A 57,671-nucleotide genomic window follows, 5' to 3' on the forward strand; every position below is an offset into this window, starting at 1 on the left:
TTTACAAAGTTTAGTATATTTTTACCTTCATATTGTTCCATATCTTAATGTTTTAAAGCATTAAAATACGGATTTTAAATTAATAACTCAATAATTATTTATTGTTAACAGATTCTTTTGCCATGATTGATTAATAAAACAAAGCATTGACCTTAAATTCAAAAATCAGCAAAAAAATACTTTATAAGGAATCTTTAAATAAAGCTCCTTTACAAACTTAAGTTTACAACACCTAATTTACTACTATTTATAAAACTAAAATATATACTTTTTTTGCTTGGAAATTCCTTTATAAGCTTATTAGAGCAACATTTAATTATATAATGGATAAGAATTAAAGCTTTAAATACAATTACAATGAAAAATATTACAAACTTTTTGTAAAGTGCAAAAAAAGTATTAGTTCTAGTCTGTTTAATAGTAGCAGCATATCACTTCTATATATACATTTGTAATGTAGTTAAGATTATTTTGAGTTAGTCACATAATTTAGTCGAAAGATGATTATTTATGTAGTTTACTAGGGGCTTGGATTGAATTCTTTGCCCCTAGGTTTTTTAGTAAACATTATATCGTTTCAATTTTTCCCTTCAAGAGAAAGTAATTTTTTATCTTAAAATAACTTTTATACCAAAATCCCCTTTTTTAAATGTTAATTTTTATAATTGGCTATTTCGTCTTAACGCCTGTAGTATTAATCAATAAAATTTTCTATTATGTTTTTGGGAATTTTCAAATGAAAAAATTCATGTACTTTTGCATAACTTAAATCATCCGTCTATGATACATTCTATGACAGGTTATGGAAAATCTGTACTGCAATTACCAACTAAAAAGTTAACCATAGAGCTTAAGTCACTTAATAGTAAGAACCTTGATATAAACTCACGAATGCCCTCTATCTATAGAGAAAAAGAATTAGCGATTAGAAAATTGCTTGCTAATGAACTGTTACGTGGTAAAATAGATTTTTCCATTTATGTTGAAACTACTGCCGAAGACACCTCAACTCAAATAAACACTCCTGTTGTTAAGCAGTACATACAACAACTAAGTCAAGTTGTTGATGGTGACGATATTGAGCTTCTTAAAATGGCAGTTCGATTTCCAGATGCATTAAATACAGTACGTGAGGAGATTAATGAAAATGAATGGCAACTGATTGAAGCTGAAATCAAAAAAGCCATCGATGACTTAAATGACCACCGATTGGATGAAGGTAAGGTTTTGGAGTCCGATTTTAGAAATAGGGTAAATACTATTGACACCATACTAGAAGAGGTTGTTAAAATGGATCCCGAGCGAGTTCAAGGGGTTAGGGAGCGACTACATAAAAGTGTTGAAGAATTAAAAGACAAGTTTGACGAAAACCGCTTTGAGCAGGAACTTATTTTTTATATTGAAAAATTGGACATTACAGAAGAAAAGGTGCGCTTAAAAAACCATTTAAATTATTTTATAGAGTGCTTAAACTCCAGTGACTCCAACGGCAAAAAGTTAGGGTTTATTAGTCAGGAAATAGGTCGGGAAATTAACACCATTGGCTCTAAAAGCAATTATGCCCCCATGCAGCAATTGGTGGTTCAAATGAAGGATGAGCTCGAAAAAATAAAGGAGCAATTATTGAATGTTCTTTAAGTAATAACTTCTCAAGTATAAATTTAAATCTTTAGTGGAAAGCAACAGTTCTAAAAAAGGTAAACTAATTGTGTTTTCAGCACCTTCTGGTTCTGGAAAAACAACTATTGTAAGGCATTTATTGGGTATAGACCACTTAAATTTAGAGTTCTCTATATCGGCAACTTCCCGTACCAAACGAGGTGAGGAAATAGATGGAAAGGATTATTATTTTCTATCTGCTGAGGAATTTAAAAACAAAATAAAGAATGAGGATTTTCTAGAATGGGAAGAAGTATATCGTGATAACTTTTACGGTACTTTGAAAACTGAGGTTGAACGTATTTGGGCCAAGGGCAAACATGTTATTTTTGATATTGACGTTTCTGGCGGATTACGTATTAAACGTAAATTCCCAGAACAGACCATTGCCATTTTTGTAAAACCCCCAAGCATAGACGAACTTAAAATACGCTTAAAAAAACGTAAGACCGAGAGTGAAGACAAAATAAACATGCGCGTTGCCAAAGCTTCAGCCGAACTGGCCACAGCACCTTTATTTGACGTGATTATTGAAAACGACAACCTAGAGAAAGCCCTTCAAGAGGCTGAAACACTAATAGGTGATTTTGTAAATTCTTAAATTTCTGTAAATGAAAGTTGGCTTATTTTTTGGCTCGTTTAATCCCATACATGTGGGCCATTTAGTGATTGCCAACCACATGGTAGAGTACAGTGATTTAGATCAGGTTTGGTTTGTAGTGACACCGCAAAGTCCCTTTAAAAAGAAAAGCAGTTTACTAAACAATTACCAACGCTTGGAAATGGTATACCGTGCCACACAAGATTATACCAAACTTAAACCTAGCGATATTGAATTTAATCTACCCCAGCCCAACTACACCATCAATACACTGGTACATTTACAGGAAAAATATCCAGATTACACCTTTGCCTTAATTATGGGTGAGGATAATTTAAAGAGTTTCCATAAATGGAAAAACTTCGAGCTTATTTTAGAAGAGCACCATTTATATGTGTACCCCCGAATTTCTATAGATGCAACTGAAAACCAATTTCACCAACACGATAAAGTACATTTTATTGATGCCCCCATCATGGAAATCTCCTCTACATTTATACGCCAATCCATTAAAGCAGGAAAACTTGTTAAACCCATGCTGCCAGATCATGTTTGGTCGTATTTGGATGAAATGAATTTTTATAAATAAGCTTCACCGTTTTAGCTTTTGATTATATAAAAAACCGCTTAAAGCATGACACTTTAAACGGCTTTTCAACTAAATAACCAACCAAAATATGTTTAACTTCTTATGTTTTCCCTTGGATTAGACACTTTATCTTTTCTAGACTTACGCATTTTACCTGTTGTCCCGGTATTGGTATCGCCTTTTGTTTTAGCAGTTTTTAAATACTGTATATAGCCCCTGCCTTCAAATTCATATATCGTCTCCGATGCTGGGTGGAACAACTCTATCTTTCCATCATTTATAACGCTTAATTCAAAATATTCATTGTCGAAATAATCATAATCTAATGTTAAAGTTTTTAGGTACATATTGTTCGTTACATCACCTACACTATAAATACCCGTATAATCCCATATTAAATTGGCTGGTTCCCTACCAAAATCATCTTGTGAGCTTCTAAATTCGGAGTCATTACCTCCAGCCAAAAACTGTAAATAGTTTTCATTATCAAATTCATTTAAGACTCCATACTCACTGGTATAAGTCTTTTCCCAAGCTTCGTACTCCTGCAGGAAATAATGAATGTTATCGTAGAATACAAAATCGTAATCGAAGTTACTACGTTGGTAACCCTCTAAAAAGTAAGAGGTATCATTATTAGGGTTATACAACTCTATGGTATTGTTATCTATTTGATACACATCAAAAGTTTCAAATCCGTCAATATCGTGATGCACATCTAAAATCATATCATAGGCATTATACTCACCTACATCAATACCAAATCCGTTTCCGGTATCTCCTAATCCAACTATATTATTATTGGCATATAGTATGCCATTTCTAAATGAAATGGTGAACGCCTTTTGTAAGAATGGGGTTTCGCCATAGCCAATTGTTCTATTTATATCGACATACCACAATTCATGTGAAGTTAGTAATTGATGAATCGAAATTCCTGGATCATCTTCAACAATCACTTCAGTATAACATGAGGTAAACAAGGTTGCTATTAACGATAGGCTTAAGAGTAATTTTGCAGTCTTCATAATCAAACATTTTTTGAGTTTCTGTTTAAGCAATTCCAAAACACGTGCCAAAAATTAATTTAAGTATGAATCATAACTTCAACCATAAGCATTATTTTGCTTATTTTTGAATTTAACAATCCTTGTTTTATATGGAAAACTCCTTAAAGTATGCTGTTTTCGGGGCAGGTAGTTGGGCTACTGCCATAGTAAAAATGTTATGCGAAAATTTAAATGAAGTGGGGTGGTACATGCGTAGTGCATATACCAAAGAACATCTATTAAAGGAACAGCATAATCCTAATTACTTGAGTTCGGTTGAATTTCATTTGGAACAGCTAAAGCTAAGCAACAACATTAACGAGATAGCCAACTATGCCGATGTATTAATTTTTGTAATTCCTTCAGCCTTTATTTACAGTGAACTTAAAAAGCTTGATGCAGACATTTCCAACAAAACAATAGTATCGGCAGTTAAAGGAATTGTTCCTGAAAGTGGATTATTGGTGGGCGAACATTTCAACGAAACTTACAACATTCCTTTCCAAAATATTGCCGTAATAGCTGGGCCATGCCATGCCGAAGAAGTTGCTTTAGAACGCTTATCTTATCTTACCATTTCCTGTGCTGACGCAAATAAGGCAAAGGCAATAGCTAAAAACTTATCTAGTGATTATATAAAAACTAAAATTAGTGACGACATTATAGGTGTGGAATATGCCGTAATGCTTAAAAACATCTATGCCATTGCAGCAGGAATAGCTCATGGGTTAGGTTATGGCGATAATTTCCAGAGTGTATTAATGAGTAATTCCATTAGGGAAATGAAACGTTTTATTAAAAAAATGCACAAAATAAAGCGTAACATCAATAACTCGGCCTATTTAGGGGATTTATTGGTTACGGGTTACTCTACTTTTTCAAGAAACCGTATGTTTGGCAATATGATTGGTAAAGGGTATACCGTAAAAAGCGCCATGATGGAAATGAATATGGTTGCTGAAGGCTATTATGCTACAAAAAGCGCCCATTTACTTAACCAAAAAAATATTAATAAAACGAAACTCCCTATTATTAATGCCGTTTATGGCATTCTTTATGAAAACAAAAACCCTAAAAAAGTATTTAAAAAACTAACTGAAAAATTGGATTAACCTATGAGGTTTGGTCTCTTTAGCATTTTTTTACTTATTACAATATTAAGTTGTAACTCAAAGAAAACTATTGAGCTAAATGTTATAGCAGGGCCAATAGATGCCAAGGTAAATGGTTCTATTTTGGAAGGTGCATCAGTATTAAATGATTTAAGTCGATTTGTTTGGGGTGGCAGTGTGGTTAAAGGTGATGACAACAAATACCACATGCTTTACAGTACTTGGGAATGTGGCGATTCGCTTCCTGCTTTTGGCCAATCTTGGGTACTACATTCCAAAATTGCTTATGCCGTTTCCGATTATCCCGATAGGGATTTTAAATTTCAAAAAATAGTTTTAGAAGGCAAGGCGTTAACAGGAGATTCTCTAGCTTGGGATGCACAGATGGTACACAATCCGCATATTAAAAAGTTTAACAATACATACTATCTTTACTACATAGGTTCTCGTGATCCGGGAATACAAGCAGAAGGTTCTCCAGGCTATAACCTAAGCAAGCGGGACCGTGTGCAGCAAAATCAGAAGATAGGGGTTATTACTTTTGATGATTTTAATCAATTATTAACTGGAAATTTTAAGCGCCCAGAAACACCTTTGCTATCGCCTCGAACTCGAGTTAAACCTAATAATATTGTAAACCCTTCGCCCGAAGGCACCATAACCAAACCCGACAATATTATTGTTGTTAATCCTTCAGTTGTGCAACGTCCATCCGATGGCAAATACTTGCTGTATTTTAAAGGTAATATATACACCCCCAATTGGCGCGGCGTGCATGGAGTAGCCATATCTGATAGCCCAACAGGCCCGTTTGTTCCATTAGATAATTATGTTTTCGACATAAAGATGGACGATGGTTCTATAGCTTCAGCAGAAGATCCCTATGTGTGGTACCACAACTTGCACCAAAAATTCTATGCGGTTTTTAAAGACTTTACAGGGCGCATTACAGATGATGAACCTGCGTTGGCGATTTTAGAGTCGGTTGATGGTATCGTTTGGTCTAAACCTGAAAAGCCATTGTTTATGAAAAAGGAAGTAGTGCTTAAATTAGGCGACACCATAAAGGTCAAGAACTTAGAGCGCCCACAATTATTGTTTGATGACAATGGTTTTCCAACCACTTTATACTGTGCTTCAGCTTTAGTTCATGTAGGCAATCTTAAGGATGGTAGTACGTTTAATGTGCAAATACCTCTTAAACCCCAACAAAATAAAAAATAATCTCTGATTTACTATTTAACCAAGACTCCTTTTTCTGTCATTAAGGGTATAGGCTGTAATGCTTTGATGTTAATGGTGTTTTTTCTAAACAAGTAGGTCTTGTCGAACATTCGATTACCTTCAAAAAAAGAAACTTTAAAGGTATTATTAAGTGCAAACAATTCCTCCTGCATGAGTTCAATTTTGGCATAACTCTTTTTGGGCAATACATCGATACGCTTTCTAAATACCGAAGTGGTTTTATCTTGGGAATAGCCACTGGTAACGATAATGACCATCTCTAAATCAACCTCTTTATCATTAATAATATAGGCATTCCAATCATATGTATTATAGATGTTGTTAAACTCATTCACTACAGCAACAAAAACGCCTTCAACTTTAGGAATTTCAATATCCTTTTTCATTAAACATAAATTATAAGCTTCAAAAATAATTCATTTCAGTATTATAAAGGTTATCTTTATAATATTGATTATGAAAGCTATATTCTTTTATGAATAGCACTTTAGAACTAAAGGATATTATAAATGCTAAATCTCGAATTTCGGGTTTAGTTAATGAAACTCCTATACTAACTTCATCATTATTAAATACTTGGCTAGGACATACCATTTATTTCAAAGCTGAAGGCTTCCAAAAGATAGGAGCATTTAAAGCTCGTGGTGCCTGTAACACCATAGCTTGGCTAATTGAAAATCATCACACCCCGAAACATTTTGTTGCCAACAGTTCCGGGAACCATGCCCAAGCAGTCGCTTGGGCGGCGAATCGTTTTGATATTCCTGCTACCATATACATGCCAGACTATTCGTCTAAAGTAAAAATACAGGCTACAAAAGCCTATGGCGCGCAAGTTATTTTATGTGAAACCAGGCAAGAGGCAGATGATTTGGTGAAACGAGCTTCAGAAAACCCAGACACTTATTGGATTCCTCCTTATAATCATGAACAAGTTATCTGCGGTCAAGGCACAGTCGCTTTAGAGGCCATGAATAGCATTGGAGAAGTTGATGCGGTATTTGGGCCTTGTGGCGGTGGTGGTTTGTTATCTGGATCTTTGATAGCTTCTAGAGGTTTATCCAAAAACATAAAAGTAATTGGTGCTGAACCTTTGGCTGGAAATGATGCTGCTGAATCCTTGCGAAAAAACAGTATTCAACGGTTATCTTCTGCGCCCAATACTTTAGCAGATGGTGCCATGACCTTAGCGGTAGGTGATATTACTTTTGAATACTTAAAACAACTTGACGATTTCTATGAGATCACTGAAGACACTATCATTTATTGGACACAATGGCTCACCCATTTACTTAAATCGCGGATTGAACCCACTAGTGCATTGGGAATGGAAGCTGCTTTTCAATGGTTACAAAAACAAAAGGGCAAAAAAACTGTTTTAATTATCCTTTCAGGTGCCAATATAGATCAAGCTACTACAAACAAAATATGGCAAAATGATTGCTTAACAACCGAACCTTTTAAGCTTTAAAAAATTATAGTGCACTCTTAAATTGCTCCAAAAAGCGTACATCGTTTTCACTTAGCAAACGAATATCACTTATTTGATGCAACAATAAAGCAATGCGATCTATACCCATACCAAAGGCAAAACCAGAGTATTCTTTAGAATCGATGCCGCAGTTATCCAAAACATTGGGGTCTACCATACCACAGCCCATAATTTCCAACCAACCTGTTCCTTTGGTCATTTTATAATCGGTTTCGGTTTCCAATCCCCAATACACATCTACTTCGGCACTAGGTTCGGTAAATGGAAAATAAGATGGGCGTAAACGTATTTTACTTTTACCAAACATTTCGGTTGTAAAATGCTGTAAGGTTTGTTTCAAATCGGCAAAACTAACATCCTTGTCAATATAAAGTCCCTCAACTTGATGGAAAAAACAATGCGACCGTGCCGATATGGCTTCATTTCTATAAACCCTACCCGGAGAAATGGTACGTATAGGTGGTTTATTGTTTTCCATGTAACGTACCTGTACCGAACTGGTATGGGTACGTAACAAAATATCTGGATTGGTTTGAATAAAAAAAGTGTCCTGCATATCTCGTGCAGGGTGGTATTCTGGTAAATTTAAAGCAGTAAAATTATGCCAATCGTCCTCTATTTCTGGACCTTCACTTACATTAAATCCAATACGCGAAAAAATATCAATAATTCGATTCTTTACAATGGAAATAGGATGACGAGCACCCAACGGCATTGGCTCGCCAGGGCGCGATAAATCCCCATAAACGCCCTTCTCTTCTTCTTTGCTTTCAAATTCTGCCTTTAAGGTATTGACTCTATCTTCAGCTGTGTTTTTTAGCTGATTAATAATTTGTCCAAATTCCCTTTTTTGATCGTTTGCAACATTTTTTAATTCCCCATAAAACTCCTTTAAAAGTCCTTTAGAACCTAAATATTTTATTCTAAAGGCTTCTACTTCTTCTTTAGATTGGGCTTTAAAGACTTCTACTTCGGCAATAAGTTCTTTTATCTTATCTATCATGACATCTCTCTTGTACTGATTCTTTCTCCAGTATTCAAAATATTGAGGGCAAATTTAATGAAAATATTGGCATAACTGGAAACTATACATAGAAGTGTTCTGAAAGCTTCCTAATATCAATCTATAAACTCTGTTTCTAAAAAATAGTTAACAATGGCTTCTTTCATTAAAACACTTTGTTCCCCTGCTTTTAAAAAAGGAAGCTCAGCTTTTGCCCTGTAATGCGGCCAGCCATCATCATCAACGAAATCAAGTTCGTAATAGCCATAAGGGGTTAAAAGTTTACATATAGCTATATGCATGAGATCTAACTTTTGGTCTTTTTTAAAGCTTCTATGAAGTTGTCCCAGTTCCTGAACGCCTATTAAATAAATAATGGCATCAATATCTAATAAATCTCCATCAGCAAATTGACTAGATAGCTTTTTGACTACCATTTCCCATCGTTCCTTTAATTGTTGATCTCTAGACATAGCTTATTAAATTTCAAAGTCCAAAGTTAAGAAAGCTATTGATCTATTTTAAGATATGGTATTAAAAAAGAATTTATACATATATTTACATCATGAGTTTTTTAGATATTGTTATAGTTGTTTTAATATTATTTGGCATTATTAATGGCTTTATAAAAGGACTCTTTGTTGAAGTTGCTTCTATAGTTGCGCTAATTGCTGGTGTTTATGGTGCTGTACATTTTAGCAATTTTGCAGCCAAATTTTTATCTGAAAGAGTCGAGTGGGATGAAAAAACCATAAACATTACTGCCTTTGCCATCACTTTTATTATTATTGTTTTAGCTATTACTCTAGCTGGCAAGGCTTTAACTAAACTTGCTAATTTAGCAGCACTAGGCCTTTTAAACCGTTTATTAGGAGCAATTTTTGGCGGATTTAAATACGCATTAATTATAAGTGTCCTTCTAATTATTTTTGATAAGGTAAACAATAGCGTGTCATATATGAGTGATGATGATTTAGAGAAATCGGTACTCTACAAACCTGTTAAGTCATTAATTCCATTAATCTTGCCTTCTATTATTGAAACTGTTGAAGAAAAAACTTCTTTAGATAGTGAAATTGTCTAAAGGGCTTTAATATCATCATTAACTACCCAGCCCGTTTTGCCATCCGTAAGTTTTATTTTTTTCCAATCATTAATGGTATCCAAAATTTGGACTTTTGCCCCCTCATGCAATCTAAATAATTCTTCACTTCGGGAATTAGGTTCACTTTTCACCTTACTTTCTGACACAAAAACTATAGCAGGTCTGTCTTTTTTATCCAAATTATATTTATGGAATGCCAAGGCTATTGAAATAAAGAAAAAGAGTAAAGACATCATACTGGACATAAAGGTAATACGTTTTTTTAAAGACCCATAAGAAAAATAGTAAACTAAAAACAGGATTACAAAACAAAACACAAAAACCACAGTGGTTTTTGCCCAACTATCAAAACTAAAATAATGGGTAATATTATTTAATATTTTGACAAATCCGGTTTCAGGAATAATGTCTATATCGTCTATTGTCATATTTTTTGCGAATGCCAAATTATTTTTTATGTCTTCATCGTTTGGCGATAATTGTAAAGCTTTTTCATAAAAGTAAATACTTGGTGCTATGTTATTCAATTTATAATGGGCATTGCCCAAATTAAAGTATAACTCGGCAGAGTGTTTTCCAGAACCTAAAATGCGATTATAAATATCAATAGATTCAGCATATTTCCCATCATTATAAAGGGTATTGGCTTCATTAAATAACACTTCGTTTTGAGCCATTGTATTGATGCTCAACAAAACCGTTATGATGTATAAAATGTATCGCATGTTAACGTGCCTGTTTATCTATTAATGTTATTGTTTTTGCTGCTTTATTATAATCGTCTTGCATGGTTACTGTGGTAATTGGTGTATAACGTGCCAACTCACAACTCTCTAAAATAGTGTTGAAACCTGTAATTACTTCAGCATCTACTCCCTTATCCTTTAACAAAGCCTTGATTCTATCCTTACTTAATTCACTTGTTTCAATATGTAATTTAGCCTTAAGGTAATTATGCAAAGCTTTTTCTAGAGCAATGTAAAAGGCTTCTTTTTTCCCAAGTTCTCTCTTGGCCTTACCCAAATACTTTCTAGCTAACTTATCTGCCTGTCTTATTCTGTTTCCAAACACGTCCGCTGCCATGTCTTTTTTCTTTTTTCTAATTACCATAGCCAATGGAATAGCTAAAAAAGGCAAAAGCACTAATAACCAAAATAATTTAGTTTTAAAGAAATGTGCTGTGCTTATTGCAGTAAAACTAGTTTTAGTTTTTATGAACTTAAACTGATCATTATTTAAAACAATGCGTTGTTTTATATTATTATCTGAGACTACATTGTTGTTCCCATTGCTAGAGTTTATTGGACCGTCCAAAACATCGATAATTATTTCTTCAGAAGAAAGACGTTTATAGCTTTCCGTTTCTAAATCAAAATAAGAAAACGAGATACTTGGTATGGGGTACTTACCCTTATATTGCGGTACGATAGTATAGTTATCGCTAATACTGCCTTGCATACCCTCTAAATTGGTCCTAACACTTTCTGAGTGTTCTGGTTCATAAACTTCCAATGAACTAGGTAAAGAAATTTTAGGTAGATTAAACAGTTTTAAGTTTCCTTTACCACTCACCTCAACCTTGGCCTGTAAGGATTCCGTAGCATCCAACTGGGTTTTAGAGGTTGTTACTTTAAACGAGAAGTCGCCAACGGCTCCAGTAAAGTCAACAGGTTTACCTGCTTCTGGTAAGGCTTTTACATCAATGATTCTTTTGCTACTAACAGCAGTTGTATTTAAACGGGTCATGATGCGGCTTCCAAAAATATCTCGTCTATTGGTTGGTACAGACACCACTACATTCAAGCTTAGCGGTTCAATATCCAATTTACCGGTTTTTTGAGGGTATAAAACCAGCTTTTTGCATACTATATAATTATAGTCTTCTCCATTATAGGAGCCTTTTTCCATTTTTAATTCCTTTAACTTAATTTCCTGGTTCCAAAAATCATTAAACTGTGGGTTATCCAAGACATTTACGTCATAAGGATTAATACTGGGTGCCAAATACAACTTGTAAATTACCGTTATGGCTTCATTTAAATACGGACTGGTTTTAGATATTTCTGCAACTAAATGGATGTTTTCTGAAGCAATATAATTAGGGTCATTAGGGTCTTTTGGCTTTTCTACAGCAGCCGTAACAGTAATATCTATTGGTATGGTTTTAAAGGTTTCGTCATCAATTGTTATCGATGCCTGGCCTATGGTAAAATCTCCACGTTTTTTTGGCGCTAAAACATAACTATATATTTTTTTATATGTTCTCTTACCATTGATCCAGGAATTACTAACCGATTGGTTAGGGCCACCAACAATAGTAAAGCCAGAAAAACCAGGCGGATTAAAATTATCACCATCTTGATTCATTTCAAAATCGACACGTAAGCGTTCGTTTATCCCAAGTGTTTTCTTGCTAACCTTAGCTTCAAATGTTACTTGCGAAAAAGTAAACGATGTAACTAAAAGCAATAATAAAATAAGTATGTTTTTGATACTATTCATGATTATTAACGAACAACGATTAACGACTTTTGAAATTTGAATTATTGTTCTTAGATGTTTTTATGCTAGCTACAAAAATTGAAATTAACTGATTGTTTTCGTCTATAGCTTTATTTATATGTACTTCATTTCCAAGAAAAAGATTAGATTTTTTAATTATTCTCAAGCAATTAAATGATTCTCTTAACTCCTTTAGACAAATTCTCATTTTATGAACAAAATCTTTATGGGATTCAGCACTTCTAGCCTCTCCATAATTTAATGCTGGAGAACCCGAAGATCGTATTAATTGGTTTCCATAATAATTACCTGCATAATTATTTTTCACATGCTCAGTAATATCTATTATATCAACGGCAAAATCAATTATTCTATCTTCTAGGTCATTAGTTTTCATTTGTTCATTAAAAGAATTCAATTATAAATTCTGAAATCGTTAATTGTTAATCTAAACTCTTAACTCTCTACCAATCTTTCTCTGTCTTAATTTTTATGCCTTTTTGCTTTTCGGCATTTATTTTATCCTGAACTTTCTGTTCTTGATTATTCATGGCCTCCAATAAACTTTTTACTTGTTGAGGCGATAATTGACCAGGTTGTGGTTTAGGCTGTTGTGGCTGTTCCTTTTCTTTTTCTCCTTTCTTGCCCTTATCCTGATTTTCGTCTTTGGGCTTTCCGTCTTCATCTTTTTGGTCTTCGCCATCTTTTTTATCGTCTTCGCCCTCTTGGTCCTCATTGTTTTCTTCTTTATTATCGCCTTCTTGATCTTTTTTGTCCTGCTGATCCTTTTGATCCTGTTTTTGATCTTTTTTGTCCTCGTTTTTATCTTTATTTTCGTCGTCTTTATTCTGGTCTTGTTGGTCCTTTTGTTGTTCGGCACAAATCTTGGCCAAGCCAAGGTTATAACGTGTTTCATCATCCATAGGATTATTTCTTAATGCATTTTTATAGGCTTCAACTGCTTCCTTACACTTCTTATTTTGCATTAAAATGTTTCCTATGTTATGATAAGCCTTATGCTTTTCTGACTTGGAACTAGTATGTTTAATAGCTTCTTGATGGCGAAACAATGCTTCCTCAAAATTCCCATTTTCGTAATACGAGTTCCCAAGATTGTAATTCCCCGTAACTGTTGATTGTTGTTCTGAAATCGCTTTTCTATAAGCCATCTCTGCTTCAACAAAATTTTTATCTACAAGTTTATTTCCTTCATAAACATAGTTATTGGCTTTCTTTAAGGCTAACTTCTGGGATTTGTCAAGCTCTTGGGAACTGGAAATCCCAATACTAAACAAAAACACTATATAAATTATCTTCTTCATTTTTTAAGAATCTCTTTAAGCAAGATATAAAACCCTCTTTTTTTGTGCGTTAAAAAATTTATAAAATTATAGGTTCTCATTAAACAAGTTTAATTTTTTTAACCACTCCGTTTTTCGTTCCAAAAGGAAGATGTCTAACACTAAAAAGAAAATGGCAAAACCTAAAAACCATTGGAACTGAGATTTAAAATCGGAAAACTGCTTGGCTTCAAACTCAGTTTTATCCATATTATTTAATATCTCTCTAATGCTTTCAACGACATCATTGGTGTTTTTACCATTTATGTATGCCCCGTTAGCAGCTTGAGCTATATTTTGAAGGGTTTCTTCATTTAATTTGGTGATTACAGTTTCACCTTCATTGTTCTTTTTATAGCTTATAACAATACCATTTTTCTTCTCTGGAATAGGGCCGCCTTTAACATCACCCACACCAATAGTAAAGATTCTAATTCCTGCTTCATGCGCTTCCTCTGCTACTGGAGCAGCTGCCTCGCTATGGTCTTCACCATCTGAAATAATGATTAAAACCCTATTAGTCTGCTCTTCATCATCATAATAGGTTATGGCCAACTTAATAGCCTCGTTAATTGCTGTTCCCTGTGAAGACAACATGTCGGTGTTCATGTTTTGCAAAAACATTTTGGCCGCTGCATAATCTGTTGTAATAGGCAACTGCGGAAATGCTTTGCCAGCATAGGCTATAATACCAATGCGGTCGCTCGCCAAGTTATTTACAATTTGAGTGACCAGTTGCTTTGCTTTTTCCAATCGGTTTGGGGCTATGTCTTCGGCCAACATACTTTTAGAAACATCTATAGCAAAAACAATATCGACGCCTTCTCGTTTAACAGTTTCTAATTTTGTGCCTACTTTTGGATTTACCATTGCAATAGCAATACATGCAAAGACTAAACAAATGACAGCTATTTTTAACACCGATTTAAATAATGATTTATTAGGGCTTAGTCTTTTTAACAGGGTCTTATCTGCAAATTTCTTTTGGGTATTGTGCTTCCAAAGTTGCAATACCAAAAAGCATAACACAATTATAGGAATGACTCCTAAAATCCAAAACCATATTTTTTCTTCTAATTGCATCTTTCTAAAATTCCAATATTAAAACTCCAAATCCCTAAACTATTTTTTTGTTTTATTATATAAAGCTTCTAAAAACAGTAAAGCGAATCATCAGCTCCAATAGCAATAAAAAACCAGCAAAAAGTACTAAGGGCCTGTACTTTTCTTCATAGTTATAAAACTTAAATTCTTCTATATCTGTTTTTTCAAGTTTGTTGATTTCGTCATAAATATCTTTTAGCTTTTTATTATCGGTTGCCCTAAAATATTTGCCTCCCGTTGCATCGGCTATTTCCTTTAAAAGAGCTTCGTCTATTTCAACCTGAATTCTACGATACTGGAAATCTCCAGTTCTAGGATCTCTTGCCACAGGCGATAATGCCATACCGTTAGTACCAATACCAATGGTATATGTTTTTATGCCATATTCCACAGCCAATTCACTGGCTATTTTAGGATCTATAAATCCTGAATTATTAACACCATCTGTCAATAAAATAATAACCTTGCTCTTTGCTTTGCTATCCTTTAACCTATTTACGGCAGTCGCCAAACCCATGCCAATAGCCGTTCCGTCTTCAATAATATTGTTGTATTTTATACTATTTAATGAACGAAGTACAATGGCTTTATCGCTCGTAATAGGTGTTTTGGTATAACTTTCACCTGCATATTCCACTAATCCAATTCGGTCATTCGGTCTACCTTTTATAAAATCGGCAGCAACTTTTTTTAAGGCTTCCAGTCTGTTTGGTAACAGATCTTTAGCTAACATACTTCCAGAAACATCTATAGCCATAACTATATCTATCCCTTTGGTAGTTTTTGTTTTTGTAGAAACATCAACCGTTTGTGGCCTAGCCAATGCTGTAATTAATAGTACTAATGACAAAAGCCTTAGAACAAAAAGCGCGTGTTTGAATTTTGGTAACCAAGATGCAGTAGTTTTAAACCCTTTTAAGCTGGATATTTTAAGCTCAGGGGTTAGTTTGTTGCGCTTTACTAAGTGCCACAGGATTACTACAGGTAACACCAACAACAACCAAAAAAACTCTTTATTTAAAAATTCAATACCTTCTAACATTTATGCTTCTTCAGGTTTTAGTTCTATTGAGTTTAAAATGCGTTCAATAATCTGGTCGGCATATACGTCGTCTAACGGATAGGTAATCATAATTTGCTGAATCACATTTTCTGAAATAAAATGTAACATGACATAATTGGCTTCAACAAAATTACCTGTTTTAAGCACATCGAATTTTAAAGTACCATAGGTTTTGACTCCTTCTGCTCCATTAGGTGTCGCAAACTCATTATTGAATGTTATTATATCTTTTGCTCCTTGAGCTTCTAAACCCTTTAAGCTCTCTTCTATTGTCTTTTCAATATCTATCCCATCTTTTGGAGGCTTACTTAATAACGTGGTATTAACAACAACACTAAATTCATCTAGTAGTGTACCATAAGCAAATAAAGTCATACTCATTTGTTGCTTTAACTCGTTTGGCAATGAAACCTCAGTTCTTTTTAAAACCTTAGGAGTAGAAATGGTTACTGGGGGCACCCCATATTGGCTAGTTATCCAATCGCCTTCTAATAATTCTTTGCTGTCATGCCCAATAATGGTATCCTTTACATAATTAAAACCGTATTTAAGTGAAAAGCCAATAAAAGACATTATGAGCAATGATATACCAACTACTGTTGTAGCCATAATTTTACGGCGTTTTTTCTTTCTCGCAAGCTCTTCTCTATATTTCTCATCCAACAACTTTTCTTCTTCTGTTGGTTCTGGCAAGACTTCTTTTACATGGTCAATCTCAGTATCTATCGTATTTCGGTCCAATTCAGCTAAAGCAATATCTGGAATAGACTTGGCAAACTTTACCAAATCGGCACGTCGTAATATACTTTCTATATTTTTTATGGTGTCTTGGCTTAAATCTATTTGATTCCCTTCCCTTAATAACCGTAGCCTGCTTATCAATTCTTCGGTAGTACTTTCCAAGGAATGATCGTATACCTTTTCATCTAAATATTTTCTAATGATAAGTGTTAGTTCTGAATAGTATTCTTTCAGTTCAGCCTGCTCTAAATAATGACTTTCATCTAATTTTTTTAGAGCTAGTTTAGCTCTGTCATAAGGCGGTAACAAGGCTATTTTTTGTTCTTCGGTCAAAGGTTTTTGCCGCCAAATAAACCAATACATTAAAAAGGCAATAACACCAACTATCAGTAGGGTTATCAAAACATACTTCCACCAATTGCTCCCTTTCTTTTTAACCTCAATTATTGGTTTAATATCATAAAGCCCCTGTTTGGTTGTATCTACAACAACATTGTTAACCTCAACTTTTAATGAATCGGTGAAAAAGGGCTTATCCCCTACAAGTATTTTTTGGCTTGGAATAGTATATGCCCCAGAGTCGAATTGAGTTAGGGCATATTTTTTAATCAGGTTGTATTTATCGCTATTTTTAATAGTGTCAATCCTGTAAGACTCTATCATTTCCAATGGTGAAAAGGTTTGCCCTTCGGGGAAAACTACCATGTTTGTTGTATCGGTTTCAACTTCAACTTTATAGGTAATCTGTTCTCCTATTGTAATGGAAGTGGAGTCTATTGATGATGTAACTTGACCAAATGAGAATAAAGAACAAAGAATAAAGAATACAGAAAACACGACCGATGACCGATGACCGATGACCGATGCTTTTATTCTCATAATTCGAAAATCGTAATTCATAAATCGTTAATCGTTTTATCCCCTTTGCTTAAAATATCCCAATAATTTTTTCACATAACTTTCATCAACCCTACAATCAATAGTTCCTGCTCCTGATCGCGAGAAACTTTCTTTAAAATAATTAACCTTTTCCCTGTGGAATTTTTCATAATTACGCCTAACCTGCTTTGAAGATGTATTTACCAGCATAAGCTCACCAGTTTCTTCATCCAGCATTTGCACCATACCCAAATTAGGAATAAACTCTTCAAGCTTATCATAGACCCTAATTCCTGTTACGTCGTGTTTCCTTGAGACAATTTTCACAGTATGATCGTAATTGTCCACAATAAAATCGGATAATACAAATACTATGGCTTTTTTCTTCATTACATTGGTTAAGAATTTTAAAGCCTCAGCTAAATTGGTCTTCTTGCTTTCTGGTTCAAATTCTATCAATTCACGAATAATACGTAATACATGTGAGCGCCCCTTTTTAGGTGGAATATAAAGTTCTACCTGATCTGAAAACAAAATCAATCCTATTTTGTCATTATTCTGTGTTGCTGAAAAGGCTAAAGTCGCTGCTATTTCTGTGACGACTTCATTTTTAAACTGTTCTATAGTTCCGAAGAGTTTCGATCCTGAAACATCTACCATTAGCATCATAGTGAGTTCACGTTCTTCTTCAAAAACCTTTACAAAAGGTTCGTTATAGCGCGCGGTAACATTCCAATCAATATTCCTAACATCATCACCAAATTGGTACTGCCTAACCTCACTAAAAGTCATACCACGCCCTTTGAAGGTAGAATGGTATTCACCTCCAAAAATATGATCAGACAACCGGCGTGTCTTAATCTCTATCTTACGTACTTTCTTTAGTAATTCTTTAGTATCCATTTTTTCAGCATGTAGTTGCAGTAACCCATTTATAGTTGTAAAAATTATTTAACTGTAAACCGAATACTGTCTACTGATTAAGGTACTTCTATTTCATTAACGATTTTGTTGATAATATCTACTGAAGTTACATTCTCTGCTTCAGCTTCGTAGGTAATCCCTATTCTGTGTCGCAAAACATCGTGAACCACGGCACGAACATCTTCTGGAATAACATAACCACGTCGCTTAATAAAGGCATAACATTTAGCAGCTGTAGCAAGGTTAATACTTCCTCGGGGTGATGCTCCAAAGGAAATTAAAGGTTTTAAATCGGCAAGTTTATATTTTTCTGGGTATCGTGTTGCAAAAATGATGTCTAAAATATATTTTTCAATTTTTTCATCCATATACACTTCCCTAACAGCTTTTTGTGCATTTAAAATTTGTTGTAGGGAAATCACTGGATTAACCTTATCCCAATCTCCTTTTAAATTGGCACGGATGATTAATTGTTCTTCATTCAATTTTGGATAATCGATAACCGTTTTTAACATAAAACGGTCTACTTGAGCTTCTGGTAGCGGATAGGTTCCTTCCTGCTCTACTGGATTTTGTGTAGCCATTACCAAAAATGGTTTATCTAGGGTAAAAGTATCATCGCCAATGGTAACTTGTTTTTCCTGCATGGCTTCCAATAAAGCCGATTGTACTTTGGCAGGAGCCCTGTTAATCTCATCTGCTAATACAAAATTGGCAAAAATAGGCCCTTTCTTTATAGAGAAGTCGTTTGCCTTTATGTTATAGATTAATGTTCCTGTAACATCAGCGGGTAATAAATCGGGAGTGAACTGTATACGACTAAAACTACCATCTACTGCTTGTGCCAAAGTATTTATAGCTAAAGTCTTTGCCAAACCTGGCACACCTTCAAGCAATATATGACCTTGACCTAAGAGACCTATAAGCAGGCGTTCTACCATATGCTTTTGCCCTACAATAACCTTATTCATTTCTAACGTCAATAAATCAACAAAAGCACTTTCTTTTTCAATTTTCTCGTTAATCGTCTTAATGTCAATTGTACTTGTATCTTCCATCATTTGTTAAATTTTAAAAAGCCCGAATATAACATGCTTATTTGAGCATTGCAAATTGTTAAAATAATTTGGGACATGATGTTAATGATTGGTTAAAATATTGATGCTACAAGCATTAATGATCCTTAAAAACCACAAGAGCAACACTTTTAAGTGTTGCTCTTGTCTATATATTACATTTTGTAGTTTATGAAGATGCTACTAATTCTGCATCAACTATTTCATCTTCATCCGGATCTATAGTAACATCAAATTCCTGAGTTACATAACCCTCAGCAGAAATAGTTACTTTATAATTTCCAGGAGCAACATTTTCAATAAGGTAATTGCCTTCATCATCAGCTTCAACACTTGTAGTATCAGCATCATCAATAGTTATCGTAATGACCACACCTCCATCAACTCCTGTAACCGTCCCACTAATAGTTCCTGGTTTCAACATTAATTCAATAGAATCTGTTATGGTTGTAATTTCTCCGTTAACTACTACAACATCCATTGCACTTCCAGAAGCATAATCGGCATTAGAAGATATCACCGAAACATTATAAGTCCCTGCAGGCACACCCCATAAAGCAAAAGCTCCACTATCATCTGTTTGAGCAGTAATTTCAAATTCATCTTCAGTGCCTTCATTAACTATAACAGAAGCTGTGGCAGGCAATGCAAGTTCTGGAGCAACAGTTCCTTCTATAATTCCTGAGCTAACCTCTGCGCTTGCATACAAAACAGGCTTTAAAATAATGTTATCCGAGTTGCCCGCATGCACTATGGATTTCTCAACATCAAAATCCAATATATAATCGTAGGTAAACCCTTCTTCAATAAGTGCATTTATTTTAACCTTTAACCCTGATTGTTGTGCACTAGGAGTTTTCAAATCAAAAGTTTCATCGGCATTGTTTTCGTCCTTAATTACAATGGTATTGCCATCACCAAGAACTAGTCGCATTTGGCTTAATGTCCCGGCTGGGATAGGAAATCTATCAACTAATACCTTACTAATGCCACCTGTAAAATCTAACAAATTAACTGTTTCGGCATTAGCGTCAAGGGACATCCAACTTGATTCATCATCACTGTCATCATTCATCTTAATCATCACATCAACAATTTCAACATTAACCGCCTCATAATCACCAGGAGCATCGACCAACCTCACTGAAATTGTAGGGGCTGCTTTTACTCCATCTGAATTGGAATCGTTACAAGAAAAGAAAAGTGTTGAAATGAATAATGGAAAGATAAACTTTAAAATTTTTAAATTTTTCATATACGAATGTTTTTTAGTTCATGTATTTTTATCTACGAATAAAAAAGCGTCTTGGATTTTACACCCAATTTTTTAATACAATATTACAATAATAAAACCTCTTTCTAGAGTTTAATACATTAAATGCATAAAAACTATGTAAAGTGTTGACTGCTTAAATAAACCACACTATTTTTCCGTTGAATATTTAGTGTATAAACAGCTTAAAAAATTAACTTTATATAAAAAAAGACCCGTTACTTTTTTATGATTAATAAACGCTTACTTATAAAACATCTTTTGGCTCATAATGATGAAAATAGCTTTTATGACAAAAAGAGAAAGGTTGATATTAGCTATAAAGAAGGTAAGGCTAAATTTTTAAAGCATATTTGTGCACTATCCAATAGCAACCCTAAAAACAATTCATATATCGTTATTGGAGTAGAAGATGAAGACAATCATATTGTAGGTGTAGATTTTTTTGATGACAGTAAAATTCAAAACCTCATTAATGCGTATTTAAGCAATCCTCCTATAGTTCAATATGAAAACATTCCCTTTCCCCATTTAACAGGTAACAAAGTTGTTGGTTTGGTAACCATAAGGCCGAACAATAAAATTACTTCACTTAGAAAAAACATATGGAAATATTATGGAGGTTCCGTCTTTTTTAGGGAAGGCAGTATGAGTATGCCTAAAGTTTTTGATATTGAAGTAAAAGATATTAATTCCCAAATTGTTTCCGCTATAGAAAATAATGCCCAAAATAATATTGAACATACTCTAGATGGTGTTATTGATTTTATGAATAAGCGTGTTGATTATAATCCTAAATACAAGGTTTTTAAAGAATACTTTGTGGTTTGTTGGGCAGGACAAAAAAAGGTGGTTAAAGAAGAAACGTTTTATTCGAGAGTAGATATAGAATTAATTAACGAACAAGTAAAACTCTTCTTTTCTGCATTAGATGAAGTGTCAATTGAAATAAACGACGATAGTTTTAAGATTGTTGAATATGTTAATCTTGGGCTTCAAAACACAAATAAATATTATAAGCTTGAAGAGACCCTAATTTACTTCTCAGACAACGCCAATTATAGTATAGAAACCAAGTTGTTATTTGAACCACCTCAATTTGACAAAAAAATACTCTTTCACCTTTACAATAACAATAATAGTATTTTGAATAAACTTAAGAAAGGAATTAAATTAACAGAACATGAGGTAAATGATTTAAAAAACTTACCTATTACTTATTTAATTTGTCATTTTAATGCATTTCCAGAAGCAATAAACAAGCTTAACGAGTCCAAAGCTTATTTAAAATCGTATGATAGCGACCTTTATTTCCTTTACAAAGAGTCTTTGCGTGTACTAAGAAAAGTACAATATAGCTAAGGTGAAAAAGTTTTGCGTTTAATTAACATATGTTAATTAAAATTTCTTACATTTGTAATGCTATTAATCTTTTATGATATAAACCTTGTCCTACCGATAACCTCGGATTTGTGGCAAGGTTTTTAATTTAACTATAAATCAAACTTAATTCCTTGAGCCAAAGGCAACTCAGTTGTATAGTTAATGGTGTTGGTTTGACGGCGCATATATATTTTCCAGGCATCCGAACCCGATTCGCGTCCGCCACCTGTTTCTTTTTCACCTCCAAAAGCACCTCCTATTTCCGCTCCCGAAGTGCCAATATTCACATTAGCAATACCACAATCAGATCCCGCATGTGATAAGAAATGCTCAGCTTCACGTAAGTTATTGGTCATAATGGCTGAAGACAAACCTTGCACGACTTCATTTTGAATAGCTATAGCATTTTCTACACCTCCTGAATATTTCAATAAATATAATACAGGAGCAAAGGTTTCGTGTTGTACAATCTCAAAATATGGTTCTGCCTCTGCTATTGCAGGTTTTACATAACAACCACTTTCATAACCTTCTCCAGAAAGCACACCCCCTTCAACCACTAAATTACCGCCTTCTTCAACGACTTTAGTCAACGCATTTTGGTACATGCTTACGGCATCGACATCTATTAACGGGCCAACATGATTGTTTTCATCTAACGGATTCCCTATTCGCAATTGCCTATAGGCTTCTGTAATAGCATTTTTAACTGTATCGTAAATCGATTCATGTATAATCAAACGGCGTGTACTGGTACAACGTTGACCAGCCGTTCCCACGGCACCAAAAACAGCCCCAATAACCGTCATTTTTATATTGGCATCTGGGGTTACAATAATAGCATTATTACCACCAAGTTCCAATAAAGTCTTACCTAAGCGACCAGCGACTTCCTTCGCCACTATTTTACCCATTTTGGTAGAGCCTGTAGCAGAAATTAAAGGTATTCTCGAATCCTTGGTCATAAATTCGCCTACTTTATAATCTCCGTTTATCAAACAGGAGATGCCCTCGGGTAAATTATTCTCAGCAAACACTTCGGCTGCAATATTTTGACAGGCTACACCACATAGTGGTGTTTTTTCACTAGGTTTCCAAACGCAAACATCTCCACAAATCCAAGCTAATGCAGTGTTCCAAGACCAAACTGCTACCGGAAAGTTAAAGGCTGAAATTATTCCAACCACACCAAGTGGGTGATATTGTTCGTACATGCGGTGCCCGGGACGTTCACTATGCATGGTTAGCCCATGTAACTGACGCGAAAGCCCTACAGCAAAATCACAAATATCAATCATCTCCTGTACTTCACCCAAACCTTCTTGATAGCTTTTACCCATTTCATAAGACACCAACTTACCCAAAGCTTCTTTCTTTTCTCGTAACTTTTCTCCAAACTGACGCACAATTTCGCCACGTTGGGGTGCAGGTATAGACCTCCATGTTTTAAAGGCTGATGTTGCAGTATCCATCACCTTTTCATAATCTTCATTTGTAGTTGCCTTTACTTTACCTATCAATTGACCATCAACTGGTGAAAAACTTTCAATTAGCTCTCCACTTGAAAAATTATCTGAACCCGTTGAAGTTCCTTCATTTATAGCCTCAACACCTAATTCCTTCAAAACCTTATTTATTCCGAAATCCGCAGTAACAGCCTTAATTTTCGTCATTATTTTACGATTTATTTAATTTTAAGCTAAGATACTAATAATTATTCTTTCGAGATCCACCTTAAAGTTTTAAAAAACACTACCTTTAATAGGTGAAATTAATCAGTCAAACAATGAAAAAAAGGCTTTGTTTATTAATTATTTTATCAATTATCTGTAATTGTAAAGAAAATCAAAAACTAGATGGTTCAAATTCCGAAGAAAAATTAAATGAAAACACTATTAAACCAAAGGAAAAAAAAGAGTTTGCTATAGTCATTCACGGTGGTGCCGGTACCATATTTAAGAAGAATATCACTTCTGAAATGGAAGAGGAATACCATAAAAAATTAGAAGAAGCCATTAGTATAGGATACAACATCTTGAAGGATGGGGGGACTAGTTTAGATGCTGTTGAAAAAACCATAACTGTATTGGAAGATTCACCGTTATTTAATGCAGGAAAAGGAGCCGTTTTTACCCATGAAGGTATAAACGAACATGATGCCTCTATTATGAATGGAAAAACCTTAAATGCTGGAGCTTCTGCAGGAACAACAACAGTTAAAAATCCAATTAGTCTTGCAAGGGCCATTATGGAAAATTCACCTCATGTTATGCTTTCGGGAAATGGTGCAGAGGTCTTTGCCAAAGAGCATGGGTTGACTATCGTAGACCCTAGTTACTTTTATACTGAAAAACGTTTTAAATCCCTTCAAAGAATCCTAGATAAAGAAAAAGCCGAACTGGGTCATGACACCAAAGTATCCTTATATGATGAAGCTATTAAAGACTCTAAATACGGCACTGTGGGCTGTGTTGCTCTAGATAAACATGGGAATTTAGCCGCTGGAACCTCTACTGGAGGCATGACCAACAAACGTTGGGGACGTATTGGTGATTCACCCATAATTGGAGCAGGCACCTATGCCAATAACAACACTTGTGCAGTATCCAGTACGGGTTGGGGGGAATTTTTTATTCGTGGTATGGTGGCTTACGATGTTTCAGCACTTATGGAATACAAAGGTCTTTCCTTAGCGGAAGCTTCAAAAGATGTGATTCAAAATAAACTAACCCGATTGGGTGGCACAGGAGGTATTATCGCCTTAGATAAAAATGGAAATATTAGCATGGAGTTCAATACCGTAGGTATGTATAGAGCTTCTATGAATGATAAAGGAGAACTTTACATTGGGATTTATGGCGATTAAAGCCCTTATTAAACTTTAAGAGTAATTTAACAAAAACCCTAAATCTAAAATTTAAAAATTAACCGTAGCTTTATTAAGGAATCTACTTACGCTTCTTTTCTAATTTATATTTACTTAAAAACCTCATGTTATGGCATCAAAAAAGTTTTCTCTGTTAGTTGGTCTAATCTTCCTATTTGTTTACTGTAAAAAGAAGGATGTAAAAACCGATAACCTTTTTAAGTTTAGGGATTATATTAGTTACACCACCTCTGGAATGGTGTCGGCAGCTGGCTCCATACAAATTAATTTGGTCAACGATGTGGAAGATTGGGAAGCAGGACAAGAAATAAGTGATAAATTAATTACCATTTCACCTTATGCTGAAGGTAAACTTACTGTTGCGAATAAGCACACGCTTTTGTTTATTCCAGACGAATATTTGGAATCCAATACCGAATACACCGTTACGGTTAAGCTCAATAGCATTTATAAAGATATTCCAAAAGGTTATGAAAACTACACCTTTCAATTCAAGACCATAACACCCAATTTTAATATCGTAACCCAAAGTTTACAATCGTACAGTAAGGATTGGCAGTATATGGAGGGCGTTATTAAATCGGCTGATGTGATTTCTATTAACGATGCCAAAAATTTGGTAGAAGCTACACAAAATGCCAAAAAACTCATTATTGTTTTTAATGAATTGAATGAAACCTCCAAAAACTTTGAATTTAAAATAGACAGTATTAAACGCACAGTAGAAGACGGTGAAATCTTAGTAAAATGGAATGGAAAAGCCATAAATGCTTCAAACAAAGGCGAAAATACCATTGTTATTCCCGGCAAGAACAATTTTACCATTACGAAGGTTAATGTTATACAAACCCCAGAACAATATTTGGCCATTAATTTTTCAGATCCTTTAAAAAGACAACAGAATTTTGACGGCTTGGTGACCATTCAAAATGTGCAGAACCCAAAATATATTGTTGATGGTAATTTGCTAAAAGTATATCCCGATTCTAAATTGGCTGGCAATATACAGGTCGATGTGTTTCAGGGCATAAAAAATACTGAAGGCTATAAACTTAAAACCCTGTTTTCTGAAACCATCATCTTTGAAGATTTAAAGCCACAAGTCCGATTAATTAATAGTGGTACCCTTTTACCGAATTCCGAAGAACTCAAATTTAATTTTGAAGCGGTTAATTTAAGTGCCGTCGATGTACGCATCATTAAAATCTTTGAAGACAATATCCTTCAGTTTTTGCAGGACAATAACCTTAACAGCACGAATAGCTACGACATTAAAAAGGTAGGACGTCGTATAGCCAAGCAAACCATTCAATTACAAACCTCAGCTGAAAATTTAGGCACATGGAAGGCTTACAGTATCGATCTTTCAAAATTCTTTAAAGCCGATGCAGGAGCTATATACCGCGTTGAACTAAGTTTTGATAAAAGTTATTCCCTGTACAATTGTGAAGGCAGGGAAACCTCTGAAAGCGATGATTACGAAAATTATTATGAAGAAGAATTTGAAGAGGATTTTGGTGATATCGAATATACTGAAGATGAAGAATTACGTGAAGAAGCCTATTGGGACAACCGCCTTTACCGCTATAAAAATTACGTCTATAATTGGCGTGAAGAAAACAACCCCTGTCATGATGCCTATTACAACGAAAATAGGATTGTATCCCAAAACCTATTAGCTTCAAACCTAGGGGTAATTGCTAAACAGGGTACCAACAACTCCTACTATTTTGCCGTTACCAATGTTTTAAACACTAATCCCGAAGCTAATGCTAAAGTTTCGCTCTATAACTACCAGCAACAGGAATTGGCCAGCAGTATAACCAACGAGCAAGGTTTGACCATTATCGATTCCGATAAACATGCTGCTTTTGCCATCGTTTCAAAAGGGAATAATACCACTTATATAAGACTCCAAGATGGAAACTCCTTATCCTTGAGCAAATTTGATGTTTCTGGCAATAAACTACAACGCGGACTCAAGGGCTACATTTATGGTGAACGTGGGGTATGGCGACCAGGCGATACACTTCATCTTACTTTTATGCTAAACGATAAGGCGAATAAACTTCCCAAAGGGCATCCCGTAAAGTTGGAAATAACAAACCCCAACGGGAAATTGGTCTATAAAAACATTACCAGCGATAACCTGAACAACTTTTACAAGTTTACTGTACCAACGTCAAACGAGGATAAAACAGGAAATTACAATGCCAAAGTATCGGTTGGTGGAGCCTCCTTTAGCAAAGCCCTTAAAATGGAAACTGTTAAGCCCAATCGGTTAAAAATTAAAATCGATCTTGAAAATGATGTGCTAACCAATAACGAGCCGCTAAAAGGCAAACTGGATGTAAAATGGTTGCACGGTGCAGTTGCTAAAAACTTAAAAGCTGAAGTCAAAGCGAAATTTAGCACCTCGTATTCAGGATTTAAAAATTATAAGGATTATGTGTTTAACGACCCTACTCGTAATTTTCAAACGGAAGAGATTAATGTGTTTGAAGGCAAAGTCAACGAAGAAGGTTTGGCTAACATTGATAGTAAATTAACGGTAGGCAAAAATTCACCTGGTATGCTAAACGTTCAGTTTTTGGTTCGAGCATTTGAAAATGGCGGTGACTTTTCAATCGATGCTTTTAACGAGCCTTATGCGCCTTATGATGCTTTTGTCGGTTTACGTTCACCCAAAGGCAATGCCTACGGTTCTTACTTTACGGATGAAAACCAAAGCTTTGATGTAGTTGTGGTCGATGCCCACGGAAAGCCTATAAAACGTGACAATCTTGAAGTTAAAATCTATAAGATAGAATGGCGCTGGTGGTGGAATTCCTCTTACGATGATTTATCCAGTTACGTATCCAGTAATTACCACAGACCTTATTTAAGTCGAAAAATCAGCACCAATGTCCAAGGCGAAGTCACACTAAACCTTAACATTCCGAACGAAGACCGTGGCCGCTACCTTATTAGAATCATTGATCCTGTGGGTGGCCATGCTACCGGTCGAACAGCTTATTTTTATAAAAACTGGTGGCAAAATGCATCATCATCCAATAAAGATGCAGCAAAAATGCTCATCTTTTCAGCCGACAAGGAAAAATACAACGTTGGAGAAACCGCTAAAATTACCTTTCAGTCGGGCAGCGAAGGTCGGGCCTTGGTAAGCATTGAAAATGGCACTGAAGTATTGGATTTTAAGTGGGTAAAAACACAACAAGGAGAAACCACGGTAGACATTCCTGTAACTTCGGAAATGGCACCCAACGTGTTTATTAATATTTCCCTATTGCAACCCCATGCCGTTACAGCCAACGATTTACCCATACGCTTGTTTGGTGTGATTCCTATGCTGGTTGAAGATCCCAACACCAAATTGGAACCTCAGCTTAATATGCCCGATGTATTACGCCCCAAAGAATCTTTCAACATTACGATTTCAGAAAAAAACAACAAACCCATGACTTATACCATAGCCATGGTTGAAGAAGGCTTGTTGGACCTCACCCGATTTAAAACACCCTATGCCTGGGATGCGTTTTATGCTCGTGAAGCCTTAGGGGTAAAAACTTGGGATATCTTCGATGATGTAGTTGGAGCTTATTCCGGAAGTATCGATCAAGTCTTTGCTATTGGTGGTGATGGCAATGCTACGGCCGGCAAAAACAAAAAAGCCAACAGATTTAAGCCTGTGGTCTCCTATTTAGGCCCATTTGAATTAAAAGCTGGTGAGCAGGCCTCACATACCCTAAAACTGCCCAATTATATTGGAGCTGTTAGGACGATGGTGGTTGCTGGGAACGCTAAAAATGAAGCCTATGGCAGCACTGATAAATCCGTTGAAGTTAAAAAGCCTTTAATGGTCTTGGCATCGTTACCACGAAAATTAAGTCCTGGTGAAAAAGTGACCCTACCTGTAACAGTTTTTGCTATGGAAAACAAGGTTAAAGACGTTTCAGTGTCGTTAAAACTTAGTCCAGGCATTACAGTTATTGGAGATTCAAAGAAAAGCTTGCACTTTCCCAAACCCGGTGAGCAAATGGCCTATTTTGAACTGGATGTGAGTATGGCCAAGGGCATTAATACCTTAGAAGTGATAGCCTCTGGAAATGGCGAAAAATCTACTTATAAAGTAGAACTTGATGTAGAAAACACAAACCCTATAACATCTAAAGCCATTACTAAAACCTTAGCAGCGAAGGCTACAGAAACGTTAAACTTTTCAACTTTCGGTGTTATGGGAACCAATAGCACTACGATGGAGTTTTCTACCTTGCCACCAATGGATTTTTCAAGGCGTTTGCAATACCTAATTCGATATCCTCATGGCTGTGTAGAGCAAACCACATCGAGCGTGTTCCCGCAGTTATTTTTAAACGATATCTTCGATTTAACCCAAGACAAAAAGCAACAGACACAAACCAATATAGAAAACGGCATTAAACGATTGGCACATTTTCAAAAGCCAGATGGTGGATTGAGTTATTGGATGGGCGAACGTTCAGTTAACGATTGGGGTACCAGTTATGCTGGCCACTTTATGATTGAGGCCGAAAAGAAGGGCTTTGTGTTGCCATTAACCTTTAAAAGCAATTGGTTACGCTACCAAAAGGAAGCAGCGCGGCAATGGCGCCCAAGTTACAGAACTTATAATTCCGACTTGGCCCAAGCTTATAGATTATACACCCTAGCATTGGCTGGAAGTCCAGATTTGGCCGCTATGAACCGCTTACGGGAATTCAGTGAAATTTCCAATGAAGCCAAATGGCGATTGGCCGCAGCCTATGCACTAGCGGGACAAAAAGAAGCCGGGGAGGCAATTTCAAAATCGGCTAATATTAGTTTTGAACCTGTAAAAAATGATTATTACACCTACGGATCTGTAGACCGTAACCGTGCCATGGCACTGGAAACGATGGTGCTTACCAAGAATCCAAAAACTAGGGAATTGGCCGAGTATATAGCAAAAGATTTATCCAGCAACAGGTGGATGAGCACACAATCCACTGCTTATAGCTTGTTGGCTATGGCCAAAATGGTCAATGCTAATGGGGGCAAAGCCCTAAACGTCAGTTATACCATTAATGGCAAAACAGAAACCATAAACACTAAACAAGCCATAGCCCAACGCCCATTAAACAGTATCGATGGCAACAATACATTGTCTTTTACCAACAATGTCGACAATGTTATTTATGTGCATGTTTTAAACTCTGGTAAATTGCCTTTGGGCGAAGAATTAATTGAGCAGCGTGGATTAAGTGTCTCGGTGAGTTATTCTAATTTAAATGGTAATATACTTGATGTTTCCAAATTAATGCAAGGACAGGATTTTGTGGCTACTGTAACAGTAAGTAATTTAAAGGATGAAGCTATCAATGACGTGGCTCTAACACAAATTTTTCCATCAGGTTGGGAAATTGTGAATACCCGTTTTACCGATTTTGGAAGTACTGTAACAAGTCCAGCAAGACATACGGATATTAGGGACGATCGTGTGAACTTCTATTTCGATTTGGACAAAAAGGGAAAAACAAGCACCAAAACCTTTAAGGTAATGCTTAATACGTCCTACCTTGGCACATATTATTTGCTGGGCATTCAAGCAGAAGCCATGTATGACAATGATTATTTTGTGAGAACTAAAGGCAAATGGATTGAAGTTGTGAAATAACACAAACACCTAGATTTCCTTAAAAAGGATGAGAATTATAATGAAATTACCAAAACCAATTCCTTCCTTAGCCTAGGGAAGGTAAATTTAATTTCTGATGGCTGAGGAAATCAAAGTCGGAAAGGCTGAATAATCGTTACATTTGAGACATTGATATTATAATAAACAAGCACATGGAAAACTTCAAGCCTTACTTCGCTGTTATTTTTACCTCAACCCAAAAGGATACTATTGAAGGTTATGCAGAAATGTCTGAAAAGATGGCTGCATTGGCCAAGCAACAATCAGGGTATTTAGGTATGGACAGCGCTAGAAATGAGGTAGGCATAACGGTGAGCTATTGGGAGAGTTTGAAGGCTATAAAACAATGGAAACAACAGACCGATCATCTTGCCGCCCAACTAAAAGGAAGACAGTATTGGTACAGTTGGTACAATGTGAAAGTTTGTAAGGTTGAGCGTGAATATGAATTTGTTAATCCTTAATATTGTTATAAAATTCTCTTAAATCACGTCTAAAACAGATGGTTTAGAGTATATATTTAAGTGACAAGAATATTACGCTACATAATGCACCATAAAATAAAGTCGACAGTCATTGCTGTATTTCTAATCACATATTATTTCTGCTTACCTACACAGCTTTTTAATGACCCTACAGCAACTATAATTACAAGCAAAAACAATGAACTACTCGGTGCTCAAATTGCGAAAGACGGTCAGTGGCGATTTCCATATAATGACAGTATCCCAGAAAAGTTTAAAACCTGTATCCTTCAATTTGAAGATGAATATTTTTATAGGCATCCTGGCTTTAATCCTGTTTCCATTTTTAAAGCATTAAGAGAGAATTTAAAATCGGGGAGCGTAAAACGAGGGGGAAGCACTATTACACAACAGGTGATCCGTTTATCTCGAAAAGGACAAGAACGCACTTATTTTGAAAAGTTTGTTGAACTTGTTCTAGCTACCCGTTTGGAATTAAGAACCTCAAAAGATAGCATATTGGCCTACTATGTCAGCAATGCCCCTTTTGGTGGTAATGTTGTAGGGTTGGATGCTGCTTCGTGGCGGTATTTCAATAGAGACCCTTATCATCTGTCTTGGGCAGAAAGTGCCACGCTTGCTGTATTACCTAATACCCCGAGTTTAATTTTTCCGGGCAAGAACCAAGAGCGATTGTTACAAAAACGTAACGCCTTACTTAAAAAACTTCTGGATCATAACATTTTAGACCCTTTAACTTATGAATTGGCCATTACGGAAACTTTACCTCAAAAACCATTTCCGTTGCCCCAAATAGCGCCTCACTTATTGCCGAAAATCGCTAAGACATGTTCGGGTAAACGGGTGCAAACCACATTGGATCTACAACTTCAGAGACAAGTAAACCAAATTGTAAAAAGCCATTATAACCAACTTAAGCAAAACGAAATCCATAATGCTGCCGTACTGGTTTTAGATGTACGCACGCGACAAGTCTTAGCCTATGTAGGGAATGCACCTACAGATAAATCCCATCAAAAGGATGTCGATATAATGGACAAACCAAGAAGTACAGGGAGCATTTTAAAACCCTTATTATATGCTGCCCTATTGGATGCTGGTGATATTCTGCCTAACACTTTAGTGACCGATACGCCTTCGCAGTTTGGAAATTACCATCCAGAAAACTATAACAATACCTACGATGGTGCTGTACCAGCTAGCAAGGCTTTGTCGCGCTCCTTAAATGTTCCAGCTGTAAAAATGCTACAGCAATTTGGACTGGATAGGTTTTACAACTATTTAAAACAATTACACCTAAAGGATTTAACTTATCATGCCAATCATTATGGTCTATCATTAATCCTCGGTGGTGCCGAAAGCAACCTGTGGGATTTATGTAAAAGTTATGCAGCACTTTCTTCTACCTTAAACCATTATTCTGAAACATCGAGCGAGTATTTTGAAAATGAGTTTTGTGAACCCATAATTTTAGCTTCAGAAACCATTGACTTTGGAAACAAAACTCAGGAAAAAATACTTTATGATGCGGCTTCCATTTATTTGACCTATGAAAGTTTAAAAGAGGTTAACAGACCTGAAGGCGATGACCATTGGGAGTTTTTTGATAGCTCTAAACAAATCGCTTGGAAAACTGGAACCAGTTTTGGATTTCGTGATGCCTGGGCCATTGGCACAACAAAAGACTATGTAGTAGGCGTTTGGACAGGTAATGCCGATGGCGAAGGTCGCCCAGGATTGGTGGGTATACAAGCTGCAGCACCCCTACTTTTTGATGTGTTTGATGTACTCCCAAATAGTGAATGGTTCGCCAAACCTTTTGATGCGATGCAGCAAGTAACCATTTGCAAACAAAGCGGCCATCGGGCTTCTGCGCATTGTCATGACACTGAGGAAAGGTTTATTCAAAACAGTGGTTTAAAAACAAAACCGTGTCCGTATCATATTTTGGTTCATTTAGATAAAACTGAACAATATCGGGTTAATACGTCTTGTGAAAGTTTATCAAACATCACACATAAACCCTGGTTTGTATTACCGCCATTGATGGCCCACTATTACAAAAGTAAAAATCCGTTTTACAAACCGTTACCCAAGTTTAGGAATGATTGCTTAGGAGATAACGACATTGCAATTGCATTCATTTATCCCAAGGAAGACAACACCATTTTTTTACCAAAGGATTTTGGTGGTAATACCAACGAACTCATTGTAAAAATAGCCCATTCAAAACCTAAAGGTACCGTGTTTTGGTATTTGGATGAAAGGTATATGGGCAGCACTAAAGACATCCATGAGCTGGCCATAAAACCAAGTCATGGAGAACATATCATTGCAGTGGTTGATGCTTTTGGGAATGAGGCTAAACGGAAAATCACTATTTCAAAATAACCTATCGCAACGGAAATCCCTTTGTAGCCCACCACGGATGAATTTCAATTTCCAATCGGCCCGCTTTAACCATTGGGTCTGCATTGGCCAAACTATCAGCCATCTTTAAGCTAGGCACATTATAAATGGTAATACCGCGTATATCACCATCATCTCCAAAAGGCCCAGAGATATCAGCATAGCCTAACTCATACATTTTAGCTAAATGTGCTAAATGTTCTTTCTGTAATTCAGCGGTTTCCTCTTCGTTCTGTCCGCGAATAGGGCCACGTTTTAAAAAGGCAATAAAATATTGCTGCATTAAAATGGTGTCCTGTGTTTTTTCGTCAAAATAGTTAAACGTTTTAAATCCTTTTGCTGTTAATTCTGCTTTAATTTCTTTTGTTGATTTTTGTATAGGTTCCTCATTCACTTCAATCATAGAATCTCCCTTTGCTTCAACTATAGTATCTGTTGTAATTTCTGTTGTTTTGGGTTCAGTTTTACAAGCTGAAATAAGTAATCCGATAAAAACATAAATTAATTCTCTTTTCACACATCTAAAATTTATTAATATTCGTTTCATGTCGTTTACTTTTATATTTAGTCAACCCTTATTACGGTAGCTGAGGTTTTTGAAGCCCCCAGAAATCAAGATTACCACGTTTTAAATGGTTTGATACTTAATTGTGAGTTATAATATTTCACATCCCCTGTAACTTCTTGTCCCAACCAATGTGGTTTATCAAAAACCTCATCTTCATTTTTTAACTCAACTTCTGCAACCACCAAGCCCTCATTATCAGCTAAAAACTCATCTATTTCAAATATATGGTTTCCAATCTTAACTTCATAGCGCATTTTATCAATAATGATTGGTTCACAAAGGTTTAAAAGGGATTTGGCTTCTTCTTTTGAAATATCCTTTTCCCATTCAAAACGAGACAGACCATCTTGTGAAGATATCCCCTTTACTGTAATTAAACCTTCATCATCCTTAACCCTAATACGCACTGTACGCTCCTTATGGGTGCTTAAAAACCCTTGCAGGATTCTTGTTTTTTTGAAGGCTTTTTTTTTGTAGTTCTCTGAAGTTACTAAAAATTTTCGTTCTATTTCTATTGCCATAACCCAAAGATTGAAAATTTGAATGACTTAGTGAAACTTTAAATTGTAAATTTGGTTGACCATGACTCACCATTTTCCCATACGAAAGATAATTCATGTAGATATGGATGCCTTTTATGCTTCTGTAGCGCAAATGGACGATTCAAACCTTAGAGGAAAACCTATTGCCGTTGGTGGTGGTGGAAAACGTGGTGTGGTAAGTGCGGCAAGCTATGAGGCTAGAAAATTTGGTGTTAAAAGTGCCATGGCAGGGAATTTAGCAACTAAACTGTGCCCAGAACTTATTTTTGTACGCCCCAATTTTGAACGGTATTCTGAAATCTCAAAAAAAATCAGAAGCATTTTTTACGACTATACCGATTTGGTTGAACCTCTTTCACTGGATGAAGCTTATCTGGATGTTACTAAAAACAAAAAAGGAAATCCCAGCGCATCCTTAATTGCCAAAGAGATTCGAGAACGGATTCTAAATGAAGTGGGGCTGACAGCATCGGCAGGTATTTCCATTAATAAGTTTATCGCTAAAGTGGCGAGCGATTACAATAAACCCAACGGACAAAAAACAGTAAATCCCGAAGAGGTTCTAGCATTTTTAGAAGAATTGGATATTAGGAAATTTTATGGCGTTGGTAAAGTAACTTCAGAAAAAATGTACCAATTGGGCATCTTTACTGGACTGGATTTAAAACAAAAATCCTTGGAATATTTAGACAAACATTTTGGCAAATCTGGTCGGTATTACTACCATGTGGTTCGAGGCATCCATAATAGTGAAGTAAAACCCAATCGCACCCGAAAGAGTTTGGCTGCCGAACGTACCTTTAGTGAAAACCTTTCCAGTGAAGTATTTATGCTGGAAAAATTAGAAAATATAGCTAATGAGGTTTCTCGACGAATGACTAAAAGTAGGGTGGCCGGGAAAACCGTAACCTTAAAAATAAAATACAGTGACTTTACCCTTCAAACCCGAAGTAAAACCTTGACTTATTACATTAGTGATAAGAGCATTATTTTAGATACAGCGAAAGATTTGCTATATCAAGAAAAACTTAGCAACTCTGTTAGGTTATTGGGCATTTCGCTATCCAATTTAAATACCGAATCCAAAAAAATGAAAGATGTAAGCAGGAGCCAAAATAAAGTTGAACAGCCAAGTATAAGTGTACAGTTAAAATTTGAATTTTAATTTTATATAACACCCGTCTAAATTTAGACGGGTGTTATATAAAGTATAGTTTATTTTATGACTATTCCAATACCGCTAAAAATTACAAGTCTTAATTTCGGTAACCCTTAACGTGTTTACCATACCTTTTTCTTGTATTGGCATAGCTGCAAGACTAATTAACATATCGCCTACCCCTAAATAGCCTTTTTTACAGGCAATAGCATTAACATCTTCAATAGTTTCATCAGTACTTACAAACTTATCGTAATAAAAGGCACGTACGCCCCATAACAAACTTAATCTGGTAAGTATGCGCTTATTAGAGGTAAACACTAAAATATGGCAAGACGGTCTCCATGCCGATATTTGAAACGCTGTATAGCCACTATTAGTTAAAGTAGAAATGGCTTTGGCATCAATTTCATTGGCCATTATTGCCGCATGGTAACAAATAGATTTGGTAATGTAACGATTAGTTCTAATATGCGGCGGTAATTGAGGCACCTGAATTAAATCGGAATCCTCAACACTTTTAAGAATGTTAGCCATTTGCTTTATAACCTGTATTGGATAGCTTCCAACTGAAGTTTCACCAGAAAGCATCACGGCATCTGCGCCATCCATAACTGAGTTGGCAACATCGTTTACTTCGGCTCGAGTTGGTGTTAAACTGGAAATCATAGTTTCCATCATTTGGGTTGCTATAATTACTGGTATTCTTGCTTTTTTAGCACGAAGTACCAACTGTTTTTGTATTAAGGGGACTTCCTGAGCTGGTATCTCAACACCTAAATCGCCTCTAGCAACCATTAAACCATCACAATGTGATACAATTTTATCAATATTTTCAATAGCCTCGGGCTTTTCAATCTTTGCAATAATCGGAATTTTATAGTCACTATGTTCTGCTATTAAATCGCGAAGCTGCATTAAGTCTTCGGCATGACGAACAAAAGATAGCGCAATCCAATCGACATCCTGACCAATTGCAAAAATGGCATCCTCTATATCTTTTTCGGTAAGTGCCGGTTGCGAAATATTGGTATTTGGTAGATTTACGCCTTTTTTGGATTTTAAAGGTCCTCCTTGTATCACTTTTGCCTTTACTTCGGTATTATTATCGGTAGAAACAACTTCAAAAATTAACTTCCCATCGTCCAATAAAATACGTTCACCAGGTTTTGCATCTTGAGGAAATCGTTCGTAGGTCATATAAACCCGCTCTTTGGTACCTTCAAATGACATCCCTGTAGCAAAAATTATTTCATCACCAGGACTTACAACTACTTCTTCCTTCATGACTCCTACCCTTAGCTTAGGTCCTTGTAAATCAGCTAATACGGCTGCGTTATACCCAAATTCTTTATTTAACTCACGTATAATATTTATACGTGCTTTAACATCTTCATAATCGGCATGAGAAAAATTAATCCTAAATACATCAACCCCTTCTTCCAGCATTCCTTTTAATACTTCTCTAGTGCTTGAAGCGGGTCCTATTGTTGCTACTATTTTTGTTTTTTTTCTTGTTGGCATTAACTAAAAATTAAATTAGCTTTAGATTTTAATTGACTTGTGTCAATGCTATAAGCTGTTACAATTTGAGGAATACTTAGAATTTGTTTTACAATATACTTTTCCTTAGAATCATTATATTCGTTTTCAATTTTTAAAAAAAAGTTAACCTGCTTGTATTCGGGTATTAAGTTGTAGGTTTTTATAATAGGTTCTTGAGTTTCAAACAATGACGCATATGTTGTTTTATTTTGCTCTTCCCTTTTACAAATATTAGAAACCAAACTCCAGGTTTTTAGGTGTTTGGAATCTTCCCATTCAAAAATTGAATATACAGACTTTCCTTTGTCAAAATCTAAGTCTTCTGGTTTTCTCAATAAATTAATCTCTAAATATTTATTGAGTAGATAAGCTAGGCGATAGTCTTCTAAAGTACAATGAATACCTATTAAAGTATATTGCTCCTCATCAAAAAAATCATCGAGAACAAGCTTACGAACAGCCATAACCTTACATTAATAGGCTGTAAATATAGCATTTAATACGTTAATGGTATTTAAGTTTAGCTTAATGTTAATAATTAAATATACTAAAACGTTATAGTTAATTTTTTAAGCCAACTACTTTTTAAATCATTTTTGAGATACTCTTCTGAAATGCAAAAAAAGCACGTTTCGAAGCTTTTTCTTCTGCTTTTTTCTTTGACGTAGCCCTAGCTTTAGCCACAACCTTATTGTCTATGGATAGCTTTACGGAAAAATGCCTGACATCATCATTCCCTGTATCTTCATAAACATTGTAACCAAAAGTTTTCTTTTCCTTTTGACACCATTCAATTAATAGGCTTTTATAGCTTATAACTTTTCCTTCTAACTTTTCTATATCCACATAAGGGGTAATAATACGTTTATATATAAAGTTTTCACAGTGCTTGTAACCTTTATCCAAAAATATGGCTCCTACCAAGGCTTCAAATAAATTACCATGAATATTATCTCCAAATTGTCCTGCAGGAATTTTACTTTCGACTAAATCAATTAAATTAAATTCCTTTCCTAATTCATTTAAATGCTCTCTACTAACTACTTTAGAACGCATTTTAGTAAGATAACCCTCGTCACCACTTGGAACTTCATTATATAGATGCGATGCTATAACCGCTCCTAGCATAGCATCGCCCAAAAACTCCAATCGCTCATAATTAATGGCATTTCCTTTTGTATCCCTAATATTCATGGACCGATGGGTAAAAGCAGTACGATAGTATTTGATATGCTTAGGTTTAAACCCAAGGATTTTAGTTAACACCATAAAAAAATTCCCGTTACCTTTATAACGGGAATTTAATATGTTACGAATGATGCTCATCTGATAATTACTATCTTATTTTAATGTCAGATGTAATAAACCGTTTTTCATTTTAACTAATATCAAATAAATTCAAGGGTTTATTTCATTCGAAGGTTAATCTATTTTCTTAAACAGAACACAAGCATTGTGCCCGCCAAATCCAAAAGTATTGCTCATAGCCACTTTAACATCTCTTTTTTGAGCCTTGTTGAGCGTCAAATTTAATTCAGGATCAATGTTTTCGTCTACAGTACCATGGTTTATTGTAGGAGGCACAATACCATGCTCTATTGCCAAAATGCTAGCAATAGCCTCAATGGCTCCTGCTGCACCCAATAAATGACCCGTCATTGATTTTGTTGAATTAATATTAATGTTTTTGGCGTGGTTTCCAAATACACTCGAAATCGCTTTAAGCTCGGCCACATCACCAAGAGGAGTCGATGTACCATGGGTATTAATATGGTCTACATCTTCTGGACTTAAACCAGCATTTTCCAAGCAGTTTTTCATAACCTCAATAACACCAATGCCTTCAGGATGAGGCGCAGTCATATGATAGGCATCAGATGATAATCCTCCCCCTGCAATTTCTGCATAGATTTTAGCACCTCTAGCTTTAGCGTGCTCAAATTCTTCTAAAACCAAAGCACCAGCTCCTTCTCCCAACACAAACCCATCCCTAGTAGCATCAAATGGTCTTGATGCAGTTTCAGGACTATCGTTACGTGTAGAAAGCGCATGCATAGCATTAAAACCACCCATGCCTGCTATAGTTACCGCTGCTTCACTTCCACCAGTAACTACAACATCACAATGCCCCAGCCGAATGGAATTGAGAGCATCGAATATAGCGTTGGCTGAAGATGCACATGCTGAGACCGTAGTATAGTTAGGTCCCATAAAACCATGCTTAATTGAAATATTTGCAGGAGCTATGTCTGCAATCATTTTAGGAATAAAAAACGGGTTAAACCTTGGCGAACCATCACCTTCGGCATAGTTTAAAACTTCTTGCTGAAAAGTTTCCAGTCCACCAATTCCTGCCCCCCAAATAACACCAACACGCAACTTATTAACTTTATCTAAATCTAACTTGGCATCTCCAATGGCCTCATCTGCAGCAACCATAGCGTATTGTGCAAACTTATCCATTCGTCTAGCTTCCCTTCGATCAATAAAATCGGTCGCGTTAAAGTTTTTAACCTCACAAGCAAACTTGGTTTTAAACTTTTCGGTATCGTAATATGTTATAGGCGCAGCACCGCTTTTCCCACTAACTAGACCTTCCCAATACTCATCTTTGGTATTGCCTATTGGTGTTAAAGCCCCTAATCCTGTGACTACAACTCGCTTTAATTCCATAAAGTGTTTTGCTTATTTTGCTTCTTCTATATAAGAGATAGCTTGACCAACTGTAGCGATATTTTCAGCTTGGTCGTCTGGTATTTGAATATCAAATTCTTTTTCGAATTCCATGATTAACTCTACAGTATCCAATGAGTCTGCTCCTAAATCGTTAGTGAAGCTAGCTTCTGTTACTACTTCGTTCTCATCAACACCTAATTTGTCAACGATAATCGCTTTTACTCTTGATGCAATGTCTGACATAATCTTTTAATTTTAAGTTTTAATTAGTTGGCAAAAATAAAAAACTTTATTTTTAAAACACGTCTTTAAATTAAAAATGTGTCTGTAATTTACTAAAATTACATTTAAGTATTTACTTTTTCCTTTCTAATTGTTAATTATTATTCTTTTTTTTGTTCGATGAATCCTAATCTATATATGCTTTTATGAAACGTATTGTCATTTTTGCCTCTGGAAGTGGCACCAATGCCGAAAATTTAATTCGTTTTTTTCAAAAGAACGATAAGGCATCTGTTGTTCAGGTGCTTTGCAACAATCCGCAGGCTAAAGTATTGGATCGCGCTAAACAGCTTAACGTTAGCTCATTATGCTTTAACAGAATAGCATTTTTTAATACCAATGACGTTCTTAATATATTAAAAACCACTAATCCCGATTTGATTGTTTTGGCTGGTTTTTTATGGAAAATGCCCGAATTTATTATAAACGCCTTCCCTAATAAAATTATTAATGTGCATCCTGCCTTATTGCCAAAATATGGTGGCAAAGGTATGTATGGTATGTACGTACATGAGGCTGTAGTTGCAAATAAAGAAACCAAAAGCGGCATAACGATACACTATGTAAACGAAAATTATGATGAGGGCGCCATTATTTTTCAAGCTAAATGTGACGTTTTACCAAATGACACCTCGGAAGATGTTGCTGCCAAAATCCATGAGCTGGAAATGGAACATTTTCCAAAGGTGGTTGAGGGGTTGCTGGGCAGTGATACACTCGAAGAGCTTTTAAAGAACTAGATTGTCACGGTGACTTTGAGAACCTTAGTTACCAAGGTTTTTAAATTCCAAAAACACAGAAAGCATTAGTGCTAATTAGTAAAATTCATGTCCAAAAAAAAGAAGAAATACTATACCGTATGGAAAGGCCACAAAACAGGGGTTTTTGAAACTTGGGACGACTGTAAAGCCCAAATCAAGGATTACCAAGGAGCTGTATACAAATCTTTTGAATCGTTTGATATGGCCAAAAGAGCTCTAAAAGGTGATTTTAAAGATTATGTTGGCAAAAAAGCAGCTTTTAAAAGTGACCTTTCTGAAACCGAGCTAAAAAAAATTGGGCAACCTAATTACAATTCCATTGCTGTTGATGCTGCCTCAAGTGGTAACCCAGGTAAAATGGAATACCGTGGTGTAGACACTAAAACTAAAAAGCAAATTTTTCATCAGGGCCCTTTCGAAGAGGGCACTAATAATATTGGCGAATTTTTAGCTATAGTCCACGGTTTAGCTTTGTTGAAAAAGAACAATAGTGAACGAATTATTTACACCGACTCTAAAACCGCTATAAGTTGGGTAAAAAAGAAAAACTGTAATACCAAATTGGAGCGTACCTATAAAAACAAATCACTTTTTGAGTTGGTAGACAGAGCTGTCGACTGGTTAAAAAATAACACCTATACTACCGTTATTGTAAAATGGGAAACCAAAGCCTGGGGGGAAATTCCAGCCGATTTTGATAGAAAATAAGCTGTTGACTTGTTTAAAAAAACACAAAATTTATTTTACTTTAGGAGCCATCCTTCAACTCACTCAGGACATCGCTTTGTTCGAATATTTATTTTTTCATTGAGTTTTCGCTAGTTTTTAAATGAAAAAAAATAATGTACTTTTGCAAAAAATTAGCGTTCCTCATTTATGGGTAAATTAGTAATTGTTGGCACCATGGCTTTTGATGCTATTGAAACGCCTTTCGGAAAAACCGATAAAATTCTTGGTGGTGCCGCAACTTTTATTGGTCTTGCGGCTTCCCATTTTAATGTTGATCCCGCAGCAGTATCTGTTGTTGGAGGTGATTTTCCTCAAAAATACCTAGATTTATTGTCAGATAAAAACATTGACCTTTCTGGTGTTGAAATCGTCAAGGATGGCAAAACCTTTTTTTGGAGCGGTCGTTACCATAATGACATGAATTCTAGGGATACGTTGGCAACCGAATTGAATACACTAGCTGATTTTGACCCAAAAGTACCTGACGCTTACAAGGACGCCGAAATAGTTATGTTGGGAAATTTACACCCATTAATACAATCTAGCGTATTGGATCAAATGACACAAAAGCCTAAATTGTCCATTTTGGACACCATGAATTTTTGGATGGATAGTACTCTAGAGGATTTATTAAACGTTATTAAGCGTGTAGATGTTATTACCATAAATGATGAAGAAGCGAGACAACTAACCGGGGAATATTCTTTAGTGTTAGCGGCAAGAAAGATTCATGCTATGGGCCCTAAATATGTTGTCCTAAAAAAAGGAGAACATGGTGCCTTACTATTTCATGATGAGCATGTGTTTTATGCCCCCGCGCTTCCGTTAGAAGAGGTTTTCGATCCCACAGGAGCAGGTGACACTTTTGCTGGTGGCTTTGCTGGCTATTTAGCTAAAACAGGTGATCTTTCGTTTGAAAACATGAAGAATGCCATAATATATGGTTCCACTCTAGCTTCTTTTTGTGTGGAAAAGTTTGGAACAGAGCGTATGGTTAATTTATCGAGCATCGAAGTTCACCAACGATTAATGCAATTTAAACAATTAACAAAATTTGATATAGAATTAACAGAATCCCAACGCGCTTAAAAGAAGCGCGTTTTTTAATTAATATTTACTTTTACGTTTAGACAGAATAAATTAAAAACAAAAAATGAGTGATGCTTTAAAACACGAATGTGGAATAGCCGTAATTAGACTATTAAAACCACTGGAATACTATAAAGAAAAATATGGCTCAGCCTTTTATGGGGTAAACAAAATGTACCTTATGATGGAAAAGCAGCACAACAGAGGCCAAGATGGTGCTGGTTTTGCAAGCATAAAATTAAACATGAGCCCTGGCGATAGGTACATTAGCAGGGTTCGTTCTGTACAGCAGCAACCCATTCAAGATATATTTGCTCAAATTAACGAGCGTGTTAATAATGAATTTAGAGCCCATCCCGAATATAGTGATGACGTCGCATTACAAAAAAAACATATTCCTTATATTGGAGAGTTATTACTAGGGCACGTGCGTTATGGTACCTTTGGTAAAAACAGCGTAGAAAGTGTGCATCCATTTTTAAGGCAAAATAATTGGATGCACAGAAACTTAATCATGGCCGGAAACTTTAACATGACCAATGTTAAAGAACTTTTCAATAACCTTATAGAACTAGGACAACACCCTAAAGAATATACCGACACCATAACCATTATGGAAAAGATTGGTCATTTTTTAGATGATGCTGTTAGCAAAATATATAAAGACCTTAAAAAAGAAGGTTATAACAAAAGAGAGGCTTCACCGCTTATTGCCGAACGTTTAAAAGTCTCTAAAATATTAAAGCGAGCAGCTAAAAATTGGGATGGTGGCTATGCCATGGCCGGGCTTATTGGTCATGGTGATTCATTTGTGTTAAGAGATCCCGCAGGCATTAGACCTACCTATCATTACCAAGATGATGAAGTGGTTGTTGTAGCATCAGAACGGCCAGTAATACAAACCGTTTTTAATGTTCCGTTTGAAGAGGTTAAAGAATTAGATCCTGGACATGCCATTATCATCAAAAAGTCAGGAAAAGTATCGATTAAAAAAATACTCGAACCACTAGAAAGAAAATCATGTTCTTTTGAGCGTATTTATTTTTCCCGTGGAAGTGATGCTGAAATTTACCAAGAACGAAAAATGCTGGGTAAATTATTAATGCCCAAAGTTTTGGAAGCTATTGATGAAGATACAAAAAATACTGTATTTTCATATATTCCCAACACAGCTGAGACCTCCTTTTTTGGAATGATTGAAACTGCTGAGGCCTTTATAAACAAGAAGAAAACAGCAGCTATTTTAAGTGGGCAACGTTCTTTATCAGCGCAAAAGGTTACTGAAATACTATCAGAAAGAACGAGAGTTGAGAAAATAGCCATAAAAGACGTTAAATTAAGAACCTTTATCACTGAAGACAGTAGTAGGGATGATTTGGTAGCTCACGTTTATGATGTTACCTATGGGGTTATTAAACCCAATGATAATTTGGTCATTATCGACGATAGCATTGTTCGCGGTACAACTTTAAAAAAGAGTATCATTAAAATGCTAGATAGGTTAAACCCTAAAAAAATTGTAATTGTTTCATCGGCTCCTCAAATACGTTATCCGGATTGTTATGGTATTGATATGGCCAATCTAGAAACCTTAATAGCCTTTAGGGCCGCATTGGCACTTTTAAAAGACAGGAACAAATACCACATTGTAGAAGAAGTTTATCAAAAGTGTTTAGAACAAACTGACTTGGCAGATAAAAATGTAAAGAATTTTGTAAAAGAAATTTACGATCCGTTTACTGATCAAGAAATATCTGACAAAGCAGCTGAACTTTTAAGCGATAAAAGCGTAAAAGCAGAGATAAAAATAATATTCCAACCTGTTGAAAATCTACATAAAGCCTGTCCAAACCACTTAGGTGATTGGTATTTTACAGGTAACTACCCGACCGTTGGTGGAAATAGGGTTGTGAATCGCGCTTTTATCAACTTTTATGAAGGCAATAAAGAACGTGCTTATTAATTTAATGATTTTTTCTAAGTTGGCATTTAATCCATAAAAAACAACATTTAAACTAAAAAAAATGCCGTTCATCTAGAAAATGAGCAATTTCTATTTTTTAGATTTACTTTGGTATCACCATAACATAAGTAGGTTAAGTTCATGGTAGATTTGGGGCAAAAAAAGGTGAACACTCGTTCGCCTTTTTTTATGCATTTTTCCTAAAATATTTTATTCAATTCTTCCTAATCAACTTCTTTTAACCCATATTCTTTTAAGCCGATATATTTGTATTTCAACTAAAATATTTCTTGGTAGCAAAAGACTCCTATATATTCGATTCACCATAACATAAGTAGGTTAAGTTTATGGTAGATTTGGGGCTAAAAAGGTGAACTTTCGTTCACCTTTTTTTATGCTTTAATTTATTCATAAATACATTTATCTAAATTGATCTGTTATAAGGTGTTTAAAACCCTAAACCCCATTAAGCCAATATATTAGTAGTTTACCTAAATTATTTTATTAAACTGTTGTTATGATGTAAATTTGTCATCACCATAACATAAGTAGGTTAAGTTTATGGTAGATTTGGGGCAAAAAGGTGAACGAAAGTTCACCTTTTTCATTTTAATCTCCAGGAAGAAAGTCAAAAAATAGGCCCTGAAAAGTTTTTTCAGGTTCTTAAGAATTGTAGATTAGAAAAAACCCTTCGATACCTGAATAAAAAAGGAGGCTGTCTTGACTTTTCAGACGGCCTCCTTTTTTGTTTAGATCCTTCGGCTCCGCTCAGGTTAAACGACTTACCCAATTTCCTCATTGGAAAAATTGGTTCGCTGCTTACTTTGCTTCAGCATAGCGTCTTTCCACTTCATTCCAATTAATCACATTAAAAAACGCTTTAATATAATCTGGGCGACGGTTTTGGTAGTTTAAATAATATGCATGTTCCCATACATCTATACCTAAAATAGGTGTTCCTCCACAACCGACACCTGGCATAAGCGGGTTATCTTGGTTTGGTGAAGAGCACACATCTACCTTACCACCTTTATGCACACACAACCATGCCCAACCTGAACCAAAACGAGTTGCTGCAGCCTTGGAAAAGACATCCATGAAACCTTCTTTAGAACCAAAAGCTGCTTCAATAGCATCTTTTAACTCTCCCGAAAGATAGCCCTTACCTTCGGGGTTCATTACTGTCCAAAATAAAGAATGGTTGTAAAATCCACCTCCATTATTTCTTACTGCAGCATTACCCATATCCAAATTAGCAAGTATATCTTCAATAGATTTTCCTTCTAAGTCTGTTCCTGCAATAGCATTGTTCAAGTTGTTGGTATATCCTGCATGATGCTTTGAGTGGTGTATTTCCATTGTTCGGGCATCTATATGTGGTTCTAAAGCATCATATGCATATCCTAATTCCGGTAATTCAAAAGCCATAATTTTTTTGTTTTAAAATATTAGTATTTAATTTATTTCAAAATTACACATAAAACAGGTCAATTAAAAATAATAAATTGTTATCCAACCATTAATAGTTTTTATCTTTAATTAAATTTAATGAATGCAAAAAAACACCTCTTTTAAAGTTTATAATGCCTCTGCCGGTAGTGGCAAAACTTTTACACTTGTAAAAGAATATTTAAAAATACTATTTGGCTCCAAGGATTTATTTCTTTTTAAAAACATACTGGCCATAACCTTTACCAATAAAGCCGTAGCTGAAATGAAAGAGCGTATTATAGATACACTCAAACAATTTTCCAATAAGAGTATTATTAAAAGCCCCAATGACATGTTTCATGCGGTTTGCTGTGAATTGGGATTAGATCCGGAACAACTTCATATAAAATCACAAAAATTATTAAACACTATTGTACACAATTATGCTGCTTTTAACATTTCAACTATTGATGGTTTTACACATAGATTAATACGGACCTTTGCATATGACTTGAAATTGCCTTTAAATTTTGAAGTGGAACTGGATCAAGAGTCTCTTTTAAATGAAGCTGTAAACAGTTTAATTAATGGTGCAGGAAACGATAAAGATCTTACAAAGGTATTGGTAGATTTTGCCATTGAAAAGGCTGATGATGATAAAAGCTGGGATATTGCTTACGATTTTAATAAAATTGGAAAGCTCTTATTTAACGAAAATGACGCAATGTTGGTTAAAAACTTATCTAATAAAAGCTTGTCCGACTTTAAAGTTCTTAAGAAACATTTAATTAATTCAATAAAAGGCTTAGAGGAGCAAATTGTGCAAAAATCAAATGCAACTTTAACCCTAATCTCTGAAGCAGGTTTAGAATACAATGATTTTTCTTCAAGTTATCTTCCCAAACATTTTAATAATCTTAAAAATAAAAATTTCGATATTAATTTTAATGCTAAATGGCAAGAAGATCTAGACAGTAAGACCTTATACCCAAAACGTGTTGCCAATGCTGTTGCTGTTATTATAGACGATATTCAATCTCAATTGGTAAATACATTTTACGACACCAAACGAGATGTCTTTCAACTTAAATTTCTAATAGCTTTTTATAAAAACATAACACCTTTATCGGTGTTAAACGTCATCAACAAAGAATTAGAAAAACTTAAAGCGGAACAGAACAAGTTATTAATTTCTGAATTTAACAGTGTGGTAAGCGCCCAGATTAAAGACCAGCCTACCCCTTTTATTTATGAACGATTAGGAGAGAAGTTAAAGCATTATTTTATTGATGAATTTCAGGACACCTCAATAATGCAATGGGAAAATTTAATTCCTCTTTTGGACAATTCATTGTCGTCTGAAAATGGAAGCGCCATGATTGTTGGTGATGCCAAACAAGCTATTTATAGATGGCGCGGCGGAAAGGCAGAACAATTCATAGACTTATTTACTGAAAATTCTCAACCATTTCAGATAAAACAAGACGTTAATAATCTTGAATCTAATTATCGTAGCTCAAAAGAAATAATTGTTTTTAACAATGGATTTTTCAAGTTTTTATCAAACTCCGTTTTTAGCAACAATAATTATAAAAACCTATATGTAAACTCTCACCAAAACCCTACTAAAAAAGACATAGGGTATGTGGAATTATCATTTTTAAACATTGAAAAAGAAGATGATAAAAACGAATTATATGCTAATAAGACTTCACAAACCATTAAGCACTGTTTACAAAATGGGTATCAACTTAAAGATATTTGCATTTTAACACGCTTCAAAAAGGACGAAAAGAACTTGGCGTTATTTTTATCGGTTCAGGATGATATAGATGTCATTTCTGAAGATGGATTAATGCTTTCCAGTTCGGCTGAAGTTATTTTTATAAATAATGTGTTGGCACTTTTAACACAACCTCAAGACTACATAGTAAAAGTTGCCGTTTTAAATCATTTGGCCTGTTTATTTAATGAAGATGATAAGCATACCTTTTTTACAAAACATATAAACCTTTCACTTTCAAAATTCTTTAAAAGTATAGAAGTTTATGGTGTATCTATAAATTTTAATGAATTATTACAGCTTCCGCTATATGATTTGGTTGAAGCTATTGTTAGGGAATTTAAATTAATACCACATTCCAATGCCTATATACAATTTTATCTCGATTTGGTTTTGGAGTTTTCTCAAAAATATGGCTCCGATTTACAGTTATTTTTAGATTACTTCAATAAAAAGAAGGAAACCCTTTCCGTGGTCTCTCCTAAAGAAACTAATGCCATACAGATAATGACCATTCATAAATCTAAAGGCTTAGAGTTTCCCGTAGTAATTTTTCCTTATGCCGATTTAAACCTTTATTTGGAACGAGACCCACAAGAATGGTTTCCCTTAAATCCAGAAAAATACTTTGGCTTTACCCACGCCCTACTTAATTTTAATAAGGATTTTGAGCAATATGGCAATACTGGTAAGGCCATATACAATAAACACAAAGCAGAACAGGAGTTAGACAATATAAACCTTTTGTATGTGGCTTTAACACGTGCTAAAGAACAGCTCTATATCATTTCCAAAAATGATAGTGCTTTAAATGAAGAAAGTAAGAATAAAAAATACTCAGGTATGTTTATCAATTATTTACAGCACCTTAATGTATGGAAAAACTCCCAATTAACATATAGCTTTGGAAATCCTGTAAGAGAACACAAAAAGAGTATATTACCAAAACGACCCAAAGCTGCTTTAGAATTTATTTCAACAAACAAAAAAGACCATAACATAAAAATTGTTACAAAATCAGGTCTTTTATGGGATACACATCAAGAAAAAGCAATAGAAAAAGGAAATTTAGTACACGAAATAATGTCCCAAATACTTACAAAAGATGATATTGATATTATAATTGAAAACTATACCTATCAAGGAATTATAAACAACCAACAAGCTAAATCCTTAAAAACAAACGTTTTAAATATAGTACAACATCCCATATTAAGCACCTATTACGGTGAGAATCAAACCATTTATAATGAACAAGATATTATTACCAATCAAAATATTGTTCTTAGGCCAGATCGTGTCGTAATAAACTCTAACAACGAAGCTGTAATTATTGATTATAAGACTGGGACATCGGACAAATTGCACAAGCAGCAATTACAACTTTATCAAGATCTGTTAGAAAGCATGGGGTATAGCGTTATGGGTAAGTTTTTGGTTTATATAAATAAAAACATTTCTATTGAACAGGTATAAAACTCAATAACCTACTTTATTACATCTTTTATGAAAGCTTTTTTGCACAAAAAAAATTTGTTTTTTATACAATTACAACATCTGATTATTGTATTTAATCGTATTTATATAGTATATAAGTTAAATTTATAATCATTATGGATTAATCGAATCTTTAATATTTTTATATATTTGTCTTTGTTAATAAATATTAACAACTTACTTTTGTTTACGATTAACACTTAAAAATTAAACTTTTGAATATGAAAAATCTTAGCAGATTGTTATTCGCAATGTTGCTTGTACTTGGGTATAGCAACGTAGATGCGCAAGACAAAAACAACCCATGGCAAATTAATATTGGTGCAAACGCAGTAGACGCTTACCCATCTGGAGATGGTGCTCCTTTTAGTGAGACTATTTTTAGTAAGTACTTTGATGTAGACAACTACAACATCTTACCGTCCCTATCTACAATTTCAGTTTCTAAATATTTATCAGACGGCTTTTCTTTTGGAGTTGCTGGTTCAATAAATAAAATTGAAAATTGGGGAGAAGATGCTAACGGAGACGCTATGTCTGTAGATGATTTATCTTACTATGCCGTTGACGGAACTATTAAATATAGTCTAGGTCAAGCCTTTGATTGGAACACTTTTGAGCCTTATATAGGTGTAGGTGGTGGTTACACTTGGGTTGACGAAATTGGTGCTGGTACTTTAAACGGTACTTTAGGTTTCAATCTATGGTTTAGTGAAAATGTTGGTTTTACTATCCAGTCTGCATACAAACATGCTTTTGAAGACTATTTACAAACCCATTTCCAACATACTGCTGGTATCGCTATTAAATTTGGAGGAACAGACACAGACGGTGATGGCATCTACGATAAGGATGATGCTTGTCCAGATGTTGCTGGTCTAGAAGCTTTCAATGGTTGTCCAGATTCTGACGGTGATGGTATTGAAGATTCTAAAGACGATTGTCCTAACGAAGCTGGTGCTGCTGAATTTAATGGTTGCCCAGATTCTGATGGCGATGGTGTTGCTGACAAAGATGACAATTGTCCTTCTGTTGCTGGTTTAAAAGCTTTAGCTGGATGTCCAGATGCTGATGGTGATGGTGTAACCGATGGTGACGATGCTTGTCCTAACACTGCTGGTCCTGCTGCTAACAAAGGTTGCCCATGGCCAGATACCGATGGTGATGGTGTATTAGACAAAGACGATAAGTGTCCAGACGTAAAAGGTACTGTAGCTAATAATGGTTGTCCTGAAGTTACTGCTGAAATTCAAAAAACATTGAATGAGTACGCTAAAACCATTTTATTCGACCTTGGTAAATCTTCTATCAAATCACAATCTGAAACTGTATTAAAAGACATTATCGGTATCCTTAATGAATACCCAACAGCTAAATTTACAGTTGAAGGCCATACAGATAGTACTGGTAGCGAGAAACTTAACCAGTCTTTATCTGAAGCCAGAGCCCTTTCTGTAAAAGATTACTTAGTTAAAAATGGTATAGATGAATTTAGATTATCTGCACTTGGTTACGGAGAGTCTAAACCAATCGATACAAACAAAACTAGAGCTGGTAGAGCTAATAACAGACGTGTTGAAATTAATTTAGCTAAATAATTAATAGCTAAAGCAAAATAAAATAAGTAGAAAAACGCTTCGGAAATCCGAAGCGTTTTTTATTTTTATATAATGAGGACATTTATTTTTGATGTTTTAACAGACTTAAAAGAAAAACAAACAAATCTCACCGAAACCACTTTTATCTTACCAAGTAAAAGAGCAGGGCTTTTTTTAAAACATCAACTCCACAAATTTATTAATCGACCTATATTTTCTCCAATAATATTGAGTATAGAAGAATTTGTAGAAGACTTATCAGCATTAAAAAAAATCCCAAACACAGAACTTCTTTTTCTGTTTTATAATAGCTATAAACAATTAACGCCAAAAGAAGACTTAGAGTCGTTTGAATCTTTCACTAAATGGGGACAGCTTTTATTACAGGATTTTAACGAAATTGATCGTTATTTAATTCCGCAGGAAAAAATATTCAACTACTTAAGTGCTATTAAAGAAGTTGAGCATCAACATTGGTCTTTAGAAACACCTCAAACCGATTTCATCAAAAAATACCTGTCTTTTTGGAATAAACTCAATAGTTATTACAACGATTTTACTCAATCTATGTTAGATGAAAATTCAGGATATCAAGGATTGATGTATCGCAAAGCTGTTGAAAATCTAAATGCATACATTCAAAATAATGGAAACAAAAGCCATGTGTTTTTAGGATTTAATGCACTTAACACAGCAGAAAAAAAAATAATTGAAGAATTACTGGAACATAATTTAGCTCAAATCTATTGGGACATAGACGCCACTTTTATTGAAAACAGGATACACGATGCAGGATTTTTTACAAGGCAACATAAAACGAAATGGAATTACTTTTCACATCAACCCTTTAACTGGATAACCAGCCATTATAGTAAACCAAAGAACATATCCATATATGGCATTCCAAAACAAGTTGGCCAGGCCAAATATATTGGCAACATTCTTAAGGATCTCCAAGAAGAAAATCCTTCTTTTCAAAATACAGCCATTGTTTTAGGAGATGAAAACCTATTAATTCCAGTGTTAAATTCTTTACCTAAAAATATTGGTGCATTAAACATTACTATGGGATTGCCATTAAAGTCCGTTCCTTTAGCCTCTTTATTTCAAACCTTATTAGAAATCCATAAAAAGGATTCCAAAACATTTTATTTTAAGGATCTTATTAAAATACTATCCCACCAATTTATTAGGCCTTTGTTTATAGTTGAAGGTGTAGATCATGCCTTGAGCATCATTAATACCATTAACAATACTAATTTGGTATATGTTACTCTTACAAAATTAAAGGAGATGGTTACAGAGTGTCATGAGTTATTGGATATTCTTTTCTTGGATTGGGACACATCCATTGAACAAGTAATTGAAAACTGCACCGCTTTAATTCTATTATTAAAAACACACCTAGACAAAAACAAATCATCAAACCTCCTTGCTTTAGAATATCTATTCCGTTTTAACACCCTATTTAATGAACTTTCTAGGCTTAATACAACATATCACCACATTAAAGATGTTTCAGCCTTATATGGGGTCTATAAAGAAATTTTAGCTTCTGAAACTTTAGATTTTCAAGGAGAACCATTACAGGGCTTGCAAATTATGGGTATGCTGGAATCACGGGTATTGGATTTTGAAACGGTTATTATTTCATCTGTAAATGAAGGCCTATTACCAGCAGGTAAATCCAACAACTCATTTATTCCCTTCGATGTTAAATTGGAAAACAATCTACCCACCTTTAAAGAGAAGGATGCCGTTTACACCTATCACTTTTATAGACTGTTACAGCGTGCAAAGAATGTTTACATCTTGTACAACACCGAAGCTGATGTGCTGGTCGGCGGCGAAAAAAGTCGTTTTATTACCCAATTGGAAATAGAAAACATTCACAACATCAATCATAATATTATTGCTCCAGAGGTACCAATAATTAAATCTTTGCCGAATAGCATACAAAAAACCAGCGATGTTATAACTACTTTAAAATCTATTGCAGAAAAAGGATTTTCACCATCATCGCTAACAAATTACATAAGAAATCCAATAGACTTCTATTATGAAAAAGTACTTGGTATAAAAGAGCTCGAAGACGTTGAAGAAACCGTTGCAGCAAACACTTTGGGAACGGTAGTACACAATACTTTGGAAGCGTTTTATAAGCCATTAGAGGGACAATTTCTAACACCTGAAATCATCAAAGCTCATAAATCCAATATTTCCAAAACAGTTACACTTCATTTTAAGAAGGAATATAAAGCTGGTGATATTACCAAGGGCAAAAACTTAATCATCTTTGAAATTGCCAAACGTTATGTTGCGAATTTTTTAGACTTGGAATTAAAACAACTGGAAGCTGGAAATACCATAAAGATTTTAGCTATTGAGGTCAATAATGTAGTCCCCATTAATATTCCAGAGTTAGGATTTCCCATTAACCTAACTGGCAAAGTTGATAGAGTAGATGAATACAATGGTATGGTTAGGCTTATAGATTATAAAACGGGAAACGTTCAGCAAAATCAGGTAGAAATTGTCGATTGGGAAGATCTTACTACAGACTATACTAAATACAGTAAGAGCTTCCAAGTACTTACCTATTCCTATATGATGTCACAATCTAACCATATAAAATTACCAATAGAAGCTGGAATTATATCGTTTAAGAACTTAAATTCAGGATTTATTAAGTTTACAAAAAAAGATAAAGCAGGTTATGGAGCTAGAAAAGAGGCTTTAATTACTCAAGAAACCCTCTCCCATTTTGAAACTGAACTTAAAAAACTGATTGTTGAAATCTGTAATCCGACTATTGATTTTGTTGAAAAAGAAGTTTAATGATGACCATCCAAAAAAACATAATTATTGAAGGCAAACATAACAAACCGATATTGGTCGATGTTTTTTATACTGAAGACAACTCACCAAAACCTATAGTCATATTTTGTCATGGCTATAAAGGGTTTAAGGATTGGGGCGCTTGGGATTTAATGGCCAATGCATTTGCCGAAGCGGGTTTTTGTTTTATAAAATTCAATTTCTCACACAATGGCGGCACAGTAGAACAACCTATAGATTTCCCCGATTTGGATGCTTTCGGCAAAAATAATTATACTAAAGAACTGGACGACCTAGAAACCGTAATTGATTGGTGTTTTAATAATGACCCCATCAAACCCATAGGTGATTTAGAAAACATTGGCTTAATCGGGCACAGTCGGGGAGGCGGTATTGTGACTATAAAAGCCGAGGAAGATTCCCGTATACAAAAAGTAGTAAGTCTCGCTGGTGTTTGCGATTTTGGAAAGCGAACGGCTACCATAGGCGATTTGGAACAATGGAAAACCGAGGGCGTAAAATATGTATTAAACGGACGCACAAAACAACAAATGCCCCATTACTATCAGTTTTATGAAGATTTTATAGCAAATAAAGAACGATTAAACATTAAACGAGCTGTTTCACATTTAAAAATTCCATATTTAATTGTTCATGGTAATGCCGACACCAGTGTGCTTATCGATGAAGCTTACCAGCTCCATAAATGGAACAACAATAGTGAATTACATATTGTTGAGGGAGCCAATCATGTTTTTGGGGCTCATCATCCATGGTTGGAAAAGAAAATGTCCACTTTGTTGCTAACTGCAACCTATAAAATCATTAACTTTTTAAAATAAAAAAGACCTTCAATTCCTCGAAAGCTTTTCTATTGCTGTGGAGAAGATTGGGCTCCCTTCGGCTCTGCTCAGGACAGGCTTCTCGCGCGAAACAAAACAAAAATCCACCGCAAATGCGGTGGATTAGTGGAGAAGATCGGGCTCGAACCGACGACCTCTTGACTGCCAGTCAAGCGCTCTAGCCAACTGAGCTACATCCCCAATGACTGTATTTACAGTGTTTGCAAGTGTTTAGACTTATTTTAATAAAAGTGCATTTACTTTCAAAACCATGCAAATGTATGCATTTTAATGCAAAAACCCACCACCAAAAACCCACCATCATTTATTTTTTGTTACAAATTGGGCATTAAATAATTATGATAAATGAATTGTAGGACTTATCTTTAAAATATATTAAATAAACACACCTTTTGGTGTATATATAGTAGGGGTATATACACCAGTAAACATATCCCTACGTTGGCATTCATTAGACCGCTAAAACTCATATGAAATATCTCATAATAATCCTTCTAGCTCTTCCCACTCAATTATTGGGTCAAGTCGATCAATACTCGGATACATTAGAAACAGAGCAAACTGAAATAAAAGGAAAGTTGCTGTATAAAATTGGATCTGATGTGCCTTTTACGGGAGTTAATCTTTCAACAGTTTCTCATGGGCTTGCTGGTTATATTACATATTATAATGATGGTATTAAGGATACATCAAGAGTAACTGAATGGGACCTCTTAACTAATAAAGAGGGGCAGGTTACAGGTAAACTGGTAGCTTATAAGACACTTATAGGGAATAGATGGGAGACTACCGGTCAAACTAAATATAATAGCGTTGGACAAAAAATATCACATTATGATTATGAGAATAATATTAAAACTTATTATTACGAAAATGGTAACATTAAGGAGGAAATAGGATATGGGGTTAACAATTCTTATCACAGGTTCTGGGACATGGATGGTAATGAAATCATACCAACAATTTCAGAAGCTAAAGACAAAGATCAATTGCATAAGACATTACAGATTAAAATCAGTAACTACGCCTTCAAAGGTTATTTTCTATTACTCATAATCACTATTGGCATTATTCTTTTCAAATTGAAAAATGTAGAAAATCTACCCCAGATAAAAATCGTAATCGTAAGCGTGCTTAGTTTAGTTGCCTTGATAATAGCCTTTTCAATTAGCAATTACATCAATAGTAACCTAAGCTATGAAAGAGCTGGAATATGGGGCACAGCATTTGGCTCATTATACTCAGTGATGTATACATTTCCTTATTTAATTCAAATTATTGCACTCGGAATTGGAGCTCTTGGGATCTCCAAAAACTCAAAAGCATCATAGATATTAACGAATGCCAACAAAAACTTAAAGTCTGAATATAAACAACGAAATGCCAACAACGTGTATAACTAATTGCTCGTGCATTGTGTACTCGGAAAATCCTACGGATTTTCCTCTGGTTCGTGATAGTTTAGTATCTTTAAGCTAGCCAACGCAACTAGCCATCACACGAACACGTTGTGCATAATATTGACCCGTCCTGAATAAAGGCTACATAATTTTAAACATTATGTATAAAAATGACAAAGTAATCAGACGGTATTCAGAACCCTTTAAACTGAAAATTTTAGACGAACTTACCACAGGAAAACTAAACAAGAACCAATTGGGCAAACTCTACGGAATAAACCCTACCACCATTAACGAATGGATCAGGAAGTACAACCGTAAAAACCTGATGAACACCAGAATAAAAGTGGAAACCAAAGACGAAATAACACGAATCAAAGAACTCCAAAAGGAAATCAAACAGTTAAAGCAACTGCTGCTTAAAAAGGATCTGGACGCCTTAGTACTGGATTCATACCTGGAAGTGGCTGCGGAACAACTGGGATATAAATCCGTAACCGATCTAAAAAAAAAGCTAAATATATAGCCCTAATTAAAGCTAAGGAAAAAACCAAGGGATTTGCTTCCTTAACTACTGTTTGTAAATGTTTCGGCCTTAAACGTGATGCTTATTATAAGTATAAACATAGAGCCGATAAGCGATTAAAACTGGAACAACAGATTATTCAAATAGTACAAAAAAGACGCAGATCCCTTCCCAGAGAAGGCGTTCGTAAACTTGCTAAAGCTTTAGATGAGGAATTCACTAAAGCAAACCTTAAAGCCGGTAGGGATACCCTGTTCAACATCCTTAGAAAACACAATATGCTTACACTTAGAAAGAAATATAGCTCTAGAACAACCAATTCATTGCATAGGTTTTATAAGTACAAGAACATCATTAAAGATGTAGAAGTCACAAAACCTAACCAAGTTTGGGTAAGCGATATAACATACATTAGAACAGTAAGAGGCTTTTGCTACCTGGCTCTTATTACCGATGCGTATTCTCGTAAAATTGTAGGCTACGACCTTAGTGATAGTTTGGAACTCTCAGGTTGTGTAAGGGCTGACCCGTCCTGAATAAAGGCTACATAATTTTAAACATTATGTGCAAAAATGACAAATTCACCAGACGGTATTCAGAACCCTTTAAACTAAAATTTTAGACAAACTTACAACCGAAAAACTTAACAAAAGAAAAAAATTACGCATATCGCACAGCTACAAAAAGAGGTTTAACAGTTTAAAAACTAAAGAACCCACCCCTAGAAGAAATTATTTCATCCCGCTTAACACCAAAACAGGGATGGTACTGTGAAAGGCTTTCTTAAGAATGGTGTTCTTTTCCCATT

The 57,671-nt window shown here is 35.1% G+C and carries 48 protein-coding genes and 1 tRNA gene (1 of these 49 running past the window's edge); 24 read left to right on the forward strand and 25 right to left on the reverse strand.

Features of this window, described 5'->3' with window-relative positions; all coding sequences use genetic code 11:
• Window positions 1–780: 780 nt before the first annotated feature.
• The 3 genes from K7G79_RS11480 to nadD are packed head-to-tail and all read left to right on the forward strand — an operon-like array spanning window position 781 to window position 2,849.
• Window positions 781–1,638, forward strand: coding sequence for a YicC/YloC family endoribonuclease (locus K7G79_RS11480; RefSeq protein WP_223551729.1), 858 nt, complete (start codon window positions 781–783; stop codon window positions 1,636–1,638).
• Window positions 1,639–1,672: 34 nt separating this feature from the next.
• Entirely contained in the window at window positions 1,673–2,260 is a 588-nt protein-coding gene (gene gmk / locus K7G79_RS11485) for a guanylate kinase (protein ID WP_223551730.1), read from the forward strand.
• Between the two features lie 10 nt (window positions 2,261–2,270).
• A complete protein-coding gene (gene nadD / locus K7G79_RS11490) occupies window positions 2,271–2,849 on the forward strand; it encodes a nicotinate (nicotinamide) nucleotide adenylyltransferase (RefSeq protein WP_223551731.1) in 579 nt (192 codons plus the stop codon).
• Between the two features lie 92 nt (window positions 2,850–2,941).
• On the opposite strand, the gene K7G79_RS11495 is transcribed toward nadD, so the two are convergent.
• On the reverse strand, window positions 2,942–3,877 hold the full coding sequence (locus tag K7G79_RS11495; RefSeq protein ID WP_223551732.1) for a nicotinic acid mononucleotide adenyltransferase: 936 nt from the start codon (window positions 3,875–3,877) through the stop codon (window positions 2,942–2,944).
• Window positions 3,878–4,008: 131 nt separating this feature from the next.
• Here K7G79_RS11495 and K7G79_RS11500 point away from each other — a divergent pair, with 131 nt between their 5' ends.
• Together K7G79_RS11500 and K7G79_RS11505 are read left to right on the forward strand one after the other, a co-directional pair.
• Complete coding sequence (locus K7G79_RS11500) at window positions 4,009–5,010, forward strand: NAD(P)H-dependent glycerol-3-phosphate dehydrogenase (RefSeq protein WP_223551733.1); 1,002 nt, start codon at window positions 4,009–4,011, stop codon at window positions 5,008–5,010.
• 3 nt (window positions 5,011–5,013) lie between these two features.
• Window positions 5,014–6,234, forward strand: a complete 1,221-nt coding sequence (locus K7G79_RS11505; RefSeq protein ID WP_223551734.1) for a glycoside hydrolase family protein — start codon at window positions 5,014–5,016, stop codon at window positions 6,232–6,234.
• An 11-nt stretch (window positions 6,235–6,245) separates the two neighbouring features.
• Here the strand turns inward: K7G79_RS11505 and K7G79_RS11510 are convergent, their stop codons facing one another.
• Window positions 6,246–6,641: a hypothetical protein gene (locus tag K7G79_RS11510; protein WP_223551735.1), complete on the reverse strand. Its 396-nt coding sequence runs from the start codon at window positions 6,639–6,641 to the stop codon at window positions 6,246–6,248.
• Between the two features lie 89 nt (window positions 6,642–6,730).
• Between K7G79_RS11510 and K7G79_RS11515 the strand changes: the two genes are divergently transcribed.
• Complete coding sequence (locus K7G79_RS11515; protein ID WP_223551736.1) at window positions 6,731–7,726, forward strand: serine/threonine dehydratase; 996 nt, start codon at window positions 6,731–6,733, stop codon at window positions 7,724–7,726.
• 4 nt (window positions 7,727–7,730) lie between these two features.
• Here the strand turns inward: K7G79_RS11515 and pheS are convergent, their stop codons facing one another.
• Together pheS and K7G79_RS11525 are read right to left on the reverse strand one after the other, a co-directional pair.
• Window positions 7,731–8,750: a phenylalanine--tRNA ligase subunit alpha gene (gene pheS / locus K7G79_RS11520; RefSeq protein WP_223551737.1), complete on the reverse strand. Its 1,020-nt coding sequence runs from the start codon at window positions 8,748–8,750 to the stop codon at window positions 7,731–7,733.
• Window positions 8,751–8,866: 116 nt separating this feature from the next.
• The gene (locus K7G79_RS11525; RefSeq protein WP_223551738.1) at window positions 8,867–9,223 is read right to left on the reverse strand and encodes a hypothetical protein; all 357 of its coding nucleotides are present in this window, start codon (window positions 9,221–9,223) and stop codon (window positions 8,867–8,869) included.
• A gap of 92 nt (window positions 9,224–9,315) precedes the next feature.
• On the opposite strand from K7G79_RS11525, the gene K7G79_RS11530 reads away from it, so the two are divergent.
• Window positions 9,316–9,834 (forward strand): CvpA family protein, encoded by a 519-nt coding sequence (locus K7G79_RS11530; RefSeq protein ID WP_223551739.1) that lies wholly within the window; start codon window positions 9,316–9,318, stop codon window positions 9,832–9,834.
• Here K7G79_RS11530 and K7G79_RS11535 read toward each other — a convergent pair.
• The 10 genes from K7G79_RS11535 to K7G79_RS11580 all read right to left on the reverse strand — a co-directional run bounded on the left by K7G79_RS11535 (window position 9,831) and on the right by K7G79_RS11580 (window position 20,739).
• Window positions 9,831–10,580, reverse strand: coding sequence for a tetratricopeptide repeat protein (locus K7G79_RS11535; protein ID WP_223551740.1), 750 nt, complete (start codon window positions 10,578–10,580; stop codon window positions 9,831–9,833). The two genes, K7G79_RS11530 and K7G79_RS11535, sit on opposite strands and share 4 nt — an antisense overlap.
• Before the next feature lies 1 nt (window position 10,581).
• Window positions 10,582–12,357 carry a BatD family protein gene (locus tag K7G79_RS11540; RefSeq protein WP_223551741.1) on the reverse strand — a complete coding sequence of 592 codons (1,776 nt, stop codon included), beginning with the start codon at window positions 12,355–12,357 and terminating at the stop codon, window positions 10,582–10,584.
• 19 nt (window positions 12,358–12,376) lie between these two features.
• Window positions 12,377–12,754: a four helix bundle protein gene (locus K7G79_RS11545; RefSeq protein WP_223551742.1), complete on the reverse strand. Its 378-nt coding sequence runs from the start codon at window positions 12,752–12,754 to the stop codon at window positions 12,377–12,379.
• Window positions 12,755–12,821: 67 nt separating this feature from the next.
• Window positions 12,822–13,679, reverse strand: coding sequence for a tetratricopeptide repeat protein (locus tag K7G79_RS11550; RefSeq protein ID WP_223551743.1), 858 nt, complete (start codon window positions 13,677–13,679; stop codon window positions 12,822–12,824).
• 66 nt (window positions 13,680–13,745) lie between these two features.
• Window positions 13,746–14,780, reverse strand: coding sequence for a VWA domain-containing protein (locus K7G79_RS11555; protein WP_223551744.1), 1,035 nt, complete (start codon window positions 14,778–14,780; stop codon window positions 13,746–13,748).
• A 55-nt stretch (window positions 14,781–14,835) separates the two neighbouring features.
• Window positions 14,836–15,843 carry a VWA domain-containing protein gene (locus K7G79_RS11560; RefSeq protein ID WP_223551745.1) on the reverse strand — a complete coding sequence of 336 codons (1,008 nt, stop codon included), beginning with the start codon at window positions 15,841–15,843 and terminating at the stop codon, window positions 14,836–14,838.
• The gene (locus K7G79_RS11565; RefSeq protein ID WP_223551746.1) at window positions 15,844–17,505 is read right to left on the reverse strand and encodes a BatD family protein; all 1,662 of its coding nucleotides are present in this window, start codon (window positions 17,503–17,505) and stop codon (window positions 15,844–15,846) included. It abuts the gene before it with no gap.
• 15 nt (window positions 17,506–17,520) lie between these two features.
• Window positions 17,521–18,387 carry a DUF58 domain-containing protein gene (locus K7G79_RS11570; RefSeq protein ID WP_223551747.1) on the reverse strand — a complete coding sequence of 289 codons (867 nt, stop codon included), beginning with the start codon at window positions 18,385–18,387 and terminating at the stop codon, window positions 17,521–17,523.
• A 77-nt stretch (window positions 18,388–18,464) separates the two neighbouring features.
• Window positions 18,465–19,466: a MoxR family ATPase gene (locus tag K7G79_RS11575; protein WP_223551775.1), complete on the reverse strand. Its 1,002-nt coding sequence runs from the start codon at window positions 19,464–19,466 to the stop codon at window positions 18,465–18,467.
• A gap of 187 nt (window positions 19,467–19,653) precedes the next feature.
• Complete coding sequence (locus K7G79_RS11580; RefSeq protein WP_223551748.1) at window positions 19,654–20,739, reverse strand: DUF4382 domain-containing protein; 1,086 nt, start codon at window positions 20,737–20,739, stop codon at window positions 19,654–19,656.
• Between the two features lie 246 nt (window positions 20,740–20,985).
• Here K7G79_RS11580 and K7G79_RS11585 point away from each other — a divergent pair, with 246 nt between their 5' ends.
• On the forward strand, window positions 20,986–22,119 hold the full coding sequence (locus tag K7G79_RS11585) for an ATP-binding protein (protein WP_223551749.1): 1,134 nt from the start codon (window positions 20,986–20,988) through the stop codon (window positions 22,117–22,119).
• A 131-nt stretch (window positions 22,120–22,250) separates the two neighbouring features.
• On the opposite strand, the gene K7G79_RS11590 is transcribed toward K7G79_RS11585, so the two are convergent.
• Window positions 22,251–23,813 (reverse strand): aldehyde dehydrogenase family protein, encoded by a 1,563-nt coding sequence (locus K7G79_RS11590; RefSeq protein WP_223551750.1) that lies wholly within the window; start codon window positions 23,811–23,813, stop codon window positions 22,251–22,253.
• 113 nt (window positions 23,814–23,926) lie between these two features.
• Between K7G79_RS11590 and K7G79_RS11595 the strand changes: the two genes are divergently transcribed.
• From K7G79_RS11595 to pbpC, 4 genes are all read left to right on the forward strand, one after another.
• Entirely contained in the window at window positions 23,927–25,006 is a 1,080-nt protein-coding gene (locus K7G79_RS11595; RefSeq protein ID WP_223551751.1) for an isoaspartyl peptidase/L-asparaginase family protein, read from the forward strand.
• Window positions 25,007–25,136: 130 nt separating this feature from the next.
• Window positions 25,137–30,698, forward strand: a complete 5,562-nt coding sequence (locus K7G79_RS11600) for an alpha-2-macroglobulin (RefSeq protein ID WP_223551752.1) — start codon at window positions 25,137–25,139, stop codon at window positions 30,696–30,698.
• A 173-nt stretch (window positions 30,699–30,871) separates the two neighbouring features.
• Window positions 30,872–31,183, forward strand: coding sequence for an antibiotic biosynthesis monooxygenase (locus K7G79_RS11605; RefSeq protein ID WP_223551753.1), 312 nt, complete (start codon window positions 30,872–30,874; stop codon window positions 31,181–31,183).
• 84 nt (window positions 31,184–31,267) lie between these two features.
• Window positions 31,268–33,595 carry a penicillin-binding protein 1C gene (gene pbpC, locus K7G79_RS11610; RefSeq protein WP_223551776.1) on the forward strand — a complete coding sequence of 776 codons (2,328 nt, stop codon included), beginning with the start codon at window positions 31,268–31,270 and terminating at the stop codon, window positions 33,593–33,595.
• 1 nt (window position 33,596) lies between these two features.
• On the opposite strand, the gene K7G79_RS11615 is transcribed toward pbpC, so the two are convergent.
• The gene (locus K7G79_RS11615) at window positions 33,597–34,130 is read right to left on the reverse strand and encodes a YciI family protein (RefSeq protein WP_370634218.1); all 534 of its coding nucleotides are present in this window, start codon (window positions 34,128–34,130) and stop codon (window positions 33,597–33,599) included.
• A gap of 101 nt (window positions 34,131–34,231) precedes the next feature.
• The gene (locus tag K7G79_RS11620) at window positions 34,232–34,702 is read right to left on the reverse strand and encodes a CYTH domain-containing protein (RefSeq protein ID WP_223551754.1); all 471 of its coding nucleotides are present in this window, start codon (window positions 34,700–34,702) and stop codon (window positions 34,232–34,234) included.
• A gap of 61 nt (window positions 34,703–34,763) precedes the next feature.
• Between K7G79_RS11620 and dinB the strand changes: the two genes are divergently transcribed.
• Window positions 34,764–35,888, forward strand: a complete 1,125-nt coding sequence (dinB, locus tag K7G79_RS11625; RefSeq protein ID WP_223551755.1) for a DNA polymerase IV — start codon at window positions 34,764–34,766, stop codon at window positions 35,886–35,888.
• 75 nt (window positions 35,889–35,963) lie between these two features.
• Here the strand turns inward: dinB and pyk are convergent, their stop codons facing one another.
• From pyk to K7G79_RS11650, 5 genes are all read right to left on the reverse strand, one after another.
• Complete coding sequence (gene pyk, locus K7G79_RS11630) at window positions 35,964–37,406, reverse strand: pyruvate kinase (RefSeq protein WP_223551756.1); 1,443 nt, start codon at window positions 37,404–37,406, stop codon at window positions 35,964–35,966.
• Complete coding sequence (locus K7G79_RS11635) at window positions 37,406–37,891, reverse strand: IPExxxVDY family protein (protein WP_223551757.1); 486 nt, start codon at window positions 37,889–37,891, stop codon at window positions 37,406–37,408. The genes pyk and K7G79_RS11635 overlap by 1 nt, the downstream gene beginning before the upstream one ends.
• Window positions 37,892–38,012: 121 nt before the next feature.
• Window positions 38,013–38,753 (reverse strand): ribonuclease III, encoded by a 741-nt coding sequence (gene rnc / locus K7G79_RS11640; protein WP_223551758.1) that lies wholly within the window; start codon window positions 38,751–38,753, stop codon window positions 38,013–38,015.
• Between the two features lie 96 nt (window positions 38,754–38,849).
• Window positions 38,850–40,100: a beta-ketoacyl-ACP synthase II gene (gene fabF / locus K7G79_RS11645; protein WP_223551759.1), complete on the reverse strand. Its 1,251-nt coding sequence runs from the start codon at window positions 40,098–40,100 to the stop codon at window positions 38,850–38,852.
• Window positions 40,101–40,112: 12 nt separating this feature from the next.
• On the reverse strand, window positions 40,113–40,346 hold the full coding sequence (locus K7G79_RS11650) for an acyl carrier protein (protein ID WP_008269813.1): 234 nt from the start codon (window positions 40,344–40,346) through the stop codon (window positions 40,113–40,115).
• Window positions 40,347–40,531: 185 nt separating this feature from the next.
• Here K7G79_RS11650 and purN point away from each other — a divergent pair, with 185 nt between their 5' ends.
• From purN to K7G79_RS11670, 4 genes are all read left to right on the forward strand, one after another.
• Window positions 40,532–41,125 (forward strand): phosphoribosylglycinamide formyltransferase, encoded by a 594-nt coding sequence (gene purN, locus K7G79_RS11655; RefSeq protein WP_223551760.1) that lies wholly within the window; start codon window positions 40,532–40,534, stop codon window positions 41,123–41,125.
• Window positions 41,126–41,212: 87 nt separating this feature from the next.
• Entirely contained in the window at window positions 41,213–41,854 is a 642-nt protein-coding gene (locus K7G79_RS11660; protein ID WP_223551761.1) for a viroplasmin family protein, read from the forward strand.
• A 168-nt stretch (window positions 41,855–42,022) separates the two neighbouring features.
• Entirely contained in the window at window positions 42,023–42,964 is a 942-nt protein-coding gene (locus K7G79_RS11665; RefSeq protein WP_223551762.1) for a PfkB family carbohydrate kinase, read from the forward strand.
• A 64-nt stretch (window positions 42,965–43,028) separates the two neighbouring features.
• Entirely contained in the window at window positions 43,029–44,927 is a 1,899-nt protein-coding gene (locus K7G79_RS11670) for an amidophosphoribosyltransferase (RefSeq protein WP_223551763.1), read from the forward strand.
• Window positions 44,928–45,746: 819 nt separating this feature from the next.
• On the opposite strand, the gene K7G79_RS11675 is transcribed toward K7G79_RS11670, so the two are convergent.
• Window positions 45,747–46,355 carry a superoxide dismutase gene (locus K7G79_RS11675; RefSeq protein ID WP_223551764.1) on the reverse strand — a complete coding sequence of 203 codons (609 nt, stop codon included), beginning with the start codon at window positions 46,353–46,355 and terminating at the stop codon, window positions 45,747–45,749.
• Between the two features lie 124 nt (window positions 46,356–46,479).
• Here K7G79_RS11675 and K7G79_RS11680 point away from each other — a divergent pair, with 124 nt between their 5' ends.
• From K7G79_RS11680 to K7G79_RS11695, 4 genes are all read left to right on the forward strand, one after another.
• Window positions 46,480–49,617, forward strand: coding sequence for an exodeoxyribonuclease V subunit beta (locus K7G79_RS11680; RefSeq protein ID WP_223551765.1), 3,138 nt, complete (start codon window positions 46,480–46,482; stop codon window positions 49,615–49,617).
• Between the two features lie 242 nt (window positions 49,618–49,859).
• Complete coding sequence (locus tag K7G79_RS11685; RefSeq protein WP_223551766.1) at window positions 49,860–51,236, forward strand: OmpA family protein; 1,377 nt, start codon at window positions 49,860–49,862, stop codon at window positions 51,234–51,236.
• A 72-nt stretch (window positions 51,237–51,308) separates the two neighbouring features.
• A complete protein-coding gene (locus tag K7G79_RS11690; RefSeq protein WP_223551767.1) occupies window positions 51,309–54,074 on the forward strand; it encodes a PD-(D/E)XK nuclease family protein in 2,766 nt (921 codons plus the stop codon).
• Between the two features lie 2 nt (window positions 54,075–54,076).
• Entirely contained in the window at window positions 54,077–54,916 is an 840-nt protein-coding gene (locus K7G79_RS11695; protein WP_223551778.1) for a S9 family peptidase, read from the forward strand.
• Window positions 54,917–55,043: 127 nt separating this feature from the next.
• Here the strand turns inward: K7G79_RS11695 and K7G79_RS11700 are convergent.
• Window positions 55,044–55,117 (reverse strand) — tRNA-Ala (locus K7G79_RS11700).
• Between the two features lie 335 nt (window positions 55,118–55,452).
• Between K7G79_RS11700 and K7G79_RS11705 the strand changes: the two genes are divergently transcribed.
• The 3 genes from K7G79_RS11705 to K7G79_RS11715 all read left to right on the forward strand — a co-directional run bounded on the left by K7G79_RS11705 (window position 55,453) and on the right by K7G79_RS11715 (window position 57,399).
• Window positions 55,453–56,268 (forward strand): hypothetical protein, encoded by an 816-nt coding sequence (locus tag K7G79_RS11705; RefSeq protein WP_223551768.1) that lies wholly within the window; start codon window positions 55,453–55,455, stop codon window positions 56,266–56,268.
• Between the two features lie 229 nt (window positions 56,269–56,497).
• Complete coding sequence (locus K7G79_RS11710; protein WP_223551769.1) at window positions 56,498–56,863, forward strand: transposase; 366 nt, start codon at window positions 56,498–56,500, stop codon at window positions 56,861–56,863.
• A 278-nt stretch (window positions 56,864–57,141) separates the two neighbouring features.
• The gene (locus K7G79_RS11715) at window positions 57,142–57,399 is read left to right on the forward strand and encodes a DDE-type integrase/transposase/recombinase (protein WP_223551770.1); all 258 of its coding nucleotides are present in this window, start codon (window positions 57,142–57,144) and stop codon (window positions 57,397–57,399) included.
• Between the two features lie 195 nt (window positions 57,400–57,594).
• On the opposite strand, the gene K7G79_RS11720 is transcribed toward K7G79_RS11715, so the two are convergent.
• Window positions 57,595–57,671, reverse strand: the final stretch of a protein-coding gene (locus tag K7G79_RS11720; protein ID WP_223551771.1) for a universal stress protein. Its footprint extends 718 nt past the window's final position; 77 of the gene's 795 nt are visible here — the last part of the coding sequence; its start codon lies off the right edge, out of view; the stop codon is at window positions 57,595–57,597.

Origin of the sequence: Aestuariivivens sp. NBU2969, assembly GCF_019931125.1 — a bacterium.
In the GTDB taxonomy this organism is placed as follows: Bacteria; Bacteroidota; Bacteroidia; order Flavobacteriales; family Flavobacteriaceae; genus Aestuariivivens; species Aestuariivivens marinum.

Bases quoted from the DNA above. Each gene is read 5' to 3' on its own strand.
- K7G79_RS11480 (WP_223551729.1), top strand. From the start codon at position 781: ATGATACATTCTATGACAGGTTATGGAAAATCTGTACTGCAATTACCA.
- nadD (WP_223551731.1), top strand. From the start codon at position 2,271: ATGAAAGTTGGCTTATTTTTTGGCTCGTTTAATCCCATACATGTGGGC.
- K7G79_RS11495 (WP_223551732.1), bottom strand. From the start codon at position 3,877: ATGAAGACTGCAAAATTACTCTTAAGCCTATCGTTAATAGCAACCTTG.
- K7G79_RS11500 (WP_223551733.1), top strand. From the start codon at position 4,009: ATGGAAAACTCCTTAAAGTATGCTGTTTTCGGGGCAGGTAGTTGGGCT.
- K7G79_RS11505 (WP_223551734.1), top strand. From the start codon at position 5,014: ATGAGGTTTGGTCTCTTTAGCATTTTTTTACTTATTACAATATTAAGT.
- K7G79_RS11510 (WP_223551735.1), bottom strand. From the start codon at position 6,641: ATGAAAAAGGATATTGAAATTCCTAAAGTTGAAGGCGTTTTTGTTGCT.
- K7G79_RS11515 (WP_223551736.1), top strand. From the start codon at position 6,731: ATGAATAGCACTTTAGAACTAAAGGATATTATAAATGCTAAATCTCGA.
- pheS (WP_223551737.1), bottom strand. From the start codon at position 8,750: ATGATAGATAAGATAAAAGAACTTATTGCCGAAGTAGAAGTCTTTAAA.
- K7G79_RS11525 (WP_223551738.1), bottom strand. From the start codon at position 9,223: ATGTCTAGAGATCAACAATTAAAGGAACGATGGGAAATGGTAGTCAAA.
- K7G79_RS11530 (WP_223551739.1), top strand. From the start codon at position 9,316: ATGAGTTTTTTAGATATTGTTATAGTTGTTTTAATATTATTTGGCATT.
- K7G79_RS11535 (WP_223551740.1), bottom strand. From the start codon at position 10,580: ATGCGATACATTTTATACATCATAACGGTTTTGTTGAGCATCAATACA.
- K7G79_RS11540 (WP_223551741.1), bottom strand. From the start codon at position 12,357: ATGAATAGTATCAAAAACATACTTATTTTATTATTGCTTTTAGTTACA.
- K7G79_RS11545 (WP_223551742.1), bottom strand. From the start codon at position 12,754: ATGAAAACTAATGACCTAGAAGATAGAATAATTGATTTTGCCGTTGAT.
- K7G79_RS11550 (WP_223551743.1), bottom strand. From the start codon at position 13,679: ATGAAGAAGATAATTTATATAGTGTTTTTGTTTAGTATTGGGATTTCC.
- K7G79_RS11555 (WP_223551744.1), bottom strand. From the start codon at position 14,780: ATGCAATTAGAAGAAAAAATATGGTTTTGGATTTTAGGAGTCATTCCT.
- K7G79_RS11560 (WP_223551745.1), bottom strand. From the start codon at position 15,843: ATGTTAGAAGGTATTGAATTTTTAAATAAAGAGTTTTTTTGGTTGTTG.
- K7G79_RS11565 (WP_223551746.1), bottom strand. From the start codon at position 17,505: ATGAATTACGATTTTCGAATTATGAGAATAAAAGCATCGGTCATCGGT.
- K7G79_RS11570 (WP_223551747.1), bottom strand. From the start codon at position 18,387: ATGGATACTAAAGAATTACTAAAGAAAGTACGTAAGATAGAGATTAAG.
- K7G79_RS11575 (WP_223551775.1), bottom strand. From the start codon at position 19,466: ATGGAAGATACAAGTACAATTGACATTAAGACGATTAACGAGAAAATT.
- K7G79_RS11580 (WP_223551748.1), bottom strand. From the start codon at position 20,739: ATGAAAAATTTAAAAATTTTAAAGTTTATCTTTCCATTATTCATTTCA.
- K7G79_RS11585 (WP_223551749.1), top strand. From the start codon at position 20,986: ATGATTAATAAACGCTTACTTATAAAACATCTTTTGGCTCATAATGAT.
- K7G79_RS11590 (WP_223551750.1), bottom strand. From the start codon at position 23,813: ATGACGAAAATTAAGGCTGTTACTGCGGATTTCGGAATAAATAAGGTT.
- K7G79_RS11595 (WP_223551751.1), top strand. From the start codon at position 23,927: ATGAAAAAAAGGCTTTGTTTATTAATTATTTTATCAATTATCTGTAAT.
- K7G79_RS11600 (WP_223551752.1), top strand. From the start codon at position 25,137: ATGGCATCAAAAAAGTTTTCTCTGTTAGTTGGTCTAATCTTCCTATTT.
- K7G79_RS11605 (WP_223551753.1), top strand. From the start codon at position 30,872: ATGGAAAACTTCAAGCCTTACTTCGCTGTTATTTTTACCTCAACCCAA.
- pbpC (WP_223551776.1), top strand. From the start codon at position 31,268: ATGCACCATAAAATAAAGTCGACAGTCATTGCTGTATTTCTAATCACA.
- K7G79_RS11620 (WP_223551754.1), bottom strand. From the start codon at position 34,702: ATGGCAATAGAAATAGAACGAAAATTTTTAGTAACTTCAGAGAACTAC.
- dinB (WP_223551755.1), top strand. From the start codon at position 34,764: ATGACTCACCATTTTCCCATACGAAAGATAATTCATGTAGATATGGAT.
- pyk (WP_223551756.1), bottom strand. From the start codon at position 37,406: ATGCCAACAAGAAAAAAAACAAAAATAGTAGCAACAATAGGACCCGCT.
- K7G79_RS11635 (WP_223551757.1), bottom strand. From the start codon at position 37,891: ATGGCTGTTCGTAAGCTTGTTCTCGATGATTTTTTTGATGAGGAGCAA.
- rnc (WP_223551758.1), bottom strand. From the start codon at position 38,753: ATGAGCATCATTCGTAACATATTAAATTCCCGTTATAAAGGTAACGGG.
- fabF (WP_223551759.1), bottom strand. From the start codon at position 40,100: ATGGAATTAAAGCGAGTTGTAGTCACAGGATTAGGGGCTTTAACACCA.
- K7G79_RS11650 (WP_008269813.1), bottom strand. From the start codon at position 40,346: ATGTCAGACATTGCATCAAGAGTAAAAGCGATTATCGTTGACAAATTA.
- purN (WP_223551760.1), top strand. From the start codon at position 40,532: ATGAAACGTATTGTCATTTTTGCCTCTGGAAGTGGCACCAATGCCGAA.
- K7G79_RS11660 (WP_223551761.1), top strand. From the start codon at position 41,213: ATGTCCAAAAAAAAGAAGAAATACTATACCGTATGGAAAGGCCACAAA.
- K7G79_RS11665 (WP_223551762.1), top strand. From the start codon at position 42,023: ATGGGTAAATTAGTAATTGTTGGCACCATGGCTTTTGATGCTATTGAA.
- K7G79_RS11670 (WP_223551763.1), top strand. From the start codon at position 43,029: ATGAGTGATGCTTTAAAACACGAATGTGGAATAGCCGTAATTAGACTA.
- K7G79_RS11675 (WP_223551764.1), bottom strand. From the start codon at position 46,355: ATGGCTTTTGAATTACCGGAATTAGGATATGCATATGATGCTTTAGAA.
- K7G79_RS11680 (WP_223551765.1), top strand. From the start codon at position 46,480: ATGCAAAAAAACACCTCTTTTAAAGTTTATAATGCCTCTGCCGGTAGT.
- K7G79_RS11685 (WP_223551766.1), top strand. From the start codon at position 49,860: ATGAAAAATCTTAGCAGATTGTTATTCGCAATGTTGCTTGTACTTGGG.
- K7G79_RS11690 (WP_223551767.1), top strand. From the start codon at position 51,309: ATGAGGACATTTATTTTTGATGTTTTAACAGACTTAAAAGAAAAACAA.
- K7G79_RS11695 (WP_223551778.1), top strand. From the start codon at position 54,077: ATGACCATCCAAAAAAACATAATTATTGAAGGCAAACATAACAAACCG.
- K7G79_RS11710 (WP_223551769.1), top strand. From the start codon at position 56,498: ATGTATAAAAATGACAAAGTAATCAGACGGTATTCAGAACCCTTTAAA.
- K7G79_RS11715 (WP_223551770.1), top strand. From the start codon at position 57,142: ATGCTTACACTTAGAAAGAAATATAGCTCTAGAACAACCAATTCATTG.